Consider the following 43,405-nt stretch of genomic DNA (forward strand, 5'->3'; position numbering starts at 1 on the left):
ACCCTCCCCCACCCAGTTGCCTGCCAGCGACATCGCCAGGCCATCCACCCGCTTCGCATGCGTCGCCACCAGGCCGATGGACACGTTGTTGACCACGTTGCCGGTGTGGAAACCCGACGTGCTCAGCCCCGGCACCAGGGTGAGGCTGAACGGAATGTGCACTTCGTTCGCGTCGGCCTCCGCCTTCACCTCGGGCGCGCCTGCCGAAGGCGCATTGGCACCCTCAGGGACGACGGGCATGGAGGACGCGTCATTCGACGGCGCCACAGGGTTCACAGCGCCGGACGCTGACGCGCTCCCCTCGGGCGCCCCGGCGGCCAAGGTGTGGCTCACCGGTTGCTCCGCCGCGGCCACCAGCGGCGGGGCGGACAGCTCGCGCGCCACGCCCGGCCAATCGACAGACGCCGCTCCGCTCGCGGCGCTCGAGGACGGCCCGCCCGCCGTCTCCTCTGCGGAGGCCGAGAACGCCACCACCGCCGCCATCATCCCCGCGCACACCGAGACCTTGCGATTCATCGCCTGGACCTTCCTGGACTGTTTTGAATGCGGCCCGGCCCGCATCGCGCGGGCACCCGGGCCAGGAAAAATCAGCGGGAGGCGTCGTCGCCCCGCTCGTGCAAGAGAACACCGGCACCGCGCGGAACTGTCACCTGTCCACTTCAGCGCAGCCGCTAATATCGCGCGCCATGTCCTCCCGTGCCCCGTCCCGCCGCGACGTGCTCACCGCGACCCTGGGTGGCCTGCTCCTGCCCGGCGTCGCCGCCTCACAGCCCGCGAAGAAGGCCGCACCGGGCCCGTCCACCGTGAAGCCCCCGGAGAAAACCGCCGCGCCCTCGCGCGGCCGAGGAGCCGCCATGCTCACACGCCCCATTCCCAGCACGGGCGAAGCGCTGCCCGTCATCGGCCTCGGCACCTGGCAGACGTTCGACGCCGCACCGGGCGAGCGAGCGCCCCTGGCCGAAGTGCTCCGCACCTTCCTCGACTCGGGCGCGCGCCTCATCGACTCCTCGCCCATGTACGGCCGCGCGGAATCCGTGGTGGGCGAGCTGCTGCGGAAGCTCGACGCGGCGAAGACGCCCTTCCTCGCCACCAAGGTGTGGACCACCGGCAAGAACGAAGGAATCGCGCAGATGCGGGAGTCCATCCGGCGCATGGGCCAGGGCCGCATGGACCTGATGCAGATTCACAACCTCGTGGACTGGCGCACGCACCTGCCCGTCCTGCGCGAATGGAAGGCCCAGGGCGGCATCCGCTACCTCGGCATCACACACTACGCCCGCAGCGCCTTCGATGACCTGGAGCGCATCATCCGCGAGGAGAAGCCGGACTTCGTCCAGCTGCCCTACTCGGTGCTGGAGCGCGACGCGGAGAAGCGCCTGCTGCCCGCCGCCGCCGAGCACGGCGTGGCGGTGCTCGTCATGCAGCCCTTCTCCAGCGGCACCCTCTTCGAGCGCGTGCGCGGCCGTCCCCTGCCCGGCTGGGCCGCGGACCTCGACTGCACCAGCTGGGCCCAGGTGTTCCTCAAGTTCATCCTGGGGCACCCAGCGGTGCACTGCCCCCTGCCGGCCACCCGCAAACCCTCGCACGCCGCCGACAACGTGCGCGCGGGCTTCGGCCGGATGCCCGACGAGAAGCTCCGCGCCCGCATCGTGAAGGAGCTGGAGGGCTGAGCGGCGGCTACAGCTCCGGGTCCGGCGTGTACTGGAGCTCGCCCGTGGGCTCCAGCACCAGGCCCGTGCCGGGCTCGTCCGCTTCGTCGTCGCGGCCCACCTCCAGCACGGACTCCTTCGCGTCCCACTGGCCCAGGTAGTACTCGCCGCCCGCGGCCATGCAGGCGCGGCCTTCCGACACCACCGTCTCCACCACTTCCTTGAGGTCGCTGGTGGCGCGAAGCAGCGTCCACGACTTGCCGTCCTCCTTGAAGCCCTCCACCAGGTCCTTGAGCTCGGCGTCGCGAGGCATGCCGTCGGGCAGCGTCTGGCGCTCCCACGTGCGCGGCTCGCGCTGCGGCTGACGGGCCTTCCACGCGCGCGCCAGCGCCAGCAGCTTCTCCTCCGCCGCCTCTTGGAGCGCGTGCATCTCCTCGGGCAGGTCAATCTCCTCCAGCGCCAGCACCGCCGTCTCCAACTGCAGCGCCTTGAGGCTCCACTCGTTCCACGCCGTCTTCAGCATCCGAACCCTCGCTTTCCTGCCCGGCCACCTACCACAGGCCCGCCTGCCCTGGCGGCGGCCAACCCACCGCCATGTGCCCGCCGACCTCCACGCTGCCTACCTTGTGCTCCCAAGGGAGGCAGCGATGGCCAGGAAGAAAAAGGACACCCAAGATGTCACCGAGCACTTCGATGACCTCATCAAGGACATCAAGGTCGCGATGATGACCACCGTGGAAGCGGATGGCAGCCTGCGCAGCCGCCCCATGTGGACGCACGCACGAGACTTCGACGGAGAGCTCTGGTTCTTCACCCGCGAGCATTCCCCCAAGGTCGACGAGGTGACGCACGACCACCACGTCAACCTCGCGTACTCGGACCCGAGCCGGGACCGCTACGTCTCCGTGAGCGGCCGTTGCCGGCTGGTGCTCGACAAGGAGAAGGCCCGCGCGCTGTGGAACCCCACCCTCAAGGCCTGGTTCCCCGACGGCCTGGACGACCCCGAGCTCGCCCTGCTCTGCGTCCGCGTGGAGAAGGCCGAGTATTGGGACACGCCCAGCAGCCGCATGGTCCAGCTCACCGGCATGGTGAAGGCCGCCTTCACCGGACAGCCCTACGCACCGGGCGACCACCAGAAGCTCGACCTGGACGACAACGCCCCACTGCCCCACTGAGCCGGACGGGCCCACCGGAATGGGCCCGTCATCAAGGCAGGACGGCGCCTCGCGACGGCTCCGTCTCCCCTGTCCCACTGACACCTTCTTCATCCTTCAAGCAGGATGGGTCACCATCAACCCATGGCGAACCTGTCCGAGGAGTGTGCCGTGGATGTCGTCCTTCTGACGACCTGGTGTTTCTCTGACAGCGTCGATCGCCTCGCCTTGTACCTCGGGCTGGCCTGATCCATGAGTGCGGCGCCCTCGGGTGGTAAGAGCCGCCACGCTCATGACGTTGAAGTGCCGAACGCTTTAGAGTATCAACCATCCGCTTTCGAGATTTTCCGCATGCACGACCGGTATCGTACCGACCCGCATACGGCCGACTCGAATACGTCTAACGAAGGAACATCACGATGGAAAACAAGAGGTCGGTCGCGAAGCCGGACGGCAAGCTCGCGGTCCTGATTCCGGGTCTGGGCGCTGTGTCCACCACGCTGATGGCGGGTGTCGAGCTGGCGCGCAAGGGCAAGGGTCACCCCATTGGCTCGCTCACGCAGATGGGCACCGCCCGCCTGGGGAAGCGGACCGACGGGCGCACCGTGAAGCTCAACGAGCTGGTTCCTCTGGCGGAGCTGAAGGACGTTGCCTTCGGCGCCTGGGACATCATCCGTGAGGACGCGTACGAAGTGGCCGTGCGCTCGGGCGTGCTCAGCGACAAGCACCTGGAGGAGGTGAAGCCGTTCCTCCAGAGCATCAAGCCGAAGCAGGGCGTGCACGACCCTGAGTTCGTGCGCCGCATCGAGGCCAACCACATCAAGGCCACCAAGACGCACCGCGAGAGCATCGAAGCGCTGCGCCAGGACATCCGCGACTTCAAGAAGGAACTCAACGCGACGCGCGCCGTGATGGTGGTGTGCAGCAGCGTGGAGACCTTCCGTCCGCTGCCTGAGTCCTTCAAGACGCTGGCCGCCTTCGAGAAGGCGCTGGACGAGAACAGCCCGGACATCAACCCCACCGCGCTGTACACCTACGCGGCCATCAAGGAGGGCGTGCCCTTCGCGAACGCCACGCCCAACGCCAGCGTGGACACGCCGGCGCTCCAGGAGCTGGCCAAGCAGGAGTCGGTGGCCGTCGCCGGCCGCGACCTCAAGAGCGGCCAGACGATGATGAAGACGGTCATCGCGCCCGCGCTCAAGGCCCGCATGCTGGGTCTGGATGGCTGGTTCTCCACCAACATCCTGGGCAACCGCGACGGCGAGGTGCTGGACGACCCCGCGGCCTTCAAGGCCAAGGAAGTCACCAAGTCGAGCGTGCTGGACACCATCCTGCAGCCCGATGTGTACCCGGAGCTGTACAAGAAGTACGCGCACAAGGTGGCCATCCACTACTACCCGCCCCGCGGCGACGCGAAGGAGGGTTGGGACAACATCGACATCACCGGATGGCTCGGCTATCCGATGCAGATCAAGGTCAACTTCCTCTGCCGCGACTCCATCCTGGCCGCGCCGCTGGTGCTGGACATCGCGCTGTTCCTGGACCTGGCCAAGCGGCTGGAGTGGCGCGGCATCCAGGAGTGGATGTCCTTCTACTTCAAGACCCCCATGGCGCAGCCGGGTCTGCCGGTGGAGCACGACCTCTTCATCCAGCTCACCAAGCTGAAGAACACGCTGCGCGTCGTCGCGGGCGAGGACCCCATCACCCACCTCGGGCTCGACTATTACGGAGATGACCTCCCGCTCTCCAAATAAGGTCACCGCGCTCACGTGGCTCTCCACCGTCCTGGGGTTGAGCCACTTGACGCTGGTGTACGCCACCGGCCGGCTGCGGTGGGACCACGTCGCGGCGGACGCGCTGATTCTGGGGGTGGCCTGGTCGGGCCCCCGCCTTCAGCGCTTCCTCCGCGGTGGGCTCGCGCTTTGGCTGACCGGGATGCTGCTGGACAGCCAGGGTCTCTGGCTGTTCCTGCGGGGCCCCATCCACACGGGCGACCTGTGGGAGCTGGAGCGCCAGTGGTTCCCGGCGCCCGGCGGCACCCACTGGCCCGAATGGTGGGCCACGCGCTTCACCCCGGCCTTGGACCTGCTGTGCGGCTTCGCCTACGCGGCGTACCTGTACGAGGTCTTCATCCTGGCCATCTTCTTCTTCGTGAAGAAGGACTCGCTCTTCGAAAGGCTGTGCTGGGGCTTCCTGGCGGCGAACGCCATTGGCGTCGTCATCTACGTGCTCTACCCCGCCGCGCCGCCCTGGTACGTGCTCCAGTACGGCCCGGGACCGGCCGACCTGGCCGCGCCCCCCAACCCCGCGGGGACCGCCCGTTTCGACGAGCTGCTGGGCATCAGTTATTTCGCGAGCTTCTACTCGCGCAGCACCAACGTGTTCGGGGCCATGCCCTCACTGCACGCGGCGTACCCCTTCCTGGTGATGCTGTTCGTGTGGTCGCGCGGCTGGGCGTGGCGCATCTCCACCGGGCTGTTCGCGTTGCTCGTCGCCTTCTCCGCCGTATACCTGACGCACCACTACATCCTGGACGTGCTCGCGGGCCTGGGCGTGGCGGCGGTTGCATTCCTGGTGGTCGAAAGCGTCTACGCCCGTTGGACGGCCACCGCCCCGTGGGCCGTGTCGTTGACTACAAGAGGAGACACCCGTGCTTGAGAACCTGATGGCGTGGTTGACCGGAAACCTGTCTCCGTCCGCCCGCATCTGGACGGCGCTGGCACCGGCCATCGTCGCCTGCACGTACTTCATCGGCGGCTTGCTCCTCTTCTGTATCCGCTGCGCCTTCAAGGGCATTCCCCGCGACGAGGAGACGCTCAAGCGCGGCAGCAACGGGCTGGTGGGCTTCTTCCTGCGGCACTACTTCTTCTGGGTCATCCAGCCGCTGTGGGCGGTGATTCTGCGTTCCGGCCTGCCGGCCAACGCGCTGTCCATGCTGTCGGGCCTGCTGGGCATCTCTTCCGGTGTGGCGGTGGCGGCGGGCCGCTTCGCGCTGGGCGGCTGGCTCTTCCTGTTCGCAGGCATCCTGGACGTGATGGACGGGCGCATCGCCCGCACGCGCAAGGAGGCCAACCCCGCGGGCGCGGCGCTGGACTCGGTGCTGGACCGGTACGTGGACTCGGCGATGCTCATGGGTCTGGCCTGGTACTACCGGGACACCTGGGTGCTGCTGCCCGCGCTGATGGCGCTGCTCGGCTCCTCGCTGGTGCCCTACGTGCGCGCCAAGGGCGAAGGCCTGGGCGTCAACGTGCGCGACGGCGCCATGCAGCGGCTGGAGCGGGTGCTCTTCATGGGCGCGGGCACGGCGCTGTCGCCCATCCTGGAGGCCGTCTTCTGGCCCGAGGAGAAGCACCCCATGCACTGGCTCGCGGTGGTGGGGCTCGTCTTCGTGGCCGTCATGAGCAACGTCACGGCGCTCTCCCGCTTCCGCAACCTGGTGAAGGCGCTGGCGCCCAAGCGTCAGGAGGCGCGCTCCGGCAAGGCCATCATCGGGCTCAACGCCCTGGCGGGCGCGGTGGCCACGGCGGTGGACTTCGCGCTGGTGCTGGCGCTGGTGGAGTGGGCGGGCATGCTGCCCGCCTGGGCCACGGTGCTGGGCTGCGGCCTGGGCGCGGTGGTGAACTACTCCATCAACCGGGTGCTCACCTTCAAGAGCAACGGCCCGGTGGCGCGGCAGTTGGCGCGCTACTCGGTGGTGAGCGGCACCAGCGCGCTGCTCAACGCGGGCGGCGTGGCGCTGCTGACGCTGCACCCGCAGCTGGCCTATGCGCTGGGGTGGTGGCTGGTGCGCGGCGTGGTGTACTTCGCGTGGAACCTGCCGCTGCAGCGGGACTACGTCTTCAGCAACGACGCGGCGGCTTCCGAGGACGCGCTCATGGAGCAGCGCCCCCATGCGGCCTGAAGGGCGCCTCCAGGCGCTGAAGGGCCTGGCTGTGGTCACCGCGCTCGTGCTGCCCTCGGTGGCGGCGGCGGGCGCGGTGCTGGAGCCGAAGCTGTCCCCCAGTGACAACTACGGGGAGAACTTCACCTTCATCGGCGACCTGGACGGCGGCACCTTCATCTTCGTACAACTGACGGTGACGAACATCGGTCCCGGCTCGCGCACCGGACTGTGCCGGACCACGGTGCTGACGCCGGGGCAGAAGGCCTGGTCTGCGCAGACGAAGGTCAAGGCGCGCGACTGGCGCTATGACAAGGAGAGCTCCACGCTGAAGATGGGGCCGTGCTCGGCCCGCTCCGCGGATGGGGCCACGCGCGTGGAAGTCCCGCTGGATGGCGGGCGGGTGCTGCTGGAGTACGCCGCGCCCATGACGCCCCAGGGCCAGGAAGGCACCGAGGTGGAGGTGGGCAAGGACCGCTACCACCACGAGGTGACGCTGGCCTTCAGCGCGTTGAAGGCGACGGTGAAGCGGCCCAAGGGCGAGGACGTCGTCTACACGGGTGGCGGGTACGCGGACCACACGCGCTCCACCATTGCGCCAGCGAAGCTCGCGAAGCGGTGGGTACGCTTCCGGGCGCTGCTCGGCGGCGAGAAGCTGGTGCTGCTGGCGCGTGAGGGGCAGGACGGTGAATACGGCCCTGTGTACGCGTGGGAGGAAGGCGCCAAGGCCCGCTTGCTGGAGCACTTCACGCTCGCGCGGGAAGGCGTGAAGGAGCGGAGCTCGTGGACGGTGGAGCTGTTCGCGGATGGCTCCTCTGCCATGGTGCTGCGCTCCACCTCGCTGATGCAGCGCAGCGCGCCAGTGGAGGATTTGGGCGCGGTGCTGGGTGGGCTGGTGCGCTCGGTGGTGGGCTCGCCGGTGACGTACCTGCACCGGGCGGTGCTGGAGCGTGAGGGCAAGGCACCGGTGACGGGCCTGATGGAAGTGACGCTCGAGGGCGACCTGTGAGTTTTGCTTTGCTGCGGGAAGTGCACCACGTGCCGGGTGTGCGCGGCTGGGTGCGCAAGCAGGTGCTGCGCTCAGTGGCGCGCTGCGTGGAGTGGACCACGAAGCTGCCGGGGCGCGGGCTGAACGTGTCTCAGGTGAATGACTGGCTGTACGTGGGTGGCGCGGTGCCTCGCTCGCGGTACGCGGAGCTGAAGGCGCGCGGCATCACCGCGGTGATTGACGTGCGGGGCGAGCGCTGTGACGACGCGGAGGCGTTGAAGGCGCTGGGCATCGAACTGCTGAACCTGCCCGTGACGGACCGCTATCCGCCGTCGGTGGAGCAGCTGATGCGGGGTGTGGAATGGGCCCTGCCCCGGCTAGAGCAGGGCGGCACGCTGTATACCCACTGCGAGCACGGCGTGGGCCGAGGCCCGCTGGTGGGGTTGGCGGTGATGGTGGCGCGCGGCTGGGAGGCGCCGACCGCGTACCGCGAGCTGCGGCAAGCGCGGTGGCAGTCCACGCTGAATGACCGGCAGCTGAACGGGCTCGCGGACTTCGTCGCCGCGTGGCAGGCACGGACGTCCGAGCGGGCGGCGTAGGCCGCGCCCAGCTCAGTCTCGCTTCAAGATGACGCCGTCATCGCTGATGGCATAGCTCGCGCCAGGGTCCATGACTTCCGGCCCCAGGCCACAGCGCTCCTGCTCCCTGGGCGTGAAGTGAACGAAAGTCATCTTCTCGCCCCGCTGGAGCCAGGCGTCATACGTCTCGATGCGATAGAGACACTGCGTCATGGCATCCGCGTTCTTGGGGGGCTTCGTTCCGGGAGGCAGGAAGTCCTCCATCGCGAGCTGGAGCGCCTTCAACTGAGTGCCATCCACGGTGGTCGAGGCTTCCTTTGTCCACTCCGGGAACTGGATACCGGCGGAGACCTCGGGCGGCGCAACTGGCGTCTTGGACCGCAGGTACATGCATCCACTCATGAGGCTCATGAGGATGATGAAGCCGACTGGTTTCATCTACGTAGCCTCCAGTTCGACTGCTGTCGATGCCAGCTCGTTTCCCACTCCGTGGCGGTCAATGGGTCCCCATTGGCCAAGTGTATGAGGACAGAGGAAACATCCGGAAGTTCGAGGGCATGGGCTGGCACGTCGAATGATGGGAACCTCGTCATGAAAATGCTTCCGCTGGTCGCACTCATTGCCTGTTCCAGCCTGCTGCACGGCTGCGCCCTGTTTGGCTACTACAAGCTCCCCAAAGCCGAGCGGGCATCGCCGGAGGAGGCAGCGAAAGTGACGTTCCCTGACTCGATGGAGCAGGGAACGCACCTGGACGGTCCAGCGATGGCGGCACTCGAAGTCGCGATGAACGACTTCCTTCCCCCGGACGCCAAGGCAGAGGCCCGCACCGAGGAACTGGCACGGTGCCTCTCACAGCGAAGCACCTACGACGTGACGGTATTGAAGCACGACGACCAGCTCTACTTCGTCAGCTTCCTTCCCAGGCTTTCCCGATGCGGAATCGAGCTCGACGCTCCCATCATGGACGCGGGCGCGACGTATGCCATCGACGGGCACGGGCGGATTCTGAGCGAGCTCTAGCTCGCTCGTGCAGACGCTACGGCCCGCTGAAGAGTGCGAGGCCACGCGACAACCAGGCGCGAGCCCTGTCCTCCACGGCATACGTGAAGCCGTCGCGCGAGCCTCGGGCGTACACCTCCTGGTAGCCCGCCGGTGCGTCCGGCACTGCATTCCCGAGCCACAACGTCTGCACGGCGCCGCCCTCCTCACTCACCTCCACGGAGGCCACGGGCGGAGACAGGCCCGCCTGCGCGTCCTGCACCGCCGCGTCGAGGAGCCGCGAGGCCTCGAGCCGCTGAAGCCAGAGGAGATGAGCCTCCACCTGTGACGCGTCGAACCGGAAGGACTCCGGTGGCGACTGCGGCTCACGCTGCACCCAGCCCTGCGCTTCCTTCGCCACCACCACCGTCGTGTCACCGGCCTGGATGCGCACCTGGCTCACCTTCTCCAACGCGAACCGCAGCAGGAGCAGGTCGCGGAAGTCCACCAGTCGCTTGCGCACCTGCGATGCCGCCACCGCGGACACCTCGTACACCCGCGCATCACCCTCCAACTGGACGAAGACGGTGTCCTTGGACTCCGACGCACGGCTCAGCCGCAACACCACCGTCTTCCCATTCTTGAGGCGCGCCTCCACCGTGTCATGCGCCTGGGTGAGCGCGGCCTTCGCCTCCGTGGCGGCCTCCCCCGCGAGCACGTCCTGCGCCTCGACCTCCAACAAGTCCCGCACGACCTGTTCGACCACGTGCGAGCTGAACCGGAAACCCTCCGGCACCTGCGTCCCCTCCGCGAGCCGCCAGCCGCCGGGCGCGCCATTCGACGTCACCGTCACCGGCGCTTCGTCCCCGACTCGAAACACCAACTGCGTGATGTCCCCGGGCGCCCCCCGCACCAGCCGCGCGTCACGCCAGTCCATGACACGCCGACGCCACAACCAACCCAACAACGAGGGGTGCTCGAAGACGTCCGCGTTGGCCGCCTTGCGCACGTAGGTTCCACCATTCGGCGCCCCATCCTTCCCGAGCACCAGCTCCAGCGGAGGGCGGCCCTCCTGGAGGATGCGGACCTTCAGCCCGCGCGCATCATCCAGCCAGAACTCGTTCAGCCGGTCGGCCTCGCCGGTGACGAACTTCGCCCCGGCCACCCGGGCCAGGGACTCCAGCGCGCCCTTCACCATCGCCTCATCCGCCAGGAAGTGGCTCTCCGGCGAGCCCGGTTCCGCGACCGTCCACCCACTGCCGTCCCGTTGCAGCGTGGCGCGGCGGACGCCCGAGAGCTCCAGCCCGGAGACGCGGGCCGGGTCGAAGCCCGACAGGTCCAACTGGCGTCCACGACCGCTGGCTTCCGGCTGCCCCGGCGGCTGCTCACCGGCGACGAACATGAACACGAGCAGCAGCACGGCTGCGCCAACGACGATGACCAGCGCCTTCTTCATGGCTCTCCCTCGGCTCCGGGCCCAGAGCGAACCCTTACTTCACCCCCACACGTCTCGGCATCCCCCTCCGTGACTTTCGGAGGGGACCGCTCATGGAGCCCCGGCCGTCGCCTTGCGCCGCCACGCGGCCGGCGTCACCCCGTGGACGCGGCGGAACTGACGGATGAAGTGCGTCACGTCCGCGTAGCCCACGCGCTCCGCGATGATGTCCACGCGCTCGTCCGTGCCACGCAGCCGGCGGCGTGCCTCCGCCATCCGGCACTCCAGAATCCACTCGCCCACCGTGCGGCCCGTCTCCTGCCGCACCACGCCCGCGACGTGCGCGGAGGAGCGCCCCAGCGCCTTCGCCACCTGCGCGAGCGACAGCGGCTCCAGGCAGTGCGTCTCGATGTACGTGAGCGCCTTGCGGCTCAGCCCCAGGGACGGCGGCTCGCTCGCGCCTGTCTGGACCGTCATGCGCTCCAGCTCGATGAGGACCAGCCGCAGCAGCGAGCGCGCGGCTTCCTCGCCCCCCGGCTCGTTCCGGGCCACCTCCTCCGACAGCAGGCGCATCCACCGCGCCAGCCTCCGTCGCTGCGGCAGCGTGGGCCGCAGCACGGGGTGACAGCCCTTGCGCACCCGCAGCAACGGCCCCAGGCGGTTCGCGGCCCCACCGTCCTCGCCCAAGGCATCCGGATGGAAGGCCACGCCCCACCCTTCCGCGTTCGAAGCGCCGGCCCCGTGCGCATCTCCGGGCGGAATCAGGTGGACGTCTCCCGCCCGAACCACCAGGTCCCCCGCGTGCCGCATCTTCGACTCGCCTCGCGTCACCAGCATCACCACGGCGTAGGCGTGCACGGCGGTGGCGCGCCCGTCCCGAGGGTGGACCTGAAGGCGCCCCGCCCATATCGGCAGCCGCCCTTTTTCGAAGTCCAGGCGCGACGACGAATCGGGCCCCCAGGGCGGCGGTCGTGGCTCGGGCGGCATCACCCCTTCGTAGCGAGCGAAGCCGCCGGGCTCAACCCTGAGCAGGTCCATGCGCGGCGCCCGCCCGTTCCAGGTTCAGGTCATGGTTCAACATGCCCGCCGCCATCATCCCCGCGGACGCGGCCACGATGGCCGCCTGCGCCCGGGTGCCGAGGTCCCCCGCCGCGTAGATGCCCGGCACCGACGTCTCGCCCGGGCCCTTCAGCTTTACGAAGCCCTCCTCGTTCAGCTCGAGCCCCAGCCGCTGCACGAGCGACGACTGCCGCTGGGGTGGACGGTCGAAGAGAATCTCCCGGGGCACCCGGGTACCGTCCTCCAGCTCCACCGCGTCCAACTTCTCCCCGGCCGCGATGAAGCCGCGAATACGCCGCGTCTCGAGCCGAACCCCCGCCTTCTCCAGCAGCGCACGCTTGTCGGCGGGCACCTCGAAACCGTCCATGGCGAACACCACCAGGTCGCGGGTCCACCCCGTCAACATCACGGCGAAGTCGAGTGACACCTCGTTCGTGGCCAGCACGCCCCAGGCCCGGTCCTGGATTTCCCAACCATGGCAGTACGGGCACTGGAAGATGGCCTTGCCCCACAAGTCGCTGTAACCGGGCAGCTCGCGCATCACGTCCACCATCCCCGTGGCCAGCAGCACCCGGCGGGCCTCCACCACGCCGCCCCCTTCGAGCGCCACGCGGAACACCGTCCCCGCGCGCTCGACGTCCAGCACCCGCGCCTCGCGCAGCTCCACGTCATAGGGGCGCATCTGCTCCCAGGCGACACGCCGGAACTCCCGGGGCGGGATGCCATCCCGCGTGAGGTAGGTGTGCACCTCCTCTGCTGCCGCGTTCCGAGGCGTCCCCGCGTCGCACACCAGGACCTTCTTGCGGCCACGCCCCAGCGCCAGCGCCGCGCTCAAACCCCCGGGGCCACCACCCACCACCACCACGTCCTTCACGTCCTTGCGCTCCATGTCATCCGTCCTCGTCGCGTCCATTGCGTGTCTGCAGCCCAGGGGCAGCACGGCACCGGCCAGTCCCAGCCCGGCGAGGGCCAGGGCCTCACGGCGCGTCCACGCCGCCCGATTCGCCATGGAGAAGTGCTAACCGGCGGCCCCCGGCCCCGGGAGGGCGCGGCTTCACGCCGAATCGGCGGATTCGCGCGTTCGTTGCGGCCCCCCTCGAGCGGCGCCACGGCGGGCGGCCTGACACCAGGGTGTGGCTGGCGGGCCGCAGTCCGAGCCTCCAGGCCCTGGTACGCGCGTTGCTATCCCAGCCCTCATCAGGAGGACGTCATGCGCTACGCCATGGTGCTGGGAGTCACGCTGGCCTCGTTCGGGGCCGCCGCCGAGGAGCGGTGGACCGCGCCGTACCAAATTGAAGCGTTCTCCGGCCGCACCGCCCGCGTCGTCCTGGGCGAGCATGCGCCGGAGGACGTGGCCTCACGGCTCCAGGTCATGACGCTCGTCGGCACGCAGGGCATGGCGGTGGCGCGCTTCCAGCGGACGGAGGCCGTGTGCACGGGCGAAGAGGGCGTGGACCTGCCGCCCGTCTGCCACACCGTGGGCGTCTACACACAGGCGAAGGGGACGCCGGACATCGGTGAGCACATCGTGGCCCTGGCGGGCACCGTCACCGGCACGGTGAGCATGCCCGCGCCCAAGACGGCGCGGGAGCGTCCTGTCCCGGGGCAGTGGACCTCGGACGCGTTCGAGCATCCCGTGGACGAAGGCTCCGAACCCTTCACGCCCGCGGGCTTCCCCGCCCCTGGCTACCGGTGGAAGACCTCGCCCGAAGGGCATGTGACGCTGGAGTCCAGCCGCGATGGCCAGAACGACGACACACGCGTCCCGCTGGACTCGTGCATTCAGGAACGACAGGGCCCCTTCACCCGGCTGGAGTGCTTCCCGGGCGCGCCACACATCGCGCCGGGCGACTCCCCTGGCGCATCCCTGCTCTACGTCGACCGGCGGCCACTCGTCGTCAGCTTCGCGGACTACGGCGAGGCCAGCACGGAGCTCGTCGCCTCACTGCGCGTCGGCGGCGACACGCAGTACCTGGTCCACGTGGGACTCAAGGGGCAGGCCGTCACCGGGCTGCTCTTCCGCGAGGGGAACGCGTGGCGCCTCCTCCTGCGCCCCGCGGACTATCCCGTCATCGGGTGCTGAAGCACGCGGCGACTACCAGCGCCGCTCCGGCTCCATGGCCGCAGGCCTGCGATTATCGGTGGGCTCCAGCCCGCTCGCCGTGGAGCACCGGCACACCTCACAGCCGCGCTCGCGGTCCATGGTGCAATTCACCCCGGTGACACACGTGAGGTTCCGAGACTCGGCACAGCGCGTCTCGCCCCTCTTCTCCTCGCGCTCCGAACCGTGACGGCAGCCGGCCAGGGCCGCCGCTCCGACGGTCGCCAGCATCAGCCACCGCTGCCCACTGCTCCGCATCCACATCCGCGTCATCGCCCACCTCACGGCACTCATATCGAGCGAAGCAGCCAGCGGCCAGCGACCCTCACGCCTCCGGCGCGGGCTGCTCCGTCTGCTCTTCCGAGGACGTGCTGTGCTTGCGGCGCCAGCGCTCCACCATCAGCAGCAGCGACGGGAAGCCCAGCAACACGATGATGAGGTTGATGCCGAAGCCCAGGTTGGCCAGGTCACCAATGGAGTTGAGGCCCGGATGCTTCGCCAGGATGAGCGCGACGAAGCCGATGGCGCTCGTCAGCAGGCCGCCCATGATGGCCCGGCCTGTCTCCGCGTACACGGAGACGAAGTCCGCGCCGCGCTCGCCCAGCCGCTGCACCAGGTGCACCCCCGCGTCCACCGTGGTGCCCACCAGCACCGGCAGCACCATGATGTTGAGGTAGTTGAACTGCAGCCCCAGCAGCGACATCAGCCCCACCAGGCCGACGACGGACAGCAGCGTGGGCAACATGCAGATGAGCGCGGTGCGCAGCTTGCCCAGCGTCAGCCACATGGCCACCAGCACGCTCAGCACCGCCGCCGCGAGGATGCGCGGCCCTTCGCGGGACACCATGTCCAGGATGTCCGCCAGGATGAGCGCCTCACCCGCCGCCGACACCTGACTGCCGTCCGGCATCTGCAGGCCACGCACTTCCTTGGCGAACTTCCGCGTGCCCTCGCCGTCCGACAGACTGACGCCACCGGCGTACACCAGCACCACGCCGCCCGTGCTGCCATCCAGGCTCTCGAACTGGTGCCGCACGCTGGTAGGCAGGGCCTCCTGGGTGAAGGGCTTCGCCTTCGCCATGTTCAGCGCGCGCACCAGCGTGTTGCGCGTGTCCTCGGGCAGCCGCTCCGGGTCCAGCTTCTCCAACTTCGCGGAGATGGCCTGGAGGATGGCCTGCTTCTCGTCCTGCCGCTTGGGGACCAGGTCATCCAGCGCGCCCACGAAGTCGATGGTGGACTCCTTCCCCCGCGCCGCCTTGCGCGCCTCCAACTGGCGCACCACCTCGCGCTCCATCTCCTGCGAATCGGTGAGCACCACCACCGGCGTCTGCGAGTAGCCCAGGATGTCGTTCACCTTCTGGTCCAGCACCGCTGACGCCTGCTTGTAGTCCTCCAGCGTGCGCGAGTCGTAGTTGAACGAGATGCGGTACGCCTGTGACACCAGCGCCAGCACGCCCACGCCCACCACGATGCCCACGCCCCGGTAGGAGCGCGGCAACCAGCGAGCCAGCAGGCTCAGCGGCCCGGCCGCCCCCTCTTGCTGCACCCGCGGCGACCAGCCGAAGCGCGTGGCCAGCCCCAGCAGCGCGGGCAGCAGCAGCACGTAGGAGAAGATGCTCACCAGCATGCCCACCGCGGCGATGATGCCGAACTCGCGGAACGCCCTGAACTCCGACATGGCCAGGCTGAGGAAGGTGAGCGCCGCCACCAGCGCCGCGATGAGCGCGGAGAAGCCGGTGTGCCGGAAGGACTCATCCACTGCTTCCTCGGAGTTCATCCCCTCCGAGCGCAGCGTCGTGTAGCGCCCCAACAGGTGGATGCCGTGCTCCACACCCAGACCGCCCAGCACCGCCGCGAGGAAGCCCGTCAGGAGGTTCACCTGCCCGTAGGCCAGCCCCACGAAGCCGTACGTCCAGCCCAGGCCCGCCATCACTGGCGCCATGGTGAGGCCCACCGACAACGCGCTGCGGAAGTGGAAGGCCAGGTACGCCAGCAGCAACACCATGGCCAGCGTGGACGCGCTCGCCAGGTCGCCAACGATGACGCGCTGCTGATCAATCTTCTTCTTGAAGGTGCCGGTGACGGCCGTCTTGAAGCCGGGCCCGTACTTCGACAGGTCCTGCTGCGCCAGGAAGTCCTCCACCTGGCCCACGACCTTCTTCGAGTAGTTCAGGTCCGCGGCGCTGCCCCGAGGCTTCGCCATCAGCACCACCATGCGCTCGGTGGGGTTGATGTAATAGAGGTCGCCCTGCCCGGAGAGACGCTGGTTGGCGCGGCCGGTGTACTTCTGCTCGATGTCAGCAAAGTCCACGGACGGAGGGTCCTCCTCCACCAGCGAGACGAAGAGCGGATTGGCCTGCTGCTTCTCCCAGAGGATGCGCGCGTCGATGCGCTCCTGGATGGTCTCCAGGTCCTCGACGTCCACGTAGTAGAGCGAATGCTCGTCGAAGAAGGACCGGGGCCGCTGGTGGGAGACGTAGCGAATCTCCGACAGCGCCCCGAGCTTCGGCGCCATGTCGTCCGCGAAGCGCTTGAGCACCTCCGGATCCGCGCCCATCCCCACCACCACCACGTTGCCCTGACCGCCGAAGCGCTTGCGCAGCTTCTCGATGTCCTGAACGCTGGGGAAGTTCTTCGGCAGCAGTCCCACGAAGTCCGCGTTGAGCGTCAGCGTCCTGGCGAAGTACGCGCCGAGCACGGTGAGCACCAGAGCCAGGAGCAGCGCCTGGAAGGGCTTCCGGTGGTTCCGCACCGCCAGGCGGCCCATGGCGCCTTCGAACCGCTCCGACCAACGCTTCTCACTCATGCTTGCGACACCTGCATCTGTTGACTGGCCGAATCGCCGGACACCTTGGGCACGCGCTAACGGGAGAGTCAACGCGTTTATGCCGTGAGGCGGAAAGTAAGGCTGCGAATCACCTGCCTCATGTAATGCACCCCTTGAGCGAATGCTCGCCTGCTTGTGACACCCGACACGCCGCCGCCCTGGAGGATGTGACGGGTTGGATGGCCTCCATCCGCGCTGTTGGCTGGCCCTACCCGGTGGGCAGACAAGCAGACGTGGACGTCTGCATCGCACCCCCACCGTGGTCACGTTCCCCGGCGACACGGGCTCGCGCATGCGAGCACACGAGGGAGGGGAAGCCGCTCCGCCCTCCGCGCGACCGGGAGGTCCGGGGCCGCGGGTGGTGGCCGCGAGCCGATGATGGGACCGCATCCGAACGACACGACACCTCCGGGCGAGCCGCGTTGGATGGGGCGCGTGGAGCGCGCACTGGGCGCGATGGCCGCGCACAACCACCGGCGTCCGGTGTTGGCGTTGCTGCTGGCGCTGGTGCTGGCCGCCCTGGGTGGCTTCCTCGCGCGAGGACTGCACCTCAACGCCAACCTCGTGGACCTGCTCCCGTCCTCCTTCGAGAGCGTGCAGGACCTGCGGGAGCTGGAGCGCCGCTTCGGCGCGCTCGGCTGGGTGGCGGTGGTGGGGGAAGGCGCGGACCCCGAGTCCCTGAAGCGCTTCGCGGATGACCTGGCGCCCAAGCTGGAGGCCCTGCCCGGCATCCGCTTCGTCGAGGCGCAGCGCCCCGGCGCCTTCTTCCGCGACCGGGCCCTGTACTTCCTGTCGGAAGAGGACCTGCGGGAGGTGCACCGCCGCCTGGATGCGCGGCTCCAGTGGGAACAGCAGCAGGCCAACCCGCTCTACGTGCCGCTGGTGGAGGAGGAGCCGCCGTCCCTGGACTTCTCCGACCTGGAGGCGAAGTACGCGGGCGGAGCCGGACAGCGGCTGTCCACCAGCCAGGGAGACTACTACCTGGATGAGGGCCAGCGCCGCATCGTGCTCCTGGCCAAGCCGGACACCACGTCCGCGGACCTGGGCTTCTCGCGCAAGGTCACCGATGAGGTGCGCGGGCTGCTCGCCGCGCAGGACCTGTCGAAGTACGGGCCCGGCTTCAAGGTAGACATCACCGGCACCTTCCAGAAGAAGCTGGACCAGCAGAAGCAGATTGCGCGCGACATCGGCGTGGCCTCGGCGGTGGCCACCGCGCTGATGCTGCTCTACCTCCTCTTCCACTTCCGCAGCGCGCTGGCGGTGGGGCTGGTGCTGACGCCCGTGGGCGCGGGCCTGGCGTGGACGTACGGCCTGGTGGCGCTCGTCTTCGGCGAGGTCAATCTCCTGACGGGCTTCCTGGGCGCCATCCTCGGAGGGCTGGGCCTGGAGCACGGCATCCACCTGCTGGGGCGCTACCTGCACCTGCGCGGCGAAGGCCACACGTCCGAGGACTCCACGCGCGCGTCCTTCACACACACTGGCGGCGCGGCGCTCGTCTCCGCGCTGGTGGCGGCCGTCACGTTCTTCGTGCTGGGCACCTCGCGCTTCCGCGCGTTCCGTGAGTTCGGCGTCATCGCGGGCGTGGGCATGGTGGTGCTCATCGCCGCCTACGTGCTGGTGCTGCCCGCGCTGCTGGGCCTGGCCTCGCGCTGGGGGTGGACACCCCGGCGCTCCTCCGTCATCACCGCGCGCTCCCCCACGGGCCAGTTGCTGTTACGCCGCCGGCACGTCATCACCGCCGTGTCCGCCGTGCTGCTGCTGGGGCTGATGAGCCAGACGGGGCGCGTGCGCTTCGACTTCGACTTCGGCTCGCTGGAGGACCAGGACCTGCCGTCCTTCACGCTGGACCGCGAGGTCAACCGGCTCATCGGCTATTCGCAGACACCGGTGGTGGTGCTCACGCAATCGCCCGAGGAGGAACAGGCGATGGTGGAGCGGCTCCACGCGCGGCAACGCGAGCGAGGCAAGGACTCCACCATCGACTTCGTGGCCTCCCTGTCCTCGCTGGTGCCCGAGGACCAGCCTCGCAAGCAGCGCGTCCTCCAGGACATCTCGCGGCTGCTGGAGCGCGTCCCGGAGGACCGGCTGGATGCACGGCAACGGGAGCAGGTGGCGTCGCTGCGCAGGCAGGCGGCCTCACCGCCCTTCACCCGTGACGACCTGCCGCCGAGCGTCCAGCAACAGTTCCTGGGCCGGCAGGGCACGTCGGGGGGCTTCGTCATGGTCTACCCGTCCGTGAACCAGTCGGACGGGAGGGCGGTCCGCACGCTGGCGCGGGAGGTTCGCGGCGTGGGGACACCGGAAGGCACGCGCGTCTCCGCGGCCGGCGAATCCATGGTGATGGCGGACATCCTCGACATGGTGACGCACGAGGCACCACGCATCCTCGGCGGCACCACGCTGGCGGTATTGCTGGCCATGTGGCTGACGCTGGGCGGCCTGCGCATCGCCCTGCTGTGCATGGCGCCCACCGTGGTGTCACTGGTGGCGCTGCTGGGGCTGATGCCGCTGCTGGGGCTGGAGTTCAACTACCTCAACATTCTCGTCATCCCGATTCTCATCGGAACGACGGTGGACGCGGGGGTGCACCTGCTGACGCGCTTGTCGTCACCGGGCCATGACTTCGTGTCGGTGTATTCGGAGACGGGGAAGGCCATCTGCGGCGGCTTGCTGACCAGCGCGATGGGCTTCGGTGCGCTCTTCCTCGCTGACCACCCGGGCCTCAACTCCATTGGCGCACTTGCCAATCTGGGCTTCGCCACCAACCTCCTCATCATGCTGGTGGCCTTCCCGGCCCTGCTGCTGGTGCTGTCGGAGCGCAGGCTGAAGCGCCATTCCGCCCGAAAGGAATCGCAGAAACGGGAGCCGCCGCGCCATTCGGGGCGCGGCGAGCCCACGCACGCAAGCTGAAACACACACACCCACGACGGAGGGAGCAGCATGGCGAAGCAGATGAAGCGGGGTTGGATGTGGGCCGGAGCACTGGCGGGTACTCTGGCGTTGGGAACCGCGTGTAGCGCGACGGAGGCTCCGGTGCAGGTGGCGCAGGTGGACCCGTCCACCGGACAGACGGTGACGCCGGGCACTGCGCCGGGCAACACCACGCCGGGCACGGGCCCCGGCACGACGCCGCAGACGGGCTCGACGAACACGAACCCCAACACCCTGCCCCCGGCGACGAACCCCAACACCCTGCCCCCGGGAACGTCCACGACGACGCCGGGCACGGGCGGCTCCGGCGCTACGGGCACCACGCCCTACAACACGGGCGCGGAGGGCTCCACGTCCACCGTTCCGGGCACCACGCCCTACAACACGGACGCGGGCACGGGCGGCTCCGGGGTGCTGCCCACGCCAGGCATCGGCACCACGCCCGAACTCGGCGCCCCGACGGGCACCGGGACATCCAACACCGTCCCCGCGCCTTCCGGCGTCGTGAACGACGGCGGCACCGGCTTCTAGCCCTCGCGGCGTCACCCTGAGGCAGCGCCCCATCCGGCACCGCGGGACTCGCGGCGCCGCGGATGGGGCGTTGCCATGCTGGACAGGCGCGCCCGCGCCTGCTTTGTCCCGCGGGCATGGAGACCCTCGTGACGCGCGTGTTGACGCTGCGCGTGGGCATGCCCCGGGAGCTGGGCGTGGCCGGCGCCGCCTCGCCGCTGGAGCGGCCCTGGACCAGCGCCATCTTCAAGGAGCCGGTGACGGGCCCGGTGTGGCTGTCACGCACGGGACTCGCCGGAGATGGGCAGGCGGACCGCAAGGTCCACGGCGGCCCGGAGAAGGCGGTCTTCGCCTATCCCGTCACGCACTACGACTTCTGGCGCGAACGCCTGGCGCGCGCCGACGTGGGCCCCGGCGCCTTCGGTGAGAACTGGGTGCTCTCCCAGGTCACGGAAGCGGACGTCTGCATCGGAGACGTGCTGCGCGTGGGCGGCGCACGCGTGCAGGTATCCCAACCTCGCCAGCCCTGCTGGAAGCCCGCGCGCCGCTGGGGACAGCGCGACCTGTCGCTGTTGCTCCAGCAGACCGGCCGCACCGGCTGGTACTACCGCGTGCTGGAAGAAGGGCCCGTCCAGGAAGGCGACGCGGTGGCGTTGCTCGAGCGACCCTTTCCCACCTTCACCATCGCCTTCGCCAACCACGCCATGCACGGCCACGCGCCGGAGGACGCCGCGCTGCTGGCGGAGTGTCCCTTGCTGACGCCGAACTGGCGTGACTCGCTCCGCAGACGCGCGCAGGGCAACCGCGGAGACGACCGCCTGCGGCTGGTGGGCCCCAACAGCGCCGACTGAAAGACATTGCCCGCACGGCAAGCCGTCCCCGCGTCTCATTTCCGCCGCCGCCTGAAGGGCAGGCGGCCATGGGAGGGGCCTCTAGCAGACCGCCCATCGGCTGCTCACGTTCCCGGCCAGCAGCAGTCAGACACAAACCGACCGGAGAACGAACCATGACGAAGTTCCTCAAGACGAAGGCCGTCCTTGCCTCTCTCGCCGCCGGTGCCCTCGCATTTGGCACCGCCTGTAAGTCCGACTCGGGCGCGACCCGAGAAACGACAGACACCACTGACACCAGCGGCATGGGCACGATGAGTGACCCGAACACCGGCACGAGTACAGACACCAGCACGGACACCACGACACCACCTGGCACGGGCGGCACGGGCATGGATGACCCGGCCCTGTCGCCCGATTCGGAGACCGTGGACCCGAACAGCGTGGACCCCAACGCGAACCCGACGCTGAACCCAGGCACCGGCGGCCCCGGCACGGAGGTGGACCCGAACCTCGACCCGGACATGAGCAGCGAGCCGGGCACGGGCGGCGCGGGTGACGTGGAGCCGCTCGACAACACGGACACCGATGAGCTGGATGCCGCTGACGACTCCAGGCTGGAGCCGGGTACCGGCGGCAGCGGCATGACGGACCCGGACACCCGGATGACGCCGCCCACGCCGCTCCCGGAGACGGGCTCGACGCGCTAGGCCGGCCCTCACTTCACCGCAACAAGACGATGCCCGCGGAGACCATGCCGCGGGCATTGCCCTTTGTGGCGCAAGACATGACGGCGAAAGAAGAGATGATGCCCGCGGCGCCTGTGCCTAGGGCATCGCCCCGTGTGTCATCAGCGTGGAACTCAGCTCACGCTGAAGCCCGGATACGGCTGCGGTGACTTCACCGGCTCGATGATGCGTTGGCTGCCACCCGTCCCCGGCGTGCCGGCGGGACCACCCTCCGGCTGCAGCGCGGGCGGACTGCCGCGCGGCGAGCGCTGCTCGTCCTCGGTGTCTGCATTCCGGTCAGGCGCGGTGGGTACGGCTTCAGGTGGAATGTGCAACACGTCCTTCTTGCTCATGGCGGCCTCCTTTCCTCCAACCTGGGGCCCCCCTCCGAAATGGGCACCTGGCATCTGGCCGCCTGCCTGAACGGATGCTTATGACTTTCTCTTGGAGACCCGCACACGGCCCGCCGTATGGATGAACCCACGCCTGCCGTGCGTGACCACGTTGAGGACGAGCGGGCAGCCACTGCCCGTCAGTGGCACCTTCAAGGAGAGCCACGCTGAAATAGTCAAACGAACCTGAACCTCGGTTCAAAAGCTGGGTGGGATGCGATGAGCGTGAAGTTGGCATTGGCCGGCAGGCGACGGAGAAGCGAACACCTGTTCTCTCCTCCTGAGGGCCCCATCCCCTGGCTCCAGCGGATGTCGTCGTGGTTCCACGAGCACCATGGCGAGCTGCTCGAAAGCGCCGTACTGGGCACCGGCCCCCTGGGTGCCCCCACGCTCCGGCTGCGGCTGCATCCGGCGGCGGGCGAGGTCGTGTTGGCGGCCACCTCGGGCGCCCACGTCTCCGTGTCCGCGGAGACGTCCGCCGTGGGCCCCGGCTACCACCGCTTCCTCTGCGACACGCTGAGAGCCATGGGTGACGCGCTCGGCATCCTCTGGGCGGAGGGCCGCGCGTCCTCAAAGGGGGGTGACCCCACCGGCTACTTCCACACGGGAGACGCCGGGCCCGTGGATGTGCACATGCTGGCGTCGCTCCAGGAAGCCGTGGGGTGGGTGCTGCGCATGCGCCGTCAGGGCGAGTCCGGCTTCGCGCTGTCCATGCGCTTCGGCCACACCTTCGAATATCCCGGTGCACTGCTGACGCCGCTGGGGCCTCGCGACGCACGCTGGCTGGTGGACGTGTACGAGGACCCGCGCAGGGGCATCGACGTGTTCCCCTGGTGGACGCCGGGCATCGACGCGCGCATGCGGCTCAATCGCGCGCGGTGCCGCCTGTGGACGGACGTGGTCTGGCGGCCACCGCTGCTGGACGACGAGCGCCACCTGATGCGCGACGTGGCCCGCCTGCTGGAGCAGGCCTGGCGCGAGGACCCGTCCCTGGCCTATCCGTGGCGGGAGTGGCAGGAGGTGCTCGGCTTCCTGGGCGTGGGAGGCACCCTGGCCGAGGAAGTCCACCAGCGCGCCTCGCAGGCATCTGGCGGCCCGCCCATGGGCTACCGGCGCGGCGAGGTCCAGGTGGCGCTGCCAGCGGGCTGGGAGATTCGCATCCCGGGGTCGCTCGCGGAGGCGCACCTGCAGGATGGAACCTGGGTGGCCCGGGACCATCGGCGCAGCGTGCGCTTCGTCCCCTTGGAGGACGGTGGCGCCGACAGCCTCATGCCCTCCTTCATGGAGCGCCGCGCGATGGACCTGGAGCACCACGGCAAGCGGGTCAGCGGACGGGCCTCACTCCGCATGGAACCGGGCGAGTGCCGGCTGACCGCCCTGTGCACCTCGGGCAAGCGCCGCGCCCTGTGTGTGGTGAGCTTCGACGACCCGGACGAGCAGGACTGGGCGCTGGGGACCTGGCGCTCACTGGACCACGCTGTCGCCGCGTGACGCTTGCCAGCCCAGAGGTGCCATCCCACATTGGGCAGGCCTTTCCATCAGAATCGAGAGCCTGCAATGAGTAGGGAAGTCTGGCCGGGCAAGCCCTGGCCTCGTGGCGCCACCTTCGATGGTTCAGGGGTCAACTTCGCCATCTACTCCCAGGTCGCGACCCGCGTGGAGGTCTGCCTGTTCGACCCCGCGGACCCGGCGCGCGAAATCGAACGGTTCGGCCTGCCGGAGTCCACGGACTTCGTGCACCACGGCTACGTGCCGGGCTTGGAGCCAGGCACGCTCTACGGCCTGCGCGTTCATGGCCCGTACGAGCCCGCCAAGGGCCACCGCTGCAATCCGCACAAGCTGCTGGTGGACCCCTACGCCAAGGCGCTCTACGGCGACGTGGACTGGCGCCAGCCGGTGTTCGGCTATCCACTGGGGCACGAGCAGCAGGACCTGGCGCGAGACGAACGCGACAGCGCGGCGGGCGTGCCCAAGTCCGTGGTGGTGAGCGACTACTTCGACTGGGGCAATGACCGGCGCCCGGACATCAGCTGGCGCAAGACGGTGCTGTACGAGGCTCACGTGCGCGGCCTCACCATGCGCCACCCCGGTGTGCCCGAACACCTGCGTGGCACCTACGCGGGCCTGGCCTGCCCGCCCGTCATCGAGCATCTGCTGAAGCTGGGCGTGACGTCGGTGGAGTTGCTGCCGGTGCATGCCTTCGCGGACGACTCGTTCCTCGACGACAAGAAGCTGTCCAACTTCTGGGGCTACAACACGCTGGGCTACTTCGCGCCGGAGCAGTACTACGCCAGCCGCAAGACGCCCGGCGCCGCCGTCGCCGAGTTCAAGGCGATGGTGAGGGACCTGCACGCCGCGGGCATCGAGGTCATCCTCGACGTCGTCTACAACCACACCTGCGAGGGCAACCACCTGGGGCCCACGCTGTCACTCAAGGGCATCGACAACGCGAGCTACTACTGGCTGATGCCGGACGGGCGGCACTACCTGGACTTCACCGGGTGCGGCAACAGCATCAACGCGTCCAACCCGCAGGCGGCGCGGCTCATCATCGACAGCCTCCGCTACTGGGTGACGGAGATGCACGTGGACGGGTTCCGCTTCGACCTCGCCACGGTGCTGGGCCGCACGGGCGAGGGGGCGTTCGACCGCAACGCGGCGCTGTTCCAAATCATCCACCAGGACCCGGTGCTCGGCCGCGTGAAGCTCATCGCCGAGCCCTGGGACGTGGGCCTCGGCGGCTACCAGGTGGGCGGCTTCCCTCCGCCCTGGCGCGAGTGGAACGGCAAGTACCGGGACGCACTGCGCCGCTTCTGGAAGGGGGATGAGAACCTCGCCAGCGAGATGGGCTACCGGCTTACGGGCAACGCGGACCTGTACGCGGAGGCACACCGGCGGCCCCAGGCGAGCATCAACTTCGTCACCGCCCATGACGGCTTCACGCTGCACGACCTGGTGACGTACAGCCACAAGCACAACGAGGCCAACGGCGAGCACAACCGTGACGGCGCGGACGACAACCAGTCGTGGAACTGCGGCGTAGAGGGCGAGACGGACCAAGCGGACGTCATCGCCCTGCGCGAGCGGCAGAAGCGCAACCTGCTGGCCTCCCTCTTCCTGTCCACCGGCATCCCGATGATTGTCGCGGGTGACGAGATGGGCCGCACGCAAGGTGGCAACAACAACGCGTACTGCCAGGACAACGAGCTGTCGTGGGTGGATTGGAACCTGGATGAGCGGCGGCGGAAGCTGCTGGAGTTCACGCGCAAGCTCATCCACTTCCGCCACCGCCAGCCGGTGCTCCAGCGCCGCCGCTTCTTCAAGGGCCAGCACCTGTGGGACTCCGAGCACAAGGACCTGACGTGGTTCCGGCCGGATGGCTCGGAGATGAAGGCGGAGGACTGGGAGAAGCCCTTCGTGCGCTCGCTGGCGTTCCTCCTGGGCGGAGACGCCATCCCCACGCCGGACGAGCGCGGGCAGCGCATCATCGGCGACGCGCTGCTGATACTGCTCAACTCGCACCATGAGCCGGTGACGTACAAGCTGCCCCCCACCGCGCAGGGCCAACGCTGGGAACTGGAACTCTGCACCACCGACGACAACCGGGGACCGGAGCCGGTGAAAGGTGAGACGTTCGAGCTCATCGGCCGCTCGCTCGCGGTGTTCCGGCAGGTCGAGGACTGAGGCAGATGCCGCATGCTAGGGTTCTCCGCCGAGGCCTTCCCCGGCGGGTGCGGCATGCCGGCGCCGGAGCGTGTGCCTGAGCGAAGCTGGTCCGCCGCCAGGGCGCTCGCACGAGCCGGAGGAACCGTGTCGCGGGATGCACAGGAAGAGGGCGTGAAGCAGGTGTACGGGGAGATTGCCTCGGCCTACGAGGCGCTCTTTCCTGTCCTGCACCGGTATGAGGAACGGGTGGAGCGGTTCCTCGCGGCGGTGGTGGCACCCGGCGCCCGCGTGCTCGACGTGGGGTGCGGGCCGGGGCTTCACACCCGGGGACTGGACGCCTCCATCGCCGTGGTTGGCACCGACCTCTCCGAGGACATGCTCGCGCTGGCTCGGACAGCACGGCCGGGTGGCGCGTGGCATGTACACAGCTACCACCAGCCGATTCCTCCTGACTGGGGCCGCTTCACCGTCGCGCTCGCCATTGGCTGCCTGGACTTCTGCGACGACCTGCCGCGCGTGCTGAAACACCTCGCGGAGGCGCTGGAGCCGGGCGGCAAGCTGCTCTTCACCGTGCTGGAGCGGCGGCCGGGGTTGGACGGGCACGAGGCGCCCGTGCAGCCGATTCAAACGGCGGGGCCGGCGGTGACGCTGCACCTGTACTCCTTCGAGGAGACCGCCCGGGCCGTCACGGAAGCAGGGCTACTCCCACGCACGTACGTGCATGCGCCCGGCTGGGTGCAGCTCACGGAACAGCGGACCATGTGGTTCGGGTGGTGGGAGGTGGAGCGGCGCTGAGCGCGTGGCTCCAGGACCGCACTTCCGGTGCCAGAGGGCCACAGCCCGGCCACTCCAAGGTGTGCACGAGGCTTGCACTGGACTCCTCCCAGGAGGCATCGACACGTGATTCGGCTGCGTTGGACCTGCATCGGGGCGTCTCTGCTGGCAATGGCCGTGGGCTGTGCGGAGGCCCCCCTCCGCGACGACACAACGCCGCCGAGCGTGTCGATTGCGCTCGTGGAGGGCGGATGCGACCCGGAAACGAACTTCCGGTGCCTGTGCGTAGGAAACGTCGGAGACGCGGCGCCCCACCTTCAGGAGATCGGCGTGGACCTGGACGCCCTGCAAGAGAACGGTTGGCCGTGCGTACCGGGTGACTTCGACCAGGATGGAGAGCAGGACTATGCCTTCCCGGGCGAGGGCTACTCGTGCAACGGGCCCGTCCCGGTGCGGGTGCTCTTCACGCGAGGCGGGCACCTGCGGGAAGTCCAGACGCTGCCGCGCAAGCTGAGCTGCCTTCAGCGCTACGTCTCCAATGACGCGTCCCTGCCCCCGGGACAAGGACTGGTCGACTGGGGTGAAGGGAATGCCACCTGGCTCTACCGGTTCGACGGTAAGGGTTGGCTCGCCACCTCCCATCTCTCCGAGGCGCACTGATTCGGTACAACCGGAGCACACCGCGCCAGGTCCCAGGCCCGCCTCGGCGTGCCGCTCGAACCCCTTCACTCCGACGCGGCATCGCCGCTGCCGAGGCTTTTGACGATGACGCTTCTTCCCCCTCGTTGGCTTTGTGCCGGTGCTCTTCTCATCACCCTGAGCACCGCCTGCACCCGAACCACGCCGGCCGCGGCGGTGGAGCGGAACATCCCCGTGGAGGCGCAGTCCCAGGGGCCGGACGAGTACGTGCTGGCGGATGACGTGAGCGTGCGGAAGCTGGCGCCTGGCGTGTGGTTGCACGTCACGGTGGTGACGCTGAAGCCATTCGGCCGCGTCTCCACCAACGGGCTCATCATCGAGGACGGTGAAACGTCCTTGCTGGTCGACACGGGCTGGGATGCACGGCAGGGCGCGCTGCTGCTCGACTGGGCCCGGGACACGCTTCGGCGTCCGGTCCGCACGGCAGTGGTGACGCACTTCCATGAGGATCGCCTCGGCGGTGTTCCGGCGCTCGTCCCGCATGGCATCCCCGTCCATGGCTTGGAGGAGACGGCACGGATTGCCACGTCTCTGGGCCTGCCAGGCCCCACGGAGACCTTCGCCGAGGCGAGCACGGTGGGCTCCCTGGAACTCTTCTTCCCAGGGGCGGGCCACGCGAAGGACAACATCGTCGTGTGGCACCGGGACAGCGGCGTGCTGTTCGGCGGCTGCTTCGTGAAGGACGGCGCCTCGACGAACCTGGGCAACGTGGCGGACGCGGACGTGGCGGCCTGGCCCGTGAGCCTGTCGCGGACGCGGCAGCGGTTTCCGGAGGCGCGCGTGGTGGTCCCGGGGCACGGACAGCCCGGTGGGCCGGAGCTGCTGGGCCACACGGAAGCGCTGCTCCGCTGAGCGGCCTCGCGGAGCAACCGGGCAGGCGCGGGCGATATAACGGTGCCTCGCCCGCACGGGCAGGAGCGTTGGCCAACACACCGTGGTGGGTCGCTCCACGCTCGCTCGCCTGCCGTTGAAGGTCTGTCCCTGGACATTCCCACACGGCTCCAGGGTTCACAGACATGGGCGCGAGTCCTTGCCGTTCCTACCGTCCCGCGGAGAAGCACGGGCCAATGGGCGTAGGGGACGGAGGGAGACATGAGGCTTGTGGCTGCGGTGTCGCTCGCGATGGTGGCGAGCGCGTGTACCTCGGTGCGGATGGAGCAGCGGGACGGTTGCTGGGTGAAGCAGACCCGGGCCTTTCCCTCCACGCTCAAGGAGGAAGTGGGGCCCTGCGCTCGGCCCGTGCCCGTGTGGTCCGAGGACCGGCTCACGCGGCTGGTGCAGGAGTGCGTGATGCACACGGACTACCGCTGGCAGAGCACCGCACTGGTGGCGTGGAACCGGAGTGAACCCCTGCCGGAGCGGGAGTCCGAGGAGAAGGTCCTCGCGGCCTGCATGGCCCGGACGGAGACCATCCTGAACACGGAGAAGGGCGCGCTGGAGCAGCGGCTGAGCGAGGTGGCGCAAGAGCGGGACACGCTGAAGGCGAGCATCGAGAAGGAGCGCAACCAGCATCAAGCCACCCTCACGGAGCAGCTCACGCGTCACGACGCCAGCATGGAGCGGGCGCGCAACCAGATGCATGAGAGCAACAGCCTGCTCGCGGAGGCGTTGGGTGAAGCAGCGAAGAAGCCCGCGCCATCCGCGGTGGCGACGGCCACCTCCACGTCCAGCAGTGAGGGACTGGCGAACACGCAGACCGACTCCACGCAGCGCAGCGACGCGGCGCTCCGGGGTGACGTGTCGTCCTCGGCACGACGGAGCTCGTCGTCACAGGGAACACAGACCGCGCCACCGCCAAAGGTGATGAAGCCCATCATCGACACGGACACGCCGCCCATGTGCGAGCTGTCTTCGGCGACGATGGCGAAGGCGAATCAGTCGCGGTCGTCCTCCGGGAAGAAGCGGCCCGGTGCCCGGAACGCGGCCGAGTGCACGCAGATGAAGCCTGAACCATCCTTCCAGCCCGCCGAGCCGGAGGAGGCCATCCTGGCGACGCCCGCGCAGCAGACGGCGAAGGCGCCCATCCCACTGGTGCCCCAGGACGCTGACGCCGTGAAGTAACGCCGGGACACACCACCACGGGGCCGCCTCTTCACACGAAGTGGGCGGCCTTCCGCGTGCTCGCCATCAACGTTGTCAGACACCACGCCGCGTCCCGTCGCTCGACCTCGGCGGAATCCAGAGGCGTCACGGGGCTGTCCCCGGGCTCCCAACTCCGGGCAGGGGCGCGCTGCGCCCAGGTGCCGGCGAGGGTGTTCCCGGGTCCATCGCTCGCAGTGGTTTCCTCAATTCGGACCGCCCGGCCGGGCCCCCGTCGGGTCCAACAGGAAGCAGGCGCCAGATGCGCCTGGCTCCGAACTAGCTCACTGGTAGAGCACAGGTCCAAATCCTGCGGAGAAGGTTCGATTCCTTCGTTCAATCCAGAGGGTTCCGCCGCGAGCTGACGTGAGCGCGGGTCCACCGCCTCCCACCCCTCCCACCTCGATGCCCGGCGTCCCGCCAGGGCGACAAGGTCCCTTCCGAGCCGTCAGCGGAAGCCCCTGTCGCCGTCCGCGGAGGTGCCCGGCGCGCAGGCGCGAGCAGCCAGGAAGCGGCAGGACAGGCAGTCCGCGCTCCACGTCCGTGAACGGTGGGGCCCTCACTTTTCAGCAGTACCCGGGACATGCGCGAGAACGCGCACTGAAACGTCCCGGTTCTTCAAGCTCCCCCGGAGGGGGAAAGGAGGTGCGCGATGAGCATCATGCGTGTGGATATCGGGCAGAATGAGCGGGCGTTCGTGCTGGTGGACGAGAAGCCGGAGCGCTACCTCGTTCCCGGCCGGTACTGGCTGCTTCACCCCTTCCGAAAGGTGCGGCTGGTGCGCGTGAGCACCGAGCAGCCGCTCGTCCAGCTCGACCCGGCGTTCCTGGCCCTCGTGCCGGAGACGGACCTGCAGGTCGTGGAGCTGAGCGCCGATGAGCGCGCCATCCTCTTCCACAAGGGCCGCCCCGTGCGGTGGCTCGGCCGGGGCCTGCACCAGGTGTGGACGGTGGAGCGCCTTCCCAGCCGTCAGCTGACGCCCGGCGCGCCCACCGTGCACGTGGAGCGCGTGGACACCTCGGGTGTCACCACGGCGCCGCTGCGTGACGACGTGCGTGCCCTGGTCCCCGCCAGCGACTACACAGAGGCCACCGCCACCGAGGGCTCCGTCGTGCTCCGCTACGTGGATGGCGTGCTGGACGCCGAACTTCCTCCGGGCCGCCACGCCGCGTGGACCGTCGCCCGCAAGGTGCAGCTGGCCGTCATCGACCTGCGCGAGCGCCTGCTCCACGTCACCGGCCAGGAGGTGATGACGAAGGACCGCGTCACGCTGCGCCTCAACCTGTCAGCGGCCTTCCGCGTCTCGGACGCGCGTCGGCTCGCTGTCGTGTCCCGCGCTCCGGATGACGTCCTCTACCTGGCCATGCAGCTGGCCGCGCGTGAGGCCGTGTCGGAGCGAACGCTGGATGAGCTGCTCGCCTCGCGAGAAGCCGTGGCCGAAAGCCTCTTCACCCAGGTGAAGGACCGCGCCCACACGGTGGGCCTGGACCTGCTGCGCTTCGGCATCAAGGACGTCGTCCTCCCGGGTGAGATGAAGGAGCTGCTCAACCGCGTCATCCAGGCGCAGAAGGAAGCGGAGGCCAACGTCATCCTGCGACGCGAGGAGACGGCCGCCACCCGCTCCATGGCGCAGACGGCCAAGGTGCTGGCGGAGAACCCGCTGCTGGTTCGCCTCAAGGAACTGGAGGCCTACAAGGACCTCGCGTCCAAGGTGGGGCAGGTGCACCTCGTCCTCGGCGAGGGCGCGGTGCCCACCCTGCAGCTCAAGAGTCACTGACTCGCAAATCAATCTCGGGTTAGCCTCGCGGCCCCACACCCGCGAGGAGCCTGAGATGTCGTCTTCGAACCACTACGTCCCCAACCTGCGCGATATCGAGTTCAACCTCTTCGAGTTCCTCGATATCGGCCGAGCCTCGCTGGGCCACGCACCCTTTGGGGACCTGGACGAGACGGCCGCACGCCAGATGCTCCAGATGTTCGCCCAGCTCAGCACCAACGAGCTGGCCCAGAGCTTCGAGGAGCCGGAGCACAACCCGCCGAAGCTCGAGAATGGCGAGGTGACGCTGCCGCCCGGACTGAAGAAGGCGATGAACGCCTTCTTCGACGCGGGCATGCACCTGCTGGAGCAGCCGCCACACCTGGGCGGCCTGGGCGCGCCGCCCTCCCTGGGCTGGGCCGCGTTCGAGCTGCTGGTGGGCGCCAATGCCTCGCTGGCCTTCTACACGCTGGGCAACCTGCTGGCGCGCATCATCGACCGGCTGGGCACGGACGCGCAGAAGCAGCGCTTCCTGCCGCACATGCTGGACCGCCGCTGGGGTGGCTCCATGGTGCTCACCGAGCCCGACGCTGGCAGTGACGTGGGCGCCGCCCGCACCAAGGCCCGCCGCGTCTCCGACGACGTCTGGGAAATCGAAGGGGTGAAGCGCTTCATCACCAACGGTGACTCGGACATGTCCGAGAACATCATCCACATGGTGCTCGCGCGTCCGGAGGGCGCGGCGCCTGGCACCAAGGGCCTGTCGCTGTTCGTCGTGCCCAAGTACTGGGTGAACGAGGACGGCAGCCTGGGTGAAGCCAACGGCGTGGTGTGCACCAAGCTGGAGAAGAAGATGGGGCTGAAGGGCTCCGTCACCTGTGAGCTGACCTTCGGCGACGGGAAGCCCTGTCGCGGCCTGCTGCTGGGCGAGGTCCACGACGGCATCCGGCAGATGTTCTACATCATCGAGCAGGCCCGCATGGCGGTGGGCGTGAAGTCCATGGCCACGCTGTCCGCCGGCTACGGCCGCGCGCTGGCCTTCTCCAAGGACCGCCTCCAGGGCGCGGACCTGATGCAGGCCCGGGACAAGACGGCCCCCCGCGTGCCCATCTTCCGTCACCCCGACGTGCGCCGAATGCTGATGGCGCAGAAGGCCCACGCGGAGGGCATGCGCGCGCTGTGCCTCTACACCGCGTTCATCCAGGACGGCGTGGAGCGCAAGGGCGGCCACCGCGCCACCGAGGCGGGTGAGCTGGACACGCTCAACGACATGCTGCTGCCGCTGGTGAAGGGCTACTGCTCGGAGAAGGCCTACGAGCTGCTGGCGCTGTCGCTCCAGGTCCACGGCGGCTCCGGCTACCTGCAGGACTACCCGGTGGAGCAGTACATCCGGGACCAGAAAATCGACACGCTCTACGAGGGCACCACGCACATCCAGGCGCTCGACCTGCTCATGCGCAAGGTGGCGCGTGACGGCGGCGCGACGCTCCAGGGCCTGCTGTCCCAGATTCGCGAGACGGCCGAGCGCACCGGTGAGGGGAAGGAGCTGGAGGCCGAGCGCGCAGCGCTGGGCCGCGCGCTGGGCGATTTGGAGACGATGCTCGGCACGCTGATGGGCAAGCTGGGCGAGTCCGTCTATCACGTGGGCCTGCAGGGCAACCGCGTGCTGACCGCCGTCGCGGAGGTCGTCATCGGCTGGCTGCTGGTGCGCCACGCGGAGGTCGCGCTGGAGCGCATGAAGAGCAACCCCGGGGACCGCGCCTTCTACGTGGGCAAGCTCGCCAGCGCCCGCTGGTTCTGCCACGAGGTGCTGCCCGGCGTCGCCCACGCCGCCCGCATGGTGGAGCACGGCAACCTGGACCTGATGGAGGTGCCGGAAGAGTCGTTCTGACGCGGAGACACCCAGGCGAGCCTGGCCACGGGTGCCAGGCCCGCCGTCGCGGCCGGGAGGCGCTCGCTACTTCCTCAGCGCGTCCCCCGGCACCGGCAGCCCGCGCGCCGCCAGGTCACGCTCCACGTACAGCCGCAGGACATGCATGAAGTCCTGCGCGTTCGTCACCACGCCAAAAGCCTGGTGCGTGCCGCGGTCCTTCAGCTTGCTCACCACGAACTCGGACGAGTCCACGCAGATGGTGGGCAGCTCCCGCAGCGAGCCGTCCTTCTCCGTGACGAACGCCGGCAGCATGTTTCCGGTGGCGATGGCATGCAGCGCCGTGGCGATCATCACCGCCATGGTGGACTTCACCGCGTGCTCGCGCATGGCCACCTGCGCCTCCAGGTTGTCCGTCACCACATCCGGCAGCGGTCCGTCGTCACGGATGGAGCCCGTCAGCACGAAGGGCACCTTGTGCACCACGCACGCGTGCATGATGCCGTTGGTAATCACCCCGGCCTCCACCGCCTTGGCGATGGAGCCCGCCGCCCGCACCTTGTTGATGGCGCGCATGTGCAAGCCGTGGCCGCCCGAGGTGGCCTCGCCCGAGCCGCTCATCCCCAGCGTGGTGCCGAAGATGGAGGCTTCGATGTCATGCACCGCCACCGCGTTGCCCGCCAGCAGCGCGCCCACGAAGCCATTGGCGACGAACCACGTCATGTCCGCGCGCGCCCGCGAATGCACCAGCGCCGGCCCCGTCACCCAGATGGGGTAGCCCCCGCGCTCGCGCTCGTCCACCAGCACCCGGGCCATGTGCGCGTAGTCGATGGGCTTCTCGCGGGACACCGCGCTCGTCATGAACTTGAACTCCCCCTCACCCTCATCCGCGAGGTAGGCGGAGTTCACGAACACGCCTTCGCTGCCGTCCTCCGCGAGGCCCACCACCACGCGCTCGCCCGCACGCACGCGACGGCCTTCGCGAATCCACAGCTCGCCTTGGGCATCCAGCACCAGCGCCCCGTCCATGCGCGGCTCGCGCGGCATGCGCCACGCGCCGCCCACGCGCACGTAGGTGGGTAGATTCGTCGTGGTGAAGAAGCCCTCCGGCAACACGCCGTCCGCGGGCGCAGGCTGGAAGCGCGCGTCCGGACAGGAGGAGAAACGCGCGGCCGTGAAGTCAGGATGAGGAATGGAGCTCACACCAGCACCATGCGCGGAGCCCTCGCCCGCTTCAAGCGCCTCGGCATCCGCGGGCCACCAGATGTCAGGGGACGACAGTAAAGCCGGGATTGCGCGTCATTACATCCGCGCGTCCACACCCACTCCGCCCAGCCGAGGACGGCTGCTGACCGGGGCCAGCTCACGAAGCAGCAACTCCGCGTCACGAGCCGCGGCATGTCGCAGCCCGGCCGCCTCGTCTGGAGCGTGGGCGTCATAGGACGCGGCGGCCAGCGCATGGTCCCCAGTTGGAAAGTCAGGCAGGCCTGCCGGTGGAAGCCGGCCCTTGTGGCGCTCCCTCAGTCCTCATTCCCGTGGGAAGCGGGTGGCGGCTGGGTCAGGTGGCTGTGCGCAATCGCGGCCAGCTCCTCCAACCTGGGCACACGCCACGTCGCCGCGTTTCGCTGACGCCAGGCATCCGCCCACGCCATGAAGGTGCGCAGTTGCTCCGTGCTGGGTGACACCTGCCAGCGCCGCCGCTTCGCCAGGGACAGCGCCTCCAACGGTGGATGCCCCAGCGCCACCAGGACGCACAAGGCGAGCAGCGCGCTGCGCCCCACCCCATGCTCACAGTGGATGTAGACCTTGTGGCCCTGGGCCAGCTGGTCCGTCACCCACGCGACGCCGTCATCCAGCCGGTCGCCACGGATGGCCCGGAGGTCCTCGGTGGGCAGGTGCAACAAGGTGATGCCGTGCTCGCGCAGGACGTGCTCGTCGTCACAGGCCTCCACCCGCACGTCCACCACACAGCGGATGCCAAGCGCCCCCGCGAGGTGCTCCGCCGTATCGATGGGGAAGCGGCCCCCCACCGCCAGCGAGGGCAGCACCCAGTCCAGGTTCAATCTCCGGGACAGCGCGCTCATGCCGCCCAAGGTAGGGCAGCTCGCTGGCGCTGGCAGCCTCCGCGGACGCCAGGACGCTTTTCGAAGTGTTTTTCGACCCACCTTCTGGAGAATTCGCTGGAATCACGGGGGGTTCCGGGGCGCTGGCCTTGAAAATCAAGAGGCACGCAACTCCGGGTCTCAGGCTCCGAGAATAGGTACAAGACGTACATGCGGCGCCCTCGCGCCGCTCCAGACCCTACGGAGCCCCCCGTGAGCAACATCCACCGCATCAAGTCGGGCGACACCCTCTCCCACCTGGCGCAGCGCTACAACACCAGCGTCAGCGCGCTGATGAAGGCGAATCCGCAGATCAAGAACGCGGACCTCATCTACGCCGGCAAGTCGCTGAACATCCCCGGTTCGAAGGACACCTTCGAGAGCGGCTCCGCGGGCCGCGCGGGTGGCGCCACGGGCGGCGGCGGCAGCAGCAGCGGCGGTGCGCAGGACGTGCAGGGCCCCAGCAGCTCCGGCCCCGGCGTCCGCGGCCCCAAGGGCAGCCCCTTCGAAATCGCGTCGCAGCACCTGGGCAAGAACGCGGGCTCGCTGAAGCTGGAGAAGAACGGCGTGGGCGCGGACATGGAGGACTGGGTCCCCAACAACGTCAACTGCGCCAACTTCGTGTCCGCCGTGCTGGAGCAGTCCGGCCAGATTTCCGACTCGCAGCACGACAACAGCGTGATGGGCCTGATGGCCAAGCTGGACAGGGACCCCAAGTTCAAGCGCATCGACCTGAAGGACGCGAAGCCGGGTGACGTGGTCTCCATGAAGACCAACGGCGGCCAGCACGTGGTGATGTTCGCGGGCTGGAAGGACGGCAAGCCGACGTTCATCGGCTCCAACAACGTCAACTCGGATGGCTCGCAGCGCGTCACCATCTCCAGCATGAACTACCCCATCATGGCGGTGCACCAGTACCGGGGCTGAGCGCCCTCACAGCCATGAGCGAGCACCCACGGGGCTCCGCGTCCGACCTTCCAGGCGGGCACGGGGCCCCGCTGGCATTCAGGCACCCGCAACGGCTCAAAGGCGGGGCGCCAGCGACAGCGCGGCTGGATGAGGCGCGCGCGTCCCGGCTCCTCTCCGAGCACGACCCGCTCGCCCCGCCCAAGCAGTGAGCGCTCAGGGCGCGCCGCGGCCCGCGTGCAGGCAGACCACGGCCTCATCCAGCAGGTCGAGCGCCGCGTCTGACCAGCCCCGCAGCTTCATGCGCGGGGACACAGACGTGGTGAAGGGGATGAGGCCGGCGACGGCGGCGTCCTCGATGAGCTGGGCCTGTTGCTCGGGGTTGAGCTGGGCCCAACGCTTTTCGCGGCTCACGCCCTTGCGCCAGTCGTATCCATCGCCGGACCACTGCGCGGCCAGCGCGGCGCTCAGGTAGGCCGTGCCGCCGTGCTGGTGCTGCCACACGTGCGTCAGCTCATGAACGAGCAGGCCGAAGTCCACGCCTCCGCTCCGAGGCGGGACGAAGACGGTGTTGCCGTGCGCGAAGGCCCGCCCGGGAAGGCCCAGCAGGCCCAGCCGGCCAACCTTCACCCGCACCGCCGCGTAGTTCAGGCTGTCTCCGAAGATGGGCCGCAGGCGGACGATTTCCTCCGCCGAGAGGCGGCGGCCCGGCGGCTCCAGACCGACCAGCACCTGCACCGAGCTGAGCACGCGCCCGCCCACCATCAACACAGCATCCGCGGGGAGCTGCGCCACGCGCGTCAGGCCCTGGCCCAGTTGGGGCAGTCCCTCGCGAGGCCGGCCGCGCGCGCACTGCGCCACGCCTCCGCCCATCGCCTTCAGCACCACGCCCACGCTGCGCGCCACGCCCACCGACGCGCTCGAGACACCGGTGAGCAGACCCCGGCCCGCATCCACCAGCCGCTCGGAGAAGGTGGCCGCGTGGCTCATTCCATGTTCCTCAGCGCCCCGCCGTCATGGCGCGCAGCCCGGAGAGCCCCATGACGGACTCCACCAGCGTGCGCAGCGCACCCGGGCGCCACGGGCGGGACAGCGCGAAGTGCGTGAGGCTGGAGGCGCTGTAGGCCGCCGCCACCTCGGGACGGAAGTAGGACGACACGAGGATGCGTGGCCCCGCCAGGTCGCGCTCCACCAGCCGCGCCAGGAAGGTCGGCACGGCCGCTCGCTCCACGGAGTCCAGGTCCACGATCACCGCCTCGGGCACCACGCCCAGGTCCATCCGACGATCCGCCGACGCGATGCCCAACGTGGGGACCAGCTCGAAGTCTGACGCCAGCTCGCGGCCCATCGCCAGCCGGAAGAGCGGCTCCTCCGAGACGAGCATCACCCGAGGCCCCTTGGGCACGCTCCGGTGACGCCGTGCGGGCGCGGGAGTGGGCTCGATGGGAAGACGCAGTGCGCCAGCCTCCACCAGATGGCGGGCATCGAGGAGGGACTGCGCACGGCGAATCAGGGGGGAGGGGGCGCTGGACACAACGCGACAATAACCAGCAATAGCGGAAATATCAATCTTTGCTTCAATTGCTGGACACAATTCCTGTTTTTCCGGACCTCCAAACCCGTGGAGTTGGGCACCTTGACACGCCCGTTCAGTGAGTCAGGAGTAACACCTATCCAGGTGTATCGGGTCTGGATTAACCCACTCTATTCCGCTGCCTTCGGCGGATCTCCCAGGGCAACAGCCGCTCGCCGAGCATCCCCGGCGTGGGGAGGTCCGTGGAGCCGCCGCGCTCGAGCGCCTGGGTGAGCACCGCCACGAGAGACGTGCCGACGACGGGGACGTCCGCGGCCCGCTGCTGCGCGCGCAGGATGGGGATTCCTGGCCGCCCACCGGCCACGGTCCAACCATGGATTTCATTCGGCTTGGGCTTCGGCAAAGGCACCAGCTCGCTCGCCTTCAACTGGACGACGCATTGGAGCCCACTTCCGTGCCCATCCCGCCACGCGAGCACGGTGCCATCGGGGAGGTCGACGAGCGCCAGGACCGCCGTCATGTCGCTCCCATCCGAGTCGAGGGGAATGTGGACCTCCGCATGCTCCGAACAGGGGCGGATGCGCCACGCGCGCTCGCCGGGGAACAGCGTGGCCTCCTGAAGGTGGTCATAGAGGGCGTTGAGCTCGGCCCCGCCGCGGAAGGTGCCCACGCTGGTGGCGCGCGTCCCCGCATGCTCCGCGAGGATTCGCTCGACGAACTCCAGGAGCGAGGCCCCCTCTCCCCGTCGTACGACGACCCCTGCCCTGGGCAGGAGCGCGCCCGCGCCATCCACCTCCACCGTCAGGACGCCCGCCTCCAGGCTCCACGTCTCACGCATGCCGCCGGGCGGTCCGTTCACATGAAGAGCCACGCTCGAGAGGCGTGCCGGAACCTCCTTCAACGACACCCCCGGCCCCCCAGGGCCCAGTGCCTTCTTCTTCGCCTTGCGCGAAGCCATCAGCTCGGCATGAGAGCGCTCCAGCAGGGGGTTCCGTCGCGAGTAGCCCCCGGCGGACGCGACGTAGGGGAACAACCGCGCCATCCAGCCCGTGGCGAGCTCCCCGCCATAGGCCTCCCGGGGCTTGTAGAGCTGCTGCCAGAACGGCCGGTGGGGATTTCCCTCGGCTGCGCTCACGAAGGCGTCCGCGATGGGCACCAGCGAAGACGTCCACCACCCCAGGTCCAGTTCATGGATGACGTCGATGCGGCGGCGGATGGAGCGCCAGTCCTCGGGCGTTCCCAACAGGGTGATGCGGGGGATGCCGCAGACCGTCGTGAACGCATAATCGAAATACGGCGACATGGCGTCCATCAGCACCACATCTCCCGCCATGCGCTCGACGTCGGTGCTGGTGGAGAAGTCACACGACAGCAACCGGGGCAACCCCGGGCCCAAGGCCTCGCGGAGCTGCTGACGAAACGCGGAGAGCAGCAGCAAGAAGTCCGGCGCCTCCGTCGGCGGCGAGATGACCTCGACGTTCAGCGTCTTCCGGCCCGCGTGCCGGACGAGGCGGCTTCGGAGGGACTCCGCGTTCAACCGGATGTGCTGCGCCACGCCCTCCGCGAGGGTGAGCCAGATGGCGTCCGGCGAAAGCACCAGCGGCCGATGCTCCGCGAAGGCCGTGTGGACGGCGGCCAGCAACGGATGAACACCCCGGGTCTCCAGCACCCGCGTGCCCGGCCCAGGCGCCATCCAGAGCGCGTCCTTCACGAACGTCTCCAACGGCGCGGTGACGGGAGGCGCCGAGGCCTCCTCGACGGAATCCACCTCGAACGTCAGCATTGGCTGCCCCTCCCGGTGACCTGGATTGTACAGGGCACACGGCGCCCTGTGCGCCGGCCGATGCCTCGGCGGCGCTGTCCTGACCGGGGGCGTGTGACAGTCCCTCCAGCCCGGGCGAGGCGGTTGCCCGCCCCGTCATCCACGCCCCGCGCTCACTCGAACTCGAGCGCGCGCTGGAAGTCGGCCGGGTTGGAGGCCGCGCTCTGCGCCGTCTCCAGGGTGATGAGTCCCTCCCGATAGAGCTGCGTCAGGTGCTGGTCGAAGGACTGCATGCCGAACATGTCTCGGCCCTTCTCGATGACGTCCTTCAGCTCGTTGGCGCGGTCGTCGCGGATGTACTGCTCCACCGTCTTCGTCTGCACCATGATTTCCAACGCCACGGTGCGGCCCTTGCCGCTGGCCCGGGGCAGCAGGCGCTGCGACACCGTGGCCTTGAGGCAGTCCGCCAGGCGCATGCGCACCATCGTCTGCTCTTCGGCGGGGAACACCGACACCAGGCGGTTGATGGTGCGTGACGCATCCGTCGTGTGCACCGTGGAGAGCACCAGGTGGCCCGTCTCCGACGCCTTGAGCGCGATGTCGATGGTCTCCGTGTCGCGCATCTCGCCCACCAGGATGACGTCCGGGTCCTGGCGCAGCGCCGCGCGCAGCGCAATCGCGAAGCTCTGCGTGTCCGGACCAATCTCCCGCTGGGAGATGGAGGACTTGATGTTCTTGTAGATGAACTCGATGGGGTCCTCGATGGTGAGGACGTGCAGGTTCTCCGTGCGATTGATGTGGTCAATCATCGCCGCCAGCGTGGAGCTCTTCCCAGAGCCCGTCGCGCCCGTCACCAGCACCAGCCCGCGCTCGTTGCCGGCAATCTTCTTCAATACCTGCGGCAATCCCAGTCCGTCAATGGTTGGGATTTCGTCCGGGATGATGCGCAGGATGCACGCCAACGAGCCCCGCTGCCGGTAGATATTCACCCGGAAGCGCGCCACGCCTGGGAGGCTGTAGGACGCGTCGCACTCCTGAAGCGTGTCAATCTGCTTCTTCACCTCGGGGTCCGACACGACATGGACTGCCACCTGTCGCGTGTGGTCCGCGTGAAGCTTCTCCATCTTCAAGGGCCGGAGCGCACCATTGACCCGGTAGATGGGCGGATCCCCCGGCCGGAAGTGGATGTCCGATGCACCGTTCTGCACACCGACCGCGAGCAGCTTGTTGAGCGTTGCCAGATCCAGGGGAGTGACCCTCGTCAGCAAGGAAGGCCCCGGACTCTAGGCGGATACTCAACAGTTGCACATGGTTCGCAATCACCCCGGGGCAGACACCAGAGTCAGTTCCGCAATCTCAGGCGAGGGCCCCAATCGCAGCGGCGGCCCCCAATAGCCTGTCCCTCTGTGGGTATAGACGCGCACGCCGGCAATGGTTGCCAGACCGCGCACCACCGGCTGCTGCAACTTGACGAGGAACATGAAGGGAAACACCTGTCCACCGTGCGTGTGCCCGGAAAGCTGCAGGTCTACCATCACGCCAGCCTCCGCCACGCGCAGGGCGGACCGGGGCTGGTGGGCCAACAACAGACGCGGCACGCCCTGCGGCGCCCCGCGCAGTGCCAGCTCCGGACGGCTGGCATGCGAGGGAATGATGTGGCCCGCGTCATGGTCCGTCACCCCCGCGATGGTGAGCCGCGCTCCGTCGCGCTCCACCACCCGGTGCTCGTTCTGAAGGACGGTGAGCCCCAGGCGCGCCACCTCCGCCGCCCAGGCCGGTCCCCCATGGTAGTACTCGTGATTGCCGGTGACGTAGAAGACGCCCAGTGACGCGCGCAGCTCCGACAGGGGCTTCACCTCGTCCCGTAGCGCGTCCACGGGGCCGTCCACCAGGTCGCCCGTCACCGCCACCACGTCCGGCTGGAGCGCATTCACCTGCTCCACCACGCGCCGCAGCCAGCGGCCGTCCAACGTGGGCCCCACGTGGATGTCCGAAATCTGCACCACCCTCAGGCCGCTGAGCCCGGGTGCCAGGCCCGCCACCGGCACCGTCACCCGCTCCACCGTCGCCCGGCCACGCGCCGTGATGAAGGCGTACACCACCGCCGGCACCGTCACCCCCACCGCCACCAGGGCCTTGCCCCGGGCCAGGGCCAACGCGTCCGTCACCACGCCCGACCACGACAGGCCCAGCCCCACCAAGTCCGCGACCACCACCGCGCTCAGCAGGATGCCGAAGGCGCCCAGCCACACGTAGGACGTCCACTGGAGCACCTGCGCCCAGAGAGTCGGTTCGCGGCGCGACGCCACCATCCCCACGGGCAGCGACAGGAAGAGCAGCGCCACCAGGACGGGCCCCAGCCATGCCCACGGCAGGGGCAGCTGCGGGCTCACGAACAGGCGCACCGCGATGTACGCGTGCAGCCCGCCCATCAACGTGAGGATGCCACCCAGCGACATCAACCACCGCAACGCCAGCGACAGGGACACTCTAGGCCGCTGGGCCTCCTGCTCCACACCTGGGGTCAGCTCCGCCACGAACGACGTCCTCCTTCTCACCGGTGCCAGCCATGACCGCGTCCGGAACGCGGGGACATAACGACAACAGACTGCCGATGCCCGGCAACCCGCCCGTACGCCAGGCGAGGCAACGCCTCAGCTCGTGCACCACACGTAAGGCACGGGCGGCGGCTTGGCGAGCCAGCTACGTTCAAAGCATGAAAACTTCACGTATCTTCACAGCCGCACTGCTTGCAGCGGCTGGCTCGGCCTGGGCCCAGCCCGTCCAGTACCTGGACCTGCGAACGCCTCGGGTCGCGCTCAACGCGCGCGTCACCGACCGCGACCTCACCAGTCCTGACCTGCAGGTCGGCTTCAGCGACGGCTCCCTTCGAGGCCGTGCCTTCGGCAGGCCCCTCAACCTCACGCTGGACGCCGCGCGGGTCCGCGGCATCTATGGAAGCGGTCCCGTGGACCTGCGGATGACGCAGGAAGAAGGAGCCCTGCGCGCCAAGGGCACGTTCGGAGGGCAGCTCACCGACTTCCAGGTGACGCCGCAGACGTTCAAGGGCGACGTGGGCCGGTGCAGCTACCAGCTCAAGGCCTCCGAGGAGGGCCGCTATCAAGGCTGGCGTTCATGTCTCGCCGGATTGGAGAACCCGGTATCGCTGTCGATTCCGCCTGCCATTGGCGGCAACGACGCCCGGCTCGTGGCCACCCTGGCTTTGATTCTGTCGCGGTAGCCCCACCGCCGGGCGGCTATGGTGCGCGCCGTTTCCCTCACGACGGAGCGCATCCATGGCACGCATGCACGAAGTGGACTTCCACATCTACGGCGAGGACCTGCAGTTCGTCGAAGTGGAGTTGGACCCAGGAGAAGCCGCGGTCGCCGAAGCCGGCACCCTCATGTACATGGAGGACGGCATCGAGATGGAGACCATCTTCGGTGACGGCTCGGAGAAGACGAGCGGCTTCTTCGGCTCGCTGCTCGGCGCGGGCAAGCGCCTGCTGACGGGTGAGTCCCTCTTCACCACCGTCTTCCTCAACAAGAGCGGTAGCGGCAAGCGCAAGGTGTCCTTCGCCGCGCCCTACCCGGGAAAAATCATCCCGGTGAACCTGAGTGAGCTCGGCGGCGAGCTCATCGCGCAGAAGGACAGCTTCCTCGCCGCGGCCAAGGGCGTGTCGCTGGGCATCGCCTTCCAGAAGAAGCTGGGCACCGGCCTGTTCGGCGGCGAGGGCTTCATCATGCAGCGGCTCCAGGGTGACGGGCTCGCCTTCATCCACGCCGGCGGCACGCTGCACGAGCGCACGCTGGGCCCGGGTGAGCTGCTGCGCGTGGACACCGGCTGCATCGTCGCGTTCCAGCCCACCGTGGACTACGACATCCAGATGGTGAGCGGCATCAAGACGGCCTTCTTCGGCGGCGAGGGCCTCTTCTTCGCCACGCTGCGCGGCCCCGGCAAGGTGTGGCTCCAGTCGCTCCCGTTCAGCCGGCTCGCGGGCCGCATCCTCTCCGCCTCGCGCCCGGGTGGCGCTCGCGACGAGGGCAGCGTGCTGGGGGGTGTCGGCCTGGGCAGCCTGCTCGGCGACGACTAATGAGCTTCAGCTTGTCGAGTTAAGAGGTAGGCCGGCGTGAGCGAAGTAGGCGCGGAGGGTGGCAGGGCGGTGCTGGAGCCGCCGAAACTCCCTGCGCGCCTGTCGACGCAATTCCTCAATGCT

Annotated in this window: 39 protein-coding genes, 1 tRNA gene and 1 pseudogene; 25 read left to right on the forward strand and 16 right to left on the reverse strand. The window is 68.9% G+C overall.

Annotated elements, in window-relative coordinates; translation table 11 throughout:
* Positions 1-516, reverse strand: a pseudogene (locus tag FMP39_RS26775) (hypothetical protein); the annotation flags it as partial.
* 170 nt (positions 517-686) lie between these two features.
* On the opposite strand from FMP39_RS26775, the gene FMP39_RS26780 reads away from it, so the two are divergent.
* Positions 687-1,670, forward strand: coding sequence for an aldo/keto reductase (locus FMP39_RS26780; protein WP_141592987.1), 984 nt, complete (start codon positions 687-689; stop codon positions 1,668-1,670).
* A gap of 7 nt (positions 1,671-1,677) precedes the next feature.
* Here FMP39_RS26780 and FMP39_RS26785 read toward each other — a convergent pair whose 3' ends face one another.
* A complete protein-coding gene (locus FMP39_RS26785; RefSeq protein WP_090486584.1) occupies positions 1,678-2,172 on the reverse strand; it encodes a hypothetical protein in 495 nt (164 codons plus the stop codon).
* A gap of 124 nt (positions 2,173-2,296) precedes the next feature.
* On the opposite strand from FMP39_RS26785, the gene FMP39_RS26790 reads away from it, so the two are divergent.
* The 6 genes from FMP39_RS26790 (at position 2,297) to FMP39_RS26815 (ending at position 8,270) form a co-directional block, all read left to right on the forward strand.
* Positions 2,297-2,824: a pyridoxamine 5'-phosphate oxidase family protein gene (locus FMP39_RS26790; RefSeq protein ID WP_141592988.1), complete on the forward strand. Its 528-nt coding sequence runs from the start codon at positions 2,297-2,299 to the stop codon at positions 2,822-2,824.
* Between the two features lie 398 nt (positions 2,825-3,222).
* Complete coding sequence (locus tag FMP39_RS26795; RefSeq protein ID WP_141592989.1) at positions 3,223-4,557, forward strand: inositol-3-phosphate synthase; 1,335 nt, start codon at positions 3,223-3,225, stop codon at positions 4,555-4,557.
* The gene (locus tag FMP39_RS26800) at positions 4,535-5,461 is read left to right on the forward strand and encodes a phosphatase PAP2 family protein (protein WP_141592990.1); all 927 of its coding nucleotides are present in this window, start codon (positions 4,535-4,537) and stop codon (positions 5,459-5,461) included. Before FMP39_RS26795 ends, FMP39_RS26800 begins: the two co-directional genes overlap by 23 nt.
* The gene (locus FMP39_RS26805) at positions 5,454-6,704 is read left to right on the forward strand and encodes a GtrA family protein (RefSeq protein ID WP_141592991.1); all 1,251 of its coding nucleotides are present in this window, start codon (positions 5,454-5,456) and stop codon (positions 6,702-6,704) included. Before FMP39_RS26800 ends, FMP39_RS26805 begins: the two co-directional genes overlap by 8 nt.
* Positions 6,694-7,692 (forward strand): hypothetical protein, encoded by a 999-nt coding sequence (locus tag FMP39_RS26810; RefSeq protein ID WP_141592992.1) that lies wholly within the window; start codon positions 6,694-6,696, stop codon positions 7,690-7,692. The genes FMP39_RS26805 and FMP39_RS26810 overlap by 11 nt, the downstream gene beginning before the upstream one ends.
* Positions 7,689-8,270: a dual specificity protein phosphatase gene (locus tag FMP39_RS26815; RefSeq protein WP_011550581.1), complete on the forward strand. Its 582-nt coding sequence runs from the start codon at positions 7,689-7,691 to the stop codon at positions 8,268-8,270. The genes FMP39_RS26810 and FMP39_RS26815 overlap by 4 nt, the downstream gene beginning before the upstream one ends.
* Before the next feature lie 12 nt (positions 8,271-8,282).
* Here the strand turns inward: FMP39_RS26815 and FMP39_RS26820 are convergent, their stop codons facing one another.
* Positions 8,283-8,687 (reverse strand): hypothetical protein, encoded by a 405-nt coding sequence (locus FMP39_RS26820; protein WP_141592993.1) that lies wholly within the window; start codon positions 8,685-8,687, stop codon positions 8,283-8,285.
* A 153-nt stretch (positions 8,688-8,840) separates the two neighbouring features.
* On the opposite strand from FMP39_RS26820, the gene FMP39_RS26825 reads away from it, so the two are divergent.
* Positions 8,841-9,269: a hypothetical protein gene (locus FMP39_RS26825; protein WP_141592994.1), complete on the forward strand. Its 429-nt coding sequence runs from the start codon at positions 8,841-8,843 to the stop codon at positions 9,267-9,269.
* Between the two features lie 16 nt (positions 9,270-9,285).
* Here the strand turns inward: FMP39_RS26825 and FMP39_RS26830 are convergent, their stop codons facing one another.
* From FMP39_RS26830 to FMP39_RS26840, 3 genes are all read right to left on the reverse strand, one after another.
* The gene (locus FMP39_RS26830; RefSeq protein WP_141592995.1) at positions 9,286-10,683 is read right to left on the reverse strand and encodes a DUF4340 domain-containing protein; all 1,398 of its coding nucleotides are present in this window, start codon (positions 10,681-10,683) and stop codon (positions 9,286-9,288) included.
* 90 nt (positions 10,684-10,773) lie between these two features.
* Positions 10,774-11,700, reverse strand: coding sequence for an AraC family transcriptional regulator (locus tag FMP39_RS26835; RefSeq protein ID WP_141592996.1), 927 nt, complete (start codon positions 11,698-11,700; stop codon positions 10,774-10,776).
* Positions 11,681-12,730 (reverse strand): NAD(P)/FAD-dependent oxidoreductase, encoded by a 1,050-nt coding sequence (locus tag FMP39_RS26840; protein ID WP_141592997.1) that lies wholly within the window; start codon positions 12,728-12,730, stop codon positions 11,681-11,683. The genes FMP39_RS26835 and FMP39_RS26840 overlap by 20 nt, the downstream gene beginning before the upstream one ends.
* A 201-nt stretch (positions 12,731-12,931) precedes the next feature.
* On the opposite strand from FMP39_RS26840, the gene FMP39_RS26845 reads away from it, so the two are divergent.
* Positions 12,932-13,804, forward strand: a complete 873-nt coding sequence (locus FMP39_RS26845) for a hypothetical protein (protein ID WP_141592998.1) — start codon at positions 12,932-12,934, stop codon at positions 13,802-13,804.
* Positions 13,805-13,816: 12 nt separating this feature from the next.
* Here the strand turns inward: FMP39_RS26845 and FMP39_RS26850 are convergent, their stop codons facing one another.
* A complete protein-coding gene (locus tag FMP39_RS26850) occupies positions 13,817-14,116 on the reverse strand; it encodes a hypothetical protein (protein ID WP_141592999.1) in 300 nt (99 codons plus the stop codon).
* 31 nt (positions 14,117-14,147) lie between these two features.
* Entirely contained in the window at positions 14,148-16,628 is a 2,481-nt protein-coding gene (locus FMP39_RS26855; protein ID WP_141593000.1) for an RND family transporter, read from the reverse strand.
* Positions 16,629-17,027: 399 nt separating this feature from the next.
* Between FMP39_RS26855 and FMP39_RS26860 the strand changes: the two genes are divergently transcribed.
* From FMP39_RS26860 to FMP39_RS26875, 4 genes are all read left to right on the forward strand, one after another.
* Positions 17,028-19,559 (forward strand): RND family transporter, encoded by a 2,532-nt coding sequence (locus FMP39_RS26860; protein WP_228558367.1) that lies wholly within the window; start codon positions 17,028-17,030, stop codon positions 19,557-19,559.
* A gap of 30 nt (positions 19,560-19,589) precedes the next feature.
* Positions 19,590-20,111 carry an Erp protein gene (locus FMP39_RS26865; protein ID WP_141593001.1) on the forward strand — a complete coding sequence of 174 codons (522 nt, stop codon included), beginning with the start codon at positions 19,590-19,592 and terminating at the stop codon, positions 20,109-20,111.
* Between the two features lie 116 nt (positions 20,112-20,227).
* A complete protein-coding gene (locus FMP39_RS26870; protein WP_141593002.1) occupies positions 20,228-20,941 on the forward strand; it encodes an MOSC domain-containing protein in 714 nt (237 codons plus the stop codon).
* Positions 20,942-21,096: 155 nt separating this feature from the next.
* Complete coding sequence (locus FMP39_RS26875; protein WP_194858576.1) at positions 21,097-21,630, forward strand: hypothetical protein; 534 nt, start codon at positions 21,097-21,099, stop codon at positions 21,628-21,630.
* Between the two features lie 152 nt (positions 21,631-21,782).
* Here FMP39_RS26875 and FMP39_RS26880 read toward each other — a convergent pair whose 3' ends face one another.
* Complete coding sequence (locus FMP39_RS26880) at positions 21,783-22,001, reverse strand: hypothetical protein (RefSeq protein WP_228558360.1); 219 nt, start codon at positions 21,999-22,001, stop codon at positions 21,783-21,785.
* 258 nt (positions 22,002-22,259) lie between these two features.
* On the opposite strand from FMP39_RS26880, the gene FMP39_RS26885 reads away from it, so the two are divergent.
* From FMP39_RS26885 to FMP39_RS26925, 9 genes are all read left to right on the forward strand, one after another.
* Positions 22,260-23,531 (forward strand): hypothetical protein, encoded by a 1,272-nt coding sequence (locus tag FMP39_RS26885; protein ID WP_141593005.1) that lies wholly within the window; start codon positions 22,260-22,262, stop codon positions 23,529-23,531.
* A 66-nt stretch (positions 23,532-23,597) separates the two neighbouring features.
* Positions 23,598-25,724, forward strand: coding sequence for a glycogen debranching protein GlgX (glgX, locus tag FMP39_RS26890; protein ID WP_141593006.1), 2,127 nt, complete (start codon positions 23,598-23,600; stop codon positions 25,722-25,724).
* Between the two features lie 126 nt (positions 25,725-25,850).
* Entirely contained in the window at positions 25,851-26,501 is a 651-nt protein-coding gene (locus tag FMP39_RS26895; RefSeq protein ID WP_228558361.1) for a class I SAM-dependent methyltransferase, read from the forward strand.
* Positions 26,502-26,705: 204 nt separating this feature from the next.
* Entirely contained in the window at positions 26,706-27,140 is a 435-nt protein-coding gene (locus FMP39_RS26900) for a hypothetical protein (protein ID WP_228558362.1), read from the forward strand.
* A 105-nt stretch (positions 27,141-27,245) separates the two neighbouring features.
* A complete protein-coding gene (gene bla / locus FMP39_RS26905) occupies positions 27,246-28,031 on the forward strand; it encodes a subclass B1 metallo-beta-lactamase (protein WP_141593009.1) in 786 nt (261 codons plus the stop codon).
* Positions 28,032-28,271: 240 nt separating this feature from the next.
* Complete coding sequence (locus tag FMP39_RS26910; RefSeq protein WP_228558363.1) at positions 28,272-29,240, forward strand: hypothetical protein; 969 nt, start codon at positions 28,272-28,274, stop codon at positions 29,238-29,240.
* Positions 29,241-29,533: 293 nt separating this feature from the next.
* A tRNA-OTHER gene (locus FMP39_RS26915) sits at positions 29,534-29,598 on the forward strand.
* Between the two features lie 312 nt (positions 29,599-29,910).
* Positions 29,911-31,035: a slipin family protein gene (locus tag FMP39_RS26920; protein WP_141593010.1), complete on the forward strand. Its 1,125-nt coding sequence runs from the start codon at positions 29,911-29,913 to the stop codon at positions 31,033-31,035.
* Between the two features lie 55 nt (positions 31,036-31,090).
* Entirely contained in the window at positions 31,091-32,905 is a 1,815-nt protein-coding gene (locus tag FMP39_RS26925) for an acyl-CoA dehydrogenase (protein WP_141593011.1), read from the forward strand.
* A 66-nt stretch (positions 32,906-32,971) separates the two neighbouring features.
* On the opposite strand, the gene FMP39_RS26930 is transcribed toward FMP39_RS26925, so the two are convergent.
* Both FMP39_RS26930 and FMP39_RS26935 read right to left on the reverse strand, forming a co-directional pair.
* The gene (locus FMP39_RS26930; RefSeq protein WP_141593012.1) at positions 32,972-34,087 is read right to left on the reverse strand and encodes a hypothetical protein; all 1,116 of its coding nucleotides are present in this window, start codon (positions 34,085-34,087) and stop codon (positions 32,972-32,974) included.
* A gap of 317 nt (positions 34,088-34,404) precedes the next feature.
* The gene (locus tag FMP39_RS26935) at positions 34,405-34,968 is read right to left on the reverse strand and encodes a dual specificity protein phosphatase family protein (RefSeq protein ID WP_228558364.1); all 564 of its coding nucleotides are present in this window, start codon (positions 34,966-34,968) and stop codon (positions 34,405-34,407) included.
* A 231-nt stretch (positions 34,969-35,199) separates the two neighbouring features.
* On the opposite strand from FMP39_RS26935, the gene FMP39_RS26940 reads away from it, so the two are divergent.
* The gene (locus FMP39_RS26940; protein WP_228558365.1) at positions 35,200-35,913 is read left to right on the forward strand and encodes a LysM peptidoglycan-binding domain-containing protein; all 714 of its coding nucleotides are present in this window, start codon (positions 35,200-35,202) and stop codon (positions 35,911-35,913) included.
* A 195-nt stretch (positions 35,914-36,108) separates the two neighbouring features.
* On the opposite strand, the gene FMP39_RS26945 is transcribed toward FMP39_RS26940, so the two are convergent.
* From FMP39_RS26945 to FMP39_RS26965, 5 genes are all read right to left on the reverse strand, one after another.
* Positions 36,109-36,882 (reverse strand): DUF4157 domain-containing protein, encoded by a 774-nt coding sequence (locus FMP39_RS26945; RefSeq protein WP_141593014.1) that lies wholly within the window; start codon positions 36,880-36,882, stop codon positions 36,109-36,111.
* A 10-nt stretch (positions 36,883-36,892) separates the two neighbouring features.
* Complete coding sequence (locus FMP39_RS26950; protein ID WP_228558366.1) at positions 36,893-37,426, reverse strand: hypothetical protein; 534 nt, start codon at positions 37,424-37,426, stop codon at positions 36,893-36,895.
* A 160-nt stretch (positions 37,427-37,586) separates the two neighbouring features.
* A complete protein-coding gene (locus tag FMP39_RS26955; protein WP_141593015.1) occupies positions 37,587-39,209 on the reverse strand; it encodes a DUF4419 domain-containing protein in 1,623 nt (540 codons plus the stop codon).
* A gap of 152 nt (positions 39,210-39,361) precedes the next feature.
* Positions 39,362-40,456 (reverse strand): type IV pilus twitching motility protein PilT, encoded by a 1,095-nt coding sequence (locus FMP39_RS26960; protein WP_141593016.1) that lies wholly within the window; start codon positions 40,454-40,456, stop codon positions 39,362-39,364.
* A 51-nt stretch (positions 40,457-40,507) separates the two neighbouring features.
* The gene (locus tag FMP39_RS26965; RefSeq protein ID WP_141593017.1) at positions 40,508-41,725 is read right to left on the reverse strand and encodes a metallophosphoesterase; all 1,218 of its coding nucleotides are present in this window, start codon (positions 41,723-41,725) and stop codon (positions 40,508-40,510) included.
* 179 nt (positions 41,726-41,904) lie between these two features.
* On the opposite strand from FMP39_RS26965, the gene FMP39_RS26970 reads away from it, so the two are divergent.
* Together FMP39_RS26970 and FMP39_RS26975 are read left to right on the forward strand one after the other, a co-directional pair.
* Positions 41,905-42,429, forward strand: coding sequence for a hypothetical protein (locus FMP39_RS26970; protein ID WP_141593018.1), 525 nt, complete (start codon positions 41,905-41,907; stop codon positions 42,427-42,429).
* A 55-nt stretch (positions 42,430-42,484) separates the two neighbouring features.
* Positions 42,485-43,282 (forward strand): TIGR00266 family protein, encoded by a 798-nt coding sequence (locus tag FMP39_RS26975; RefSeq protein WP_140860201.1) that lies wholly within the window; start codon positions 42,485-42,487, stop codon positions 43,280-43,282.
* Positions 43,283-43,405 lie beyond the last annotated feature (123 nt).

Origin of the sequence: Myxococcus sp. AB056 (genome assembly GCF_006547365.1) — a bacterium.
Lineage (GTDB): Bacteria > Myxococcota > Myxococcia > Myxococcales > Myxococcaceae > Myxococcus > Myxococcus virescens.

What these genes read in the sequence shown, in the direction of transcription:
- FMP39_RS26780 (WP_141592987.1), top strand. Translation starts at nt 687, where the DNA reads ATGTCCTCCCGTGCCCCGTCCCGCCGCGACGTGCTCACCGCGACCCTG.
- FMP39_RS26785 (WP_090486584.1), bottom strand. Translation starts at nt 2,172, where the DNA reads ATGCTGAAGACGGCGTGGAACGAGTGGAGCCTCAAGGCGCTGCAGTTG.
- FMP39_RS26790 (WP_141592988.1), top strand. Translation starts at nt 2,297, where the DNA reads ATGGCCAGGAAGAAAAAGGACACCCAAGATGTCACCGAGCACTTCGAT.
- FMP39_RS26795 (WP_141592989.1), top strand. Translation starts at nt 3,223, where the DNA reads ATGGAAAACAAGAGGTCGGTCGCGAAGCCGGACGGCAAGCTCGCGGTC.
- FMP39_RS26800 (WP_141592990.1), top strand. Translation starts at nt 4,535, where the DNA reads ATGACCTCCCGCTCTCCAAATAAGGTCACCGCGCTCACGTGGCTCTCC.
- FMP39_RS26810 (WP_141592992.1), top strand. Translation starts at nt 6,694, where the DNA reads ATGCGGCCTGAAGGGCGCCTCCAGGCGCTGAAGGGCCTGGCTGTGGTC.
- FMP39_RS26820 (WP_141592993.1), bottom strand. Translation starts at nt 8,687, where the DNA reads ATGAAACCAGTCGGCTTCATCATCCTCATGAGCCTCATGAGTGGATGC.
- FMP39_RS26825 (WP_141592994.1), top strand. Translation starts at nt 8,841, where the DNA reads ATGAAAATGCTTCCGCTGGTCGCACTCATTGCCTGTTCCAGCCTGCTG.
- FMP39_RS26830 (WP_141592995.1), bottom strand. Translation starts at nt 10,683, where the DNA reads ATGAAGAAGGCGCTGGTCATCGTCGTTGGCGCAGCCGTGCTGCTGCTC.
- FMP39_RS26835 (WP_141592996.1), bottom strand. Translation starts at nt 11,700, where the DNA reads ATGGACCTGCTCAGGGTTGAGCCCGGCGGCTTCGCTCGCTACGAAGGG.
- FMP39_RS26840 (WP_141592997.1), bottom strand. Translation starts at nt 12,730, where the DNA reads ATGGCGAATCGGGCGGCGTGGACGCGCCGTGAGGCCCTGGCCCTCGCC.
- FMP39_RS26845 (WP_141592998.1), top strand. Translation starts at nt 12,932, where the DNA reads ATGCGCTACGCCATGGTGCTGGGAGTCACGCTGGCCTCGTTCGGGGCC.
- FMP39_RS26850 (WP_141592999.1), bottom strand. Translation starts at nt 14,116, where the DNA reads ATGAGTGCCGTGAGGTGGGCGATGACGCGGATGTGGATGCGGAGCAGT.
- FMP39_RS26855 (WP_141593000.1), bottom strand. Translation starts at nt 16,628, where the DNA reads ATGAGTGAGAAGCGTTGGTCGGAGCGGTTCGAAGGCGCCATGGGCCGC.
- FMP39_RS26860 (WP_228558367.1), top strand. Translation starts at nt 17,028, where the DNA reads ATGGGACCGCATCCGAACGACACGACACCTCCGGGCGAGCCGCGTTGG.
- FMP39_RS26865 (WP_141593001.1), top strand. Translation starts at nt 19,590, where the DNA reads ATGGCGAAGCAGATGAAGCGGGGTTGGATGTGGGCCGGAGCACTGGCG.
- FMP39_RS26870 (WP_141593002.1), top strand. Translation starts at nt 20,228, where the DNA reads ATGGAGACCCTCGTGACGCGCGTGTTGACGCTGCGCGTGGGCATGCCC.
- FMP39_RS26875 (WP_194858576.1), top strand. Translation starts at nt 21,097, where the DNA reads ATGACGAAGTTCCTCAAGACGAAGGCCGTCCTTGCCTCTCTCGCCGCC.
- FMP39_RS26880 (WP_228558360.1), bottom strand. Translation starts at nt 22,001, where the DNA reads ATGAGCAAGAAGGACGTGTTGCACATTCCACCTGAAGCCGTACCCACC.
- FMP39_RS26885 (WP_141593005.1), top strand. Translation starts at nt 22,260, where the DNA reads ATGAGCGTGAAGTTGGCATTGGCCGGCAGGCGACGGAGAAGCGAACAC.
- glgX (WP_141593006.1), top strand. Translation starts at nt 23,598, where the DNA reads ATGAGTAGGGAAGTCTGGCCGGGCAAGCCCTGGCCTCGTGGCGCCACC.
- bla (WP_141593009.1), top strand. Translation starts at nt 27,246, where the DNA reads ATGACGCTTCTTCCCCCTCGTTGGCTTTGTGCCGGTGCTCTTCTCATC.
- FMP39_RS26910 (WP_228558363.1), top strand. Translation starts at nt 28,272, where the DNA reads ATGAGGCTTGTGGCTGCGGTGTCGCTCGCGATGGTGGCGAGCGCGTGT.
- FMP39_RS26920 (WP_141593010.1), top strand. Translation starts at nt 29,911, where the DNA reads ATGAGCATCATGCGTGTGGATATCGGGCAGAATGAGCGGGCGTTCGTG.
- FMP39_RS26925 (WP_141593011.1), top strand. Translation starts at nt 31,091, where the DNA reads ATGTCGTCTTCGAACCACTACGTCCCCAACCTGCGCGATATCGAGTTC.
- FMP39_RS26935 (WP_228558364.1), bottom strand. Translation starts at nt 34,968, where the DNA reads ATGAGCGCGCTGTCCCGGAGATTGAACCTGGACTGGGTGCTGCCCTCG.
- FMP39_RS26945 (WP_141593014.1), bottom strand. Translation starts at nt 36,882, where the DNA reads ATGAGCCACGCGGCCACCTTCTCCGAGCGGCTGGTGGATGCGGGCCGG.
- FMP39_RS26955 (WP_141593015.1), bottom strand. Translation starts at nt 39,209, where the DNA reads ATGCTGACGTTCGAGGTGGATTCCGTCGAGGAGGCCTCGGCGCCTCCC.
- FMP39_RS26970 (WP_141593018.1), top strand. Translation starts at nt 41,905, where the DNA reads ATGAAAACTTCACGTATCTTCACAGCCGCACTGCTTGCAGCGGCTGGC.
- FMP39_RS26975 (WP_140860201.1), top strand. Translation starts at nt 42,485, where the DNA reads ATGGCACGCATGCACGAAGTGGACTTCCACATCTACGGCGAGGACCTG.